At 66.9% G+C, this 55,814-nt stretch carries 55 protein-coding genes and 6 tRNA genes (1 of these 61 running past the window's edge); 44 read left to right on the top strand and 17 right to left on the bottom strand.

Annotated features, from left to right (window positions below; genetic code table 11):
• From secD to A9973_RS22080, 6 genes are all read left to right on the top strand, one after another.
• Window positions 1-352, top strand: the end of a protein-coding gene (gene secD, locus A9973_RS22105; RefSeq protein ID WP_183015820.1) for a protein translocase subunit SecD. Its footprint begins 1,529 nt before the window's first position; only the last 352 of its 1,881 coding nucleotides appear in the window; its start codon lies off the left edge, out of view; the stop codon is at window positions 350-352.
• Window positions 353-406: 54 nt separating this feature from the next.
• Entirely contained in the window at window positions 407-1,342 is a 936-nt protein-coding gene (secF, locus tag A9973_RS22100; RefSeq protein ID WP_183015819.1) for a protein translocase subunit SecF, read from the top strand.
• Between the two features lie 176 nt (window positions 1,343-1,518).
• On the top strand, window positions 1,519-1,887 hold the full coding sequence (locus A9973_RS22095; protein ID WP_183015818.1) for a type II toxin-antitoxin system RelE/ParE family toxin: 369 nt from the start codon (window positions 1,519-1,521) through the stop codon (window positions 1,885-1,887).
• Window positions 1,884-2,198 (top strand): helix-turn-helix domain-containing protein, encoded by a 315-nt coding sequence (locus tag A9973_RS22090; protein WP_183015817.1) that lies wholly within the window; start codon window positions 1,884-1,886, stop codon window positions 2,196-2,198. The genes A9973_RS22095 and A9973_RS22090 overlap by 4 nt, the downstream gene beginning before the upstream one ends.
• Before the next feature lie 77 nt (window positions 2,199-2,275).
• Window positions 2,276-2,953, top strand: a complete 678-nt coding sequence (locus A9973_RS22085; protein ID WP_183015816.1) for a VOC family protein — start codon at window positions 2,276-2,278, stop codon at window positions 2,951-2,953.
• Window positions 2,954-3,000: 47 nt separating this feature from the next.
• Window positions 3,001-3,711: an alanyl-tRNA editing protein gene (locus A9973_RS22080; protein WP_183015815.1), complete on the top strand. Its 711-nt coding sequence runs from the start codon at window positions 3,001-3,003 to the stop codon at window positions 3,709-3,711.
• A gap of 80 nt (window positions 3,712-3,791) precedes the next feature.
• Here the strand turns inward: A9973_RS22080 and A9973_RS22075 are convergent, their stop codons facing one another.
• The gene (locus tag A9973_RS22075; protein ID WP_183015814.1) at window positions 3,792-4,559 is read right to left on the bottom strand and encodes a phosphatase PAP2 family protein; all 768 of its coding nucleotides are present in this window, start codon (window positions 4,557-4,559) and stop codon (window positions 3,792-3,794) included.
• A gap of 170 nt (window positions 4,560-4,729) precedes the next feature.
• On the opposite strand from A9973_RS22075, the gene miaB reads away from it, so the two are divergent.
• From miaB to lnt, 5 genes are all read left to right on the top strand, one after another.
• Window positions 4,730-6,190 carry a tRNA (N6-isopentenyl adenosine(37)-C2)-methylthiotransferase MiaB gene (miaB, locus tag A9973_RS22070; protein WP_183015813.1) on the top strand — a complete coding sequence of 487 codons (1,461 nt, stop codon included), beginning with the start codon at window positions 4,730-4,732 and terminating at the stop codon, window positions 6,188-6,190.
• Window positions 6,187-7,212, top strand: coding sequence for a PhoH family protein (locus A9973_RS22065; protein ID WP_183015812.1), 1,026 nt, complete (start codon window positions 6,187-6,189; stop codon window positions 7,210-7,212). The genes miaB and A9973_RS22065 overlap by 4 nt, the downstream gene beginning before the upstream one ends.
• Window positions 7,202-7,678: an rRNA maturation RNase YbeY gene (gene ybeY, locus A9973_RS22060; protein ID WP_183015811.1), complete on the top strand. Its 477-nt coding sequence runs from the start codon at window positions 7,202-7,204 to the stop codon at window positions 7,676-7,678. The genes A9973_RS22065 and ybeY overlap by 11 nt, the downstream gene beginning before the upstream one ends.
• A 164-nt stretch (window positions 7,679-7,842) precedes the next feature.
• Window positions 7,843-8,733, top strand: a complete 891-nt coding sequence (locus A9973_RS22055; protein ID WP_183015810.1) for an HlyC/CorC family transporter — start codon at window positions 7,843-7,845, stop codon at window positions 8,731-8,733.
• Entirely contained in the window at window positions 8,730-10,358 is a 1,629-nt protein-coding gene (gene lnt, locus A9973_RS22050; protein ID WP_183015809.1) for an apolipoprotein N-acyltransferase, read from the top strand. The genes A9973_RS22055 and lnt overlap by 4 nt, the downstream gene beginning before the upstream one ends.
• 7 nt (window positions 10,359-10,365) lie before the next feature.
• On the opposite strand, the gene A9973_RS22045 is transcribed toward lnt, so the two are convergent.
• Window positions 10,366-11,373, bottom strand: coding sequence for an aldo/keto reductase (locus tag A9973_RS22045; protein WP_255469263.1), 1,008 nt, complete (start codon window positions 11,371-11,373; stop codon window positions 10,366-10,368).
• Between the two features lie 411 nt (window positions 11,374-11,784).
• Between A9973_RS22045 and A9973_RS22040 the strand changes: the two genes are divergently transcribed.
• The 9 genes from A9973_RS22040 to A9973_RS22000 all read left to right on the top strand — a co-directional run bounded on the left by A9973_RS22040 (window position 11,785) and on the right by A9973_RS22000 (window position 16,405).
• Window positions 11,785-11,860, top strand: a tRNA-Ala gene (locus A9973_RS22040).
• A 33-nt stretch (window positions 11,861-11,893) separates the two neighbouring features.
• Window positions 11,894-11,969: transfer RNA gene (locus A9973_RS22035), tRNA-Glu, on the top strand.
• Window positions 11,970-12,045: 76 nt separating this feature from the next.
• Window positions 12,046-12,122, top strand: a tRNA-Asp gene (locus tag A9973_RS22030).
• 107 nt (window positions 12,123-12,229) lie between these two features.
• A tRNA-Ala gene (locus A9973_RS22025) sits at window positions 12,230-12,305 on the top strand.
• A 47-nt stretch (window positions 12,306-12,352) separates the two neighbouring features.
• A tRNA-Glu gene (locus tag A9973_RS22020) sits at window positions 12,353-12,428 on the top strand.
• Between the two features lie 71 nt (window positions 12,429-12,499).
• Window positions 12,500-12,576, top strand: a tRNA-Asp gene (locus tag A9973_RS22015).
• 179 nt (window positions 12,577-12,755) lie between these two features.
• The gene (locus A9973_RS22010; protein ID WP_183015807.1) at window positions 12,756-14,270 is read left to right on the top strand and encodes a helix-turn-helix transcriptional regulator; all 1,515 of its coding nucleotides are present in this window, start codon (window positions 12,756-12,758) and stop codon (window positions 14,268-14,270) included.
• A 249-nt stretch (window positions 14,271-14,519) separates the two neighbouring features.
• Window positions 14,520-15,545 (top strand): biotin synthase BioB, encoded by a 1,026-nt coding sequence (gene bioB, locus A9973_RS22005; protein ID WP_183015806.1) that lies wholly within the window; start codon window positions 14,520-14,522, stop codon window positions 15,543-15,545.
• Window positions 15,542-16,405, top strand: a complete 864-nt coding sequence (locus A9973_RS22000; RefSeq protein WP_183016009.1) for a DMT family transporter — start codon at window positions 15,542-15,544, stop codon at window positions 16,403-16,405. The genes bioB and A9973_RS22000 overlap by 4 nt, the downstream gene beginning before the upstream one ends.
• An 11-nt stretch (window positions 16,406-16,416) precedes the next feature.
• On the opposite strand, the gene A9973_RS21995 is transcribed toward A9973_RS22000, so the two are convergent.
• Entirely contained in the window at window positions 16,417-17,862 is a 1,446-nt protein-coding gene (locus tag A9973_RS21995; RefSeq protein ID WP_183015805.1) for an MFS transporter, read from the bottom strand.
• An 87-nt stretch (window positions 17,863-17,949) separates the two neighbouring features.
• On the bottom strand, window positions 17,950-18,453 hold the full coding sequence (locus A9973_RS21990; protein ID WP_183015804.1) for a peroxiredoxin: 504 nt from the start codon (window positions 18,451-18,453) through the stop codon (window positions 17,950-17,952).
• Window positions 18,454-18,693: 240 nt separating this feature from the next.
• Between A9973_RS21990 and A9973_RS21985 the strand changes: the two genes are divergently transcribed.
• Entirely contained in the window at window positions 18,694-19,119 is a 426-nt protein-coding gene (locus tag A9973_RS21985; RefSeq protein ID WP_183015803.1) for a hypothetical protein, read from the top strand.
• A gap of 62 nt (window positions 19,120-19,181) precedes the next feature.
• Here the strand turns inward: A9973_RS21985 and A9973_RS21980 are convergent, their stop codons facing one another.
• Window positions 19,182-20,063, bottom strand: a complete 882-nt coding sequence (locus A9973_RS21980) for a dienelactone hydrolase family protein (protein WP_183015802.1) — start codon at window positions 20,061-20,063, stop codon at window positions 19,182-19,184.
• Window positions 20,064-20,127: 64 nt separating this feature from the next.
• A complete protein-coding gene (locus A9973_RS21975; protein WP_183015801.1) occupies window positions 20,128-23,718 on the bottom strand; it encodes a DUF748 domain-containing protein in 3,591 nt (1,196 codons plus the stop codon).
• 136 nt (window positions 23,719-23,854) lie between these two features.
• On the opposite strand from A9973_RS21975, the gene moaC reads away from it, so the two are divergent.
• The 5 genes from moaC to glp are packed head-to-tail and all read left to right on the top strand — an operon-like array spanning window position 23,855 to window position 26,796.
• Window positions 23,855-24,343, top strand: a complete 489-nt coding sequence (gene moaC, locus A9973_RS21970; RefSeq protein WP_183015800.1) for a cyclic pyranopterin monophosphate synthase MoaC — start codon at window positions 23,855-23,857, stop codon at window positions 24,341-24,343.
• Entirely contained in the window at window positions 24,324-24,575 is a 252-nt protein-coding gene (locus A9973_RS21965) for a MoaD/ThiS family protein (protein WP_183015799.1), read from the top strand. Before moaC ends, A9973_RS21965 begins: the two co-directional genes overlap by 20 nt.
• Window positions 24,576-24,580: 5 nt before the next feature.
• Window positions 24,581-25,063 (top strand): molybdenum cofactor biosynthesis protein MoaE, encoded by a 483-nt coding sequence (locus A9973_RS21960; RefSeq protein ID WP_183015798.1) that lies wholly within the window; start codon window positions 24,581-24,583, stop codon window positions 25,061-25,063.
• The gene (moaB, locus tag A9973_RS21955; protein ID WP_183015797.1) at window positions 25,060-25,587 is read left to right on the top strand and encodes a molybdenum cofactor biosynthesis protein B; all 528 of its coding nucleotides are present in this window, start codon (window positions 25,060-25,062) and stop codon (window positions 25,585-25,587) included. The genes A9973_RS21960 and moaB overlap by 4 nt, the downstream gene beginning before the upstream one ends.
• Before the next feature lie 3 nt (window positions 25,588-25,590).
• Complete coding sequence (gene glp / locus A9973_RS21950) at window positions 25,591-26,796, top strand: gephyrin-like molybdotransferase Glp (RefSeq protein WP_183015796.1); 1,206 nt, start codon at window positions 25,591-25,593, stop codon at window positions 26,794-26,796.
• Here glp and mobA read toward each other — a convergent pair.
• The 3 genes from mobA to A9973_RS21935 are packed head-to-tail and all read right to left on the bottom strand — an operon-like array spanning window position 26,769 to window position 29,634.
• Window positions 26,769-27,398: a molybdenum cofactor guanylyltransferase MobA gene (gene mobA, locus A9973_RS21945; protein ID WP_370539524.1), complete on the bottom strand. Its 630-nt coding sequence runs from the start codon at window positions 27,396-27,398 to the stop codon at window positions 26,769-26,771. The genes glp and mobA overlap by 28 nt on opposite strands.
• Window positions 27,391-28,506: a GTP 3',8-cyclase MoaA gene (gene moaA / locus A9973_RS21940; protein ID WP_183015795.1), complete on the bottom strand. Its 1,116-nt coding sequence runs from the start codon at window positions 28,504-28,506 to the stop codon at window positions 27,391-27,393. Before moaA ends, mobA begins: the two co-directional genes overlap by 8 nt.
• A gap of 48 nt (window positions 28,507-28,554) precedes the next feature.
• The gene (locus A9973_RS21935; RefSeq protein ID WP_183015794.1) at window positions 28,555-29,634 is read right to left on the bottom strand and encodes a substrate-binding domain-containing protein; all 1,080 of its coding nucleotides are present in this window, start codon (window positions 29,632-29,634) and stop codon (window positions 28,555-28,557) included.
• Between the two features lie 160 nt (window positions 29,635-29,794).
• Between A9973_RS21935 and A9973_RS21930 the strand changes: the two genes are divergently transcribed.
• From A9973_RS21930 to A9973_RS21900, 7 genes are all read left to right on the top strand, one after another.
• Window positions 29,795-30,352, top strand: coding sequence for a formate dehydrogenase subunit gamma (locus A9973_RS21930; RefSeq protein WP_183015793.1), 558 nt, complete (start codon window positions 29,795-29,797; stop codon window positions 30,350-30,352).
• Complete coding sequence (locus A9973_RS21925; protein ID WP_183015792.1) at window positions 30,349-31,929, top strand: NADH-quinone oxidoreductase subunit NuoF; 1,581 nt, start codon at window positions 30,349-30,351, stop codon at window positions 31,927-31,929. Before A9973_RS21930 ends, A9973_RS21925 begins: the two co-directional genes overlap by 4 nt.
• 15 nt (window positions 31,930-31,944) lie before the next feature.
• Complete coding sequence (gene fdhF / locus A9973_RS21920; RefSeq protein ID WP_183015791.1) at window positions 31,945-34,821, top strand: formate dehydrogenase subunit alpha; 2,877 nt, start codon at window positions 31,945-31,947, stop codon at window positions 34,819-34,821.
• Window positions 34,822-34,851: 30 nt separating this feature from the next.
• Entirely contained in the window at window positions 34,852-35,673 is an 822-nt protein-coding gene (gene fdhD / locus A9973_RS21915) for a formate dehydrogenase accessory sulfurtransferase FdhD (RefSeq protein ID WP_183015790.1), read from the top strand.
• A gap of 18 nt (window positions 35,674-35,691) precedes the next feature.
• Entirely contained in the window at window positions 35,692-35,949 is a 258-nt protein-coding gene (locus A9973_RS21910) for a formate dehydrogenase subunit delta (RefSeq protein ID WP_006222680.1), read from the top strand.
• 71 nt (window positions 35,950-36,020) lie between these two features.
• Complete coding sequence (locus A9973_RS21905) at window positions 36,021-37,688, top strand: OFA family MFS transporter (RefSeq protein WP_183015789.1); 1,668 nt, start codon at window positions 36,021-36,023, stop codon at window positions 37,686-37,688.
• Window positions 37,689-37,842: 154 nt separating this feature from the next.
• On the top strand, window positions 37,843-38,964 hold the full coding sequence (locus A9973_RS21900) for a class I SAM-dependent methyltransferase (RefSeq protein WP_183015788.1): 1,122 nt from the start codon (window positions 37,843-37,845) through the stop codon (window positions 38,962-38,964).
• A gap of 71 nt (window positions 38,965-39,035) precedes the next feature.
• Here the strand turns inward: A9973_RS21900 and A9973_RS21895 are convergent, their stop codons facing one another.
• Genes A9973_RS21895 through A9973_RS21885 form a run of 3 tightly spaced genes read right to left on the bottom strand, consistent with a single transcriptional unit; the run spans window position 39,036 to window position 40,857 of the window.
• A complete protein-coding gene (locus tag A9973_RS21895; protein ID WP_183015787.1) occupies window positions 39,036-39,728 on the bottom strand; it encodes a DUF1345 domain-containing protein in 693 nt (230 codons plus the stop codon).
• Between the two features lie 32 nt (window positions 39,729-39,760).
• Window positions 39,761-40,285 (bottom strand): chromate transporter, encoded by a 525-nt coding sequence (locus A9973_RS21890; RefSeq protein ID WP_183015786.1) that lies wholly within the window; start codon window positions 40,283-40,285, stop codon window positions 39,761-39,763.
• Window positions 40,282-40,857: a chromate transporter gene (locus tag A9973_RS21885; protein WP_183015785.1), complete on the bottom strand. Its 576-nt coding sequence runs from the start codon at window positions 40,855-40,857 to the stop codon at window positions 40,282-40,284. Before A9973_RS21885 ends, A9973_RS21890 begins: the two co-directional genes overlap by 4 nt.
• Window positions 40,858-40,996: 139 nt before the next feature.
• Between A9973_RS21885 and A9973_RS21880 the strand changes: the two genes are divergently transcribed.
• From A9973_RS21880 to A9973_RS21865, 4 genes are all read left to right on the top strand, one after another.
• Window positions 40,997-41,926 carry a LysR family transcriptional regulator gene (locus A9973_RS21880; protein WP_183015784.1) on the top strand — a complete coding sequence of 310 codons (930 nt, stop codon included), beginning with the start codon at window positions 40,997-40,999 and terminating at the stop codon, window positions 41,924-41,926.
• 74 nt (window positions 41,927-42,000) lie between these two features.
• Complete coding sequence (murI, locus tag A9973_RS21875; RefSeq protein ID WP_183015783.1) at window positions 42,001-42,804, top strand: glutamate racemase; 804 nt, start codon at window positions 42,001-42,003, stop codon at window positions 42,802-42,804.
• 161 nt (window positions 42,805-42,965) lie between these two features.
• Window positions 42,966-43,391, top strand: a complete 426-nt coding sequence (locus A9973_RS21870; protein WP_183016007.1) for a universal stress protein — start codon at window positions 42,966-42,968, stop codon at window positions 43,389-43,391.
• Between the two features lie 17 nt (window positions 43,392-43,408).
• Window positions 43,409-43,837, top strand: coding sequence for a universal stress protein (locus tag A9973_RS21865; protein ID WP_183015782.1), 429 nt, complete (start codon window positions 43,409-43,411; stop codon window positions 43,835-43,837).
• A 16-nt stretch (window positions 43,838-43,853) separates the two neighbouring features.
• On the opposite strand, the gene A9973_RS21860 is transcribed toward A9973_RS21865, so the two are convergent.
• From A9973_RS21860 to A9973_RS21850, 3 genes are read right to left on the bottom strand one after another with little or no spacing between them, the layout of a single operon-like run.
• Window positions 43,854-45,239, bottom strand: a complete 1,386-nt coding sequence (locus A9973_RS21860; RefSeq protein WP_183015781.1) for a sensor histidine kinase — start codon at window positions 45,237-45,239, stop codon at window positions 43,854-43,856.
• Window positions 45,236-45,898 (bottom strand): response regulator transcription factor, encoded by a 663-nt coding sequence (locus A9973_RS21855; protein ID WP_183015780.1) that lies wholly within the window; start codon window positions 45,896-45,898, stop codon window positions 45,236-45,238. The genes A9973_RS21860 and A9973_RS21855 overlap by 4 nt, the downstream gene beginning before the upstream one ends.
• Entirely contained in the window at window positions 45,898-46,260 is a 363-nt protein-coding gene (locus A9973_RS21850) for a PepSY domain-containing protein (protein ID WP_183015779.1), read from the bottom strand. Before A9973_RS21850 ends, A9973_RS21855 begins: the two co-directional genes overlap by 1 nt.
• Before the next feature lie 171 nt (window positions 46,261-46,431).
• Between A9973_RS21850 and A9973_RS21845 the strand changes: the two genes are divergently transcribed.
• The 6 genes from A9973_RS21845 (at window position 46,432) to A9973_RS21820 (ending at window position 52,645) form a co-directional block, all read left to right on the top strand.
• The gene (locus A9973_RS21845; protein WP_183015778.1) at window positions 46,432-46,743 is read left to right on the top strand and encodes a PepSY domain-containing protein; all 312 of its coding nucleotides are present in this window, start codon (window positions 46,432-46,434) and stop codon (window positions 46,741-46,743) included.
• 65 nt (window positions 46,744-46,808) lie between these two features.
• Window positions 46,809-48,125: a sorbosone dehydrogenase family protein gene (locus A9973_RS21840; protein WP_183015777.1), complete on the top strand. Its 1,317-nt coding sequence runs from the start codon at window positions 46,809-46,811 to the stop codon at window positions 48,123-48,125.
• A gap of 175 nt (window positions 48,126-48,300) precedes the next feature.
• Window positions 48,301-48,753 (top strand): azurin, encoded by a 453-nt coding sequence (gene azu / locus A9973_RS21835; RefSeq protein WP_220805614.1) that lies wholly within the window; start codon window positions 48,301-48,303, stop codon window positions 48,751-48,753.
• Between the two features lie 195 nt (window positions 48,754-48,948).
• Window positions 48,949-49,653, top strand: coding sequence for an SDR family oxidoreductase (locus A9973_RS21830; protein WP_183015776.1), 705 nt, complete (start codon window positions 48,949-48,951; stop codon window positions 49,651-49,653).
• Between the two features lie 101 nt (window positions 49,654-49,754).
• Window positions 49,755-51,269: a DUF1800 family protein gene (locus tag A9973_RS21825; RefSeq protein WP_183015775.1), complete on the top strand. Its 1,515-nt coding sequence runs from the start codon at window positions 49,755-49,757 to the stop codon at window positions 51,267-51,269.
• Complete coding sequence (locus tag A9973_RS21820) at window positions 51,266-52,645, top strand: DUF1501 domain-containing protein (RefSeq protein ID WP_183015774.1); 1,380 nt, start codon at window positions 51,266-51,268, stop codon at window positions 52,643-52,645. The genes A9973_RS21825 and A9973_RS21820 overlap by 4 nt, the downstream gene beginning before the upstream one ends.
• A gap of 40 nt (window positions 52,646-52,685) precedes the next feature.
• Here A9973_RS21820 and A9973_RS21815 read toward each other — a convergent pair whose 3' ends face one another.
• Together A9973_RS21815 and A9973_RS21810 are read right to left on the bottom strand one after the other, a co-directional pair.
• Window positions 52,686-53,657, bottom strand: a complete 972-nt coding sequence (locus A9973_RS21815) for a tripartite tricarboxylate transporter substrate binding protein (protein WP_183015773.1) — start codon at window positions 53,655-53,657, stop codon at window positions 52,686-52,688.
• Window positions 53,658-53,716: 59 nt separating this feature from the next.
• Entirely contained in the window at window positions 53,717-54,832 is a 1,116-nt protein-coding gene (locus A9973_RS21810; RefSeq protein ID WP_183015772.1) for a 4-oxalomesaconate tautomerase, read from the bottom strand.
• Between the two features lie 61 nt (window positions 54,833-54,893).
• Here A9973_RS21810 and A9973_RS21805 point away from each other — a divergent pair.
• Window positions 54,894-55,814: LysR family transcriptional regulator (locus A9973_RS21805; protein WP_183015771.1), on the top strand; the 921-nt coding region annotated here is incomplete at its 3' end.

The raw sequence follows: 55,814 nt of genomic DNA, 5'->3' as shown, positions 1-55,814 counted from the left end.
TATCGCGCTGACCCTCGGCATGGCGATTGACTCGAACGTGCTGATCAACGAGCGGATACGGGAAGAGCTGAGAGCGGGCGCCACGCCGCAACAAGCCATCCACCAGGGGTTCGAACGCGCCTGGGGCACGATTCTCGACTCGAACCTCACGACGCTCATCGTCGGCCTGGCGCTGCTGGCCTTCGGTTCGGGCCCGATCCGGGGCTTCGCGGTCGTGCACTGCCTGGGCATCCTGACCTCGATGTTCTCGTCGGTGGTCGGCGTTCGCGCCCTGGCCAACCTGTACTACGGCCGCAAGAAGAAGCTCACCACGATCTCCATCGGCGAAATCTGGAAACCGAAGGCAAACTGAACATAAAGCGGGCGGCGCAAGCCGTCCGCCACAGCAAAGAACCGAAGGCGAAAAATGGAATTTTTCCGGATTCACCGCACTATCCCGTTCATGCGCCACGCGTTGGTGCTGAACATCATCAGTCTCGTCACGTTCATCCTGGCGGTCTTCTTCATCGTGACCCGCGGCTTCCACCTGTCGATCGAGTTCACCGGCGGCACGGTCATGGAAGTCAACTACGCCCAGACGGCGCAGCTTGAGAACGTGCGCGGCGTGGTGTCCAAGCTGGGCTACACCGACTTCCAGGTGCAGAACTTCGGCACCTCGCACGACGTGATGATCCGCCTGCCGCTGCAGGAAGGCCAAACGTCCGCGACCCAGAGCGAAACCGTCATGGCCGCGCTGAAGACCGCCGACGCCGGCGTCGAACTGCGCCGCGTGGAATTCGTCGGTCCGCAGGTCGGTCAGGAACTGCTGCACAACGGCCTGATGGCCCTGCTGGTGGTGGTCATCGGCATCATGGTCTACCTGGGCTTCCGCTTCGAATGGAAGTTCGCCGTCGCCGGCGTGATCGCCAACCTGCACGACGTGGTGATCATCCTGGGCTTCTTCGCCTTCTTCCAGTGGGAATTCTCGCTGTCGGTGCTGGCGGGCGTGCTGGCGGTGCTGGGCTACTCGGTGAACGAATCCGTGGTCATCATGGACCGGATCCGCGAGAACTTCCGCAAGTACCGCAAGGCGGACGTGACGGAAGTCATCAACAGCGCCATCACGCAGACCATCTCGCGGACCATCATCACCCACGGTTCGACGCAGATGATGGTGCTGGCCATGCTGTTCTTCGGCGGCCCCACCCTGCACTACTTCGCCATGGCACTCACCATCGGCATCTGGTTCGGCATCTACTCGTCGGTGTTCGTCGCCGCCGCGCTGGCCATGTGGCTGGGCGTCAAGCGCGAAGACCTGATCAAGCCGGTCAAGAAAGACGGCGAAGAAGGCGAAGTCGCCTGATCCGCCTGAAGCTTCAAACAAAAACCCGTCGCTTGCGACGGGTTTTTTGCTTTCAGCGCACACCGACACCCAAGGCCAGCTTCGGCCTCTACGAATAGTCGCGGCGCCCCCATGCGGCTACTTTGGCGGCTCTTGCCACAAGGCGAATTGACTTATATATCCGAACAGGTATATTTATGGCAGCTGGCGGCCCTAAGGCGCTGTACTGGGAAGGCTCATCCAAGAAAGACTTCAAGGCATTTCCCATCCCTGTTCAAAAAAGCATGGGCATGCGCCTGTATGTCGTCCAGTTAGGCCGATGGCCCAAATCGGCCAAACCCTGGAAAGGCCTCGGTTCCGGCATCTATGAGCTGCTCGAAGACGAACACGGCAACACGTATCGCGCCGTGTATGCACTGCAGATTGGCGATGCCGTCCACATACTGCATGCCTTCCAGAAGAAATCCGCATCAGGGATCAGCACCCCAAAGCCCGACATCGAACTAATACGAAGACGGCTGAAGCAAGTGGTGGCCCGCCACGCCTCGCACAGGAGACCCACATGACACAAACAAGCTCCGGCACCCACAACGTCCTGTACGACCTGGGATTCGAAGACGCCACCGACCTGACCGCGAAAGTCCAGTTGGCCATCAAATTCAACGACCTGATCGAGCAACGCGGCTTGAATCAAACGGAAGTCGCCGCGCTCACGGGCATGACCCAACCCAAGGTGTCGCAGGTCCGTCGCTACAAGTTGCTGAACGTCTCCCTGGAACGGTTGATGCAGGCGCTGGTGTCACTGGACCAGCATGTCGAGATCCGGATTCGCAAAGCGCGCCGATCCGACACCGCCGGCATCTCCGTCTCGGCCTGAACCCGCCACTGTACCGCCCGCCCCTGTCACGGTGTACGGGTACAGCTCCCCCCGGGATTCGCTACCATAGGCCCACCATGAAACTATCCATCGATCATCTCGTCATCGCCGCGGCGGACCTTGCCAGCGGCACGCAATACGTTGCAGACCTCCTGGGCATCGCGCCCCAAGGCGGCGGCGCGCACCCGCGCATGGGCACCCACAACCGCGTGCTGGGCCTGGCCGACGGCATCTACCTGGAAGTAATTGCCATCGATCCCGATGCGCCGCCACCGGAGCGTGCGCGCTGGTTCGGCCTGGACCAAGGCGACGTCCGCGCACGGCTGGAACAGGGCCCCTTCCTGGCACACTGGGCGGCACGGGTCGAAGCGCCGATGGACCTGACCCGCATGCAGGCCGAGCATCCCGAGCGCATCGCGCCCGTCATCCCCATGACCCGCGGCGACCTGCGCTGGCGCTTGACGGTGCCGGACGATGGCAGTCTGCCGGTCTGGCGCGAAGCCGGCCATGCTGCGGGCGATGGCCTCTTGCCCACGCTGATCCAATGGGATGTGGACGCCTACCCCGGCATCAGCCTGCCGCGCCAGCCTCTGAAATTGGTCCGTCTGACGGGCAGCCATCCCCAGGCCGGCTTGCTGCGCCAAGGCCTGACCTGGATGGGCGCCGACACCCTGATCGACCTTGAACAAGGCAGCGGCACACCTCGCCTGTGGGCGCAGATCGATACCCCCCAGGGCGTGAAGACCCTGGCGTGAACACCCCCGATAACAACAACGCGACACCCCAAACCGGAGACCTCCCCATGCCCGCCACCCGCAAACGATTCGACGACGAGCCCTACCTGGGCCAATGCGACGCCACCGTCATCGCCGTCAATCCCGAGGGCATCGAACTGGACGAGACCGTCTGCTACGCGCGCAGTGGCGGCCAGGCGGGCGACAGCGGCACGCTGACGCTCGCGGACGGCCGCGTCCTGACACTGACGGACACCGTCTACGCCGACGACCGCCAGCGCATCCTGCACGTGCTGGACGGCGAAGCGGCCCCGCAAGTGGGCGACCGCGTCACCGTCACCATCGACTGGGAGCGCCGCCATCGGCTGATGCGCCTGCATACCTGTCTGCACTTGCTGGGTTCGCTGGTGCCCGCGCCGGTGACGGGTTGCAGCATCTCGCCCGATTCCGCTCGCATCGATTTCGACCTGCCCGAATCCACGCTGGAAAAAACGGATCTGACCGAGCGCCTGAACGCGTTGATCAACCGCAGCCTCGACGTCGCGGTCAACGGCATCACGCCGGAAGAACTGGCCGCGCAACCCGACCTCGTCCGCACCGTGGGCGCGGCGCCTCCCGCCGGCACCACCAAGATCCGCATCATTGACATCCCGGGCGTGGACCGCCAGCCCTGCGGAGGCACGCATGTGCGCAACACGGCAGAGATCGGCGCCATCGCCGTCACCAAGATCGAAAAGAAAAGCCGCACCAACCGGCGCGTGGTGGTCGCCTTCGCCTGACCCATCCGCCGGCGGTCGCCGCCAAGAAAAAAGGGCCGCGATCGATGAATCGCGGCCCTTTTTTCATTCCGTGCGCGCGCTCACCCCTTTTTCCACCAGCGCCACGGCGCCCGCAGCGGCCATTGGTACTTGCTGCACAGCACGCGAGGGGCCAGCACGTGGCCGACCAGCACGGCGATGCCGGCCGCGGTCATCACGTCGGACAGGTAGTGGTCCAGATTGACCAGCCGGCTCATTGCCACCAGCGCCGCCAGCAGCAGGAAGACCGCGCGCCAGCGCGGGGCCAGGATGCCCAGCACGACGGCCACGGCGAACGCGGCGTAGGTATGGCTGGAGGGAAAGGAATTGAACTGCTGCACGCGGGAGAACGATTCGCCCAGGCCGTAGATGCCTTTTTCGAAGAACAGTTCGGGACGCGCCCGCGCCACCGAGCGTTTCAGCACCAGCACCACCAGCCCGCCCACCGCCATGGTGGACAGCATCAGCAGGCTGCCGCGCGCCATGCTGGCGTAGCTCATGCGCAAGGGGTTGCGCCAACCACGGGCCAGGCCCACCAGGCCCACGACGTAAAAGGCCAGCGCGACGCCGATGTACGGGCCGCTTTCGCCCAATTGACCCACCCATTCGAAGGACTCGTTCACGCCATCGGATACCGACTGCTTGATCCAGATGGCCAGCGGCAGATCCACCCAGCGCGCGCAGGCGGCAGCCAGCACCGCCAGGGCCGCGCCCAGCAACAGCCAGACGGCCAACGAGAACGGATTACGGACTTCGTCCGCTACGGGCAGGCCAGGCGCAGCAGGCGCGGCAGGAGCGACGACCGGAGGCGTCACGGGATTGGGAATCATCGGTACCGCTCAAAGGAAATGAGAAATATTACCGCCCGCTGAAATCCGGCCGGACCGATATCGTAACGGCGGCTGCCCGCCAGACCAAGAAACAATTTTCGCGCAAGGGTTAAAATTCGGCCTTTCCAGCCTATCAGCCCCCGGGATCTACACCCGTCACGGCGACCATCATGCAAGCAACCTCCCTGAAGCGCGACAACGCGCCCGACGGCGGCAACGCCGCTGCCCCCCTCGCAGACGCCCCCGCAGCAAGCCCCGCGGACACCGGCGCCGGCTCTCCCCGAAAGCTGTACATCCGCACCTTCGGCTGCCAGATGAACGAGTACGACTCGGACAAGATGGCCGACGTCCTGCGCGGCGACCAGGGCCTGGAGCTGACCGACAATCCGGAAGAAGCCGACGTCATCCTGTTCAACACCTGTTCGGTGCGCGAGAAGGCGCAGGAAAAAGTCTTCTCGGACCTGGGCCGGGTGCAGCACCTGAAGAAAGCGAATCCGAATCTGGTCATCGGCGTCGGCGGCTGCGTGGCCAGCCAGGAAGGCGCGGCCATCGTCAAGCGCGCGCCGTACGTGGACGTCGTGTTCGGCCCGCAAACGCTGCACCGCCTGCCGGACCTGATCGCGCGCCGCCGCGCCGAAGGCCGCTCGCAGGTGGACATCAGCTTCCCCGAGATCGAAAAATTCGACAACATGCCGCCGCCGCGCGTCGATGGCGCCACGGCGTTCGTGTCCATCATGGAAGGCTGTAGCAAGTATTGCAGCTTCTGCGTCGTGCCTTACACGCGCGGCGAAGAAGTCTCGCGCCCCTTCGAAGACGTGCTGATCGAAGTGGCCGACCTGGCCGACCAGGGCGTGAAAGAAGTGACGCTGCTGGGCCAGAACGTCAACGCCTACCGCGGCAAAATGGAAGACACGGACGAGATCGCCGACTTCGCCATGCTGCTGGAGTACGTGCACGAGATCCCCGGCATCGAACGCATCCGCTACACGACCTCGCATCCCAAGGAAATGACCCAGCGCATGGTGGACGCCTACGCCCGCCTGCCGAAACTGGTGTCGTTCCTGCACCTGCCCGTGCAAGCCGGCAGCGACCGGGTGCTGGCCGGGATGAAGCGCGGCTACACCACGCTGGAATTCAAGTCGGTCGTCCGCCGCCTGCGCGCCGCCCGCCCCGACCTGACCCTGTCGTCCGACTTCATCGTGGGCTTCCCCGGCGAAACCGAAGAAGATTTCGAAAAGACGATGAAGCTGATCGAGGACGTCGGCTTCGACACCTCGTTCTCGTTCGTCTATTCGCGCCGTCCCGGCACGCCCGCGGCCGACCTGGCCGACGACACCCCGCAGGACGTGAAGCTGCGCCGCCTGCAGCGCCTGCAGGCGCTGATCAATGAACAGGCCGCCACCATCGCCCGCAACATGGTCGGCACGCGCCAGCGCCTGCTGGTCGAAGGCCCCTCGCGCCGCGACCCCAACGAACTGATGGGACGCACCGAGAACAACCGCATCGTGAATTTCGCCGCGCCCGCGCGGCTCATCGGACAAATGGTCGACGTCATCATCACCGAAGCGCACACCAATTCGTTGCGCGCACGGGTGGCCGACGTGGACCGCGTTCCCCAAGAGGCCGAATGACCACTCCCCGTTCCCGCGCCCGTCGCAGCATGCCCGCCGTCGTCAACCTGGACGGCGACAACACCCATCTGGCCAACTTGTGCGGCCCGCTGGATGAGAACCTGCGCCAGCTGGCCGACGGCATGGGCGTCAAGCTCTCGCGCCGCGGCAGCCGCGTCACCATAGAAGGCGAACAGGCCGAACTGGCCGGGCGGGTGCTGCGGCGCTTCCACGAACAGGCGGTGCACCGCGCCCTGTCGGTCGACGACATCCAGCTTGGCCTGGTCGAGATCGGCGTGGGGCGGCAGGAAGAGAAGCTCAAGGAAGAGCCGGCGCGCGAGGCGGATCCGCTGCCCGCCCTGGACGACGAAAGCGATGGCATCGCGTTGCGCACCAAGCGCAGCGACCTGCGTCCGCGCACGCCGCGCCAGCGCGACTACCTGAACAATATCCTCAAGCACGACATCACCTTCGGCGTGGGCCCTGCCGGCACGGGCAAGACCTGGCTGGCGGTCGCCTGCGCCATCGACGCGATGGAGCGCGACACCGTCCAGCGCCTGGTGCTGACCCGCCCCGCCGTCGAGGCCGGCGAGCGCCTGGGCTTCCTGCCCGGCGACCTGGCCCAGAAGGTGGACCCCTACCTGCGCCCGCTGTATGACGCGCTTTATGACTTGATGGGCTTCGAGAAGGTCCAGCGCCTGTTCGAAAAGCAGACGATCGAGATCGCCCCGCTGGCCTATATGCGCGGCCGCACGCTGAACCACGCCTTCGTCATCCTGGATGAAGCGCAGAACACCACGCCGGAACAGATGAAGATGTTCTTGACGCGGATCGGCTTCGGCAGCAAGGCAGTCATCACCGGCGACCCGTCGCAGGTGGACCTGCCGCGCGGCCAGGACAGCGGCCTGGCCCATGCGGTCAAGGTGCTGCACGACGTGCAGGGCATCGCCACCACCCGTTTCACCAGCCGCGATGTCGTGCGCCACCCGCTGGTCGCCCGCATCGTCGACGCCTACGACCGCGCCTCCGAAAATGAAGCCTGAGCTGTCCCTGTCCGTCCAATACGGGGTGGAAGACGCCCGCTTGCCCCGCTGGCGCCTGCGCCGGTGGGCTGAGCGCGCCCTGGCGGCGGCCGCGGAAGACGGCCTGGTGGCGTTTTCCGCCGCCGAACTGAGCCTGCGCCTGGTCGGCACGGCCGAAGGACGGCGCCTGAACCGGGATTTCCGCCAGCGCGACTACGCCACCAACGTGCTGACTTTCGAGTACGGCGTCGACCCGCTGGGCGTGGCGCGCGGCGACATCGTCATGTGCGTGCCCGTGCTGGCCCGCGAGGCCCGGGAACAGCGCAAGGCGTTGCTGGACCATGCCGCCCACCTGACCATCCACGGCGTGCTGCATTCGCTGGGCTACGACCACATCAAGGCCCGGGACGCCAAACGCATGGAAGCGCTGGAAACCGCCACGCTGGCGAAGATGGGCATCGCCGACCCGTATCTGGCGGCCGACTAGGCGCCCGCCGCGTCAGCCCTCCGGGCCTACCCCTGGGAAATCCCTGAAAATGGCGCCAAGCAAGGCGTAGATGACGGCGTTTGGCCCCATTTTCATGGCTCAAGTTACAAACGGACGCCCAGTTTCGGTTATGCTGGCCCCTCCATAACTTGTCCTCCCGGACGATGTCTGACCCTTACCCTGCTCCCGAAGCGACCTCTGCTCGCTCAGCCAAACCCGCCACCAAATCCCTTCTAGACCGCCTGCTTTCCCTTGTGCGCCGAGAGCCCGAGGACCGCGAAGGCATCAAGGCCATTCTGGAAGCCGCGCACGACCGCGACCTGCTGGACGCGGAGTCCTACAAGATGATCAAGGGCGCGCTGGCTGTGTCCGAAGGCACCGTCGGCGACATCATGGTTCCGCGTTCGCGCATGGACCTGCTGGACGTCACGCAGCCCATCCCCTATCTCGTGGCCACCGTGATCGAAACCGCCCATTCGCGCTTTCCGGTCTACGAAGGCGACCGCGACAACATCATCGGCATCCTGCTGGCCAAGGATCTGCTGCGCTGCATGCTGGAACCCGGCATCGAAGTGCGCACGCTGGTCCGCCCGGCCGTGTTCATCCCGGAATCCAAGCGCCTGAACGTGCTGCTGCACGAGTTCCGCGCCAGCCGCAACCACCAGGCCATCGTCATCGATGAGCATGGCGGCATTTCCGGCCTGGTCACCATGGAAGACGTGCTGGAGCAGATCGTCGGCGACATCGAAGACGAATTCGACGAAACCGAAGAAGACTCGATCTTCCCGGAAGGCGAAAACCAGTGGCGCGTCCTGGCCGCGACCGATATCTCGCACTTCAACGAGGTGTTCGGTTGCCGCTTGCCCGACGACGAGTACGACAGCGTCGGCGGCTGGATGGGCGGCCAACTGGGCCGCATCCCGCGCCGCGGCGACATCGCCGAATTCGACGGCCTGCGGATGGAAGTGGCGCGCGGCGACGCCCGCCGCGCCATCTGGCTGCGCGTCAAACGCAACACCCCCGACCAAACTTCCCGCCCCGCCGACGACGCATGAGCCGTACCCCGCGCAGCCGACTCCTGCGCGGCGCCGCCGGCTTGATGCTGGCGGGCGCCGTGCACGCCCTGACCTTCGCGCCCGGCCCCTTGCCGGACTGGGCGCTGGCCATCACACAGATCCTGGCGCTGGCCGTCGTCGCACGCGTCACGCTCACGGCGCCGTCGGCCAAGCAGGCGTGGGCGCGCGGCTGGTTGTTCGCCTTCGTCACCTATGCGGTGGGGCTGTACTGGCTCTTCATCAGCATGCATCACTACGGCGATCTGGCCGCGCCGTTGGCGGTGGCCGGCGTATTGGCGCTGTCGGCGTTCCTGGCGCTGTTCCCCGCCACGGCCAGCGCGTTGGCACGCCGCTTCACGCCGCTTGCCAACGACGCCATGCCCTCGCGCATCCTGTCGTCCACGCTGGCCTGGGGCGCGCTGTGGGCCGGCTTCGAATGGCTGCGGGCCGTGCTGCTGACCGGCTTCCCGTGGTTGAACATCGGGTACGCGCAGGTCGACAGCCCCATTGCCGGCTGGGCGCCGATCGTGGGCGTTCACGGCATGGCGTTTGTCGCCGCGTTCGTCGCGGCCGCGATCGCCAGCCTGTGGCAACCGTCGCGCAAGAAGGCCATGGACTCGCGTCAGGCGCTGGCGGCCGGCATCGCCATCGCGCTGGCGGCCGCGGGCTGGCCCTTGTCGCGCGTAGATTGGTCCACGCCCACCGGCGATCCCCTGAACGTGCGGCTGGTCCAGGGCAACATCGAGCAATCGCAGAAATTCGACCCCGCCCTGCTGGAACAAAGCCTGGTGCGTCACCTGGAACTGACGGCGCTGCCACCCGCCGCCGGCGTGCCCGCGCCGCAACTGGTGATCCTGCCCGAAACGGTGCTGCCGATCTTCCAGGACCAGTTGGATCCGCGCGCGTGGGACGCCTGGCGCGGCGTGGCCGCCCGGGGCGACATGACCATCGCGATGGGCGTGCCGCTGCACGACCGCGTCAATGGCCGTGACCGCTACACCAACAGCGTGATGGGCTTCGACGGCAATACGCCGGTCGAGCAACTGGTCGCCGGCAGCACCGCCATGCGCTACGACAAGCGCCACCTGGTTCCCTGGGGCGAATACGTGCCGCCGGGATTCCACTGGTTCGTCGACATGCTGAACATCCCGCTGGGCGATTTCGACCGCGGCGCGGAACGCCAGACGCCCTTTGCGATACGCGGTCAGCACGTCGCCTTCAACATCTGCTACGAAGACCTGTTCGGCCCGGACCTGTTGCCGGCGCTGCTGCCCGGCCCCAATGGCGAGCCGGGCGCGACCATTCTGGTCAACGTCAGCAACCTTGGATGGTTCGGCGATTCATGGGCCTTGCGCCAGCACTTGCAGATCGGCCGGTTGCGCACCATGGAGACCGCGCGCCCGATGCTGACGTCCACCAACACCGGCATCACCGCCGCGATCGACGCCAAGGGGCATGTCGCCGCCCAGTTGGCACCGTTGCAAGCGGGCGTGCTGCCGGTTTCCGTGCAGGGCATGACGGGCCTGACGCCCTACGCGCGCTTCGGCGACAAGATCGCACTGGCGCTGGTCGGCCTGGCGTTGATCGCCGCGTTCGGCAGCAGCCGCAAGACGCGCCGCGGCTGACCCCGCCTCAGGCGAACAAGTTGGCGGGCAGCCTGGCGCTGTCCTCCGGCGGGCGCACCGGCCCGGCGCCCGCGCCCGTCAATTCGATCGCCTCCGCGACGGCATCCAGGTCGTCGCTATCCAATTCCAGTTCCGCCGCGCCCAGCAGCCCGTTCACCTGGGCGGCGCTGCGCGCGCCGACGATGGCGCCGGTCACTCCCGGCCATGCCAGCGCCCACGCAGCGGCAACCGCCGCCACTGTTGTGCCGTGGCGTTCGGCAATGGGTTTGAACGCGTCGGCCAACGCCAGATTCCGCGCCAGATTGGGCGGCATGAATTCCGCATGGCGCGCGCGCCAGTCGTCCGCAGGCAAGGCGCGTGCGCGCTCGACGGAAAAGCCGCCGGTCAACAGGCCCGACTGCATCGGGCTGTAGACGATTACGCCGATGTCGTGCGCGGCGCACCACGGGATCAGGTCCGCGCCCGCCGCGCGCTGGACCGCCGAAAATGGCGGCTGCAATGAATCCACCTGGCCCACCGCTTGCGCGTCCTGCAACTGCGCCAGATTGTGGTTCGACAAGCCGATGGCGCCGACCTTGCCCGCCTGCTTCAAGTCCAGCAGTTCCTGCCAGTAGGTCTCGATCGGCGTGTCGTCGCCCGCCGGCCAGTGCATCTGGTAGAGATCGATGCGTTCGACCCCCAAGCGCCGCAGCGAATCGTCGATTTCACGGCGGATGCTGGCGGGCGCCCCCGTGCGCCGAGGCGTCGCCATCGGATTGTCGGCCGACCACGTCAAGCCGCACTTCGTGAAGACATAAGGCCTGTCGCCGGGCGCCATCTGCGCCAGCGCGCGGCGCACGATCTCTTCGGAGTGGCCCAACCCGTACACCGCCGCGGTGTCGATCCAGTTGATGCCCCGGTCCACCGCCAGGCGGATGGCGGCGATGGAATCGGCGTCGTCTTGAGGCCCCCAGCCCACGGCCCAGCCATTGCCGCCGATGGCCCAGGCGCCCAGGCCGATACGCGTAATGGCCATTCCGGTACGCCCCAACGGCCGGGTAGGAAACGAAGTCTGTGTGCTCATGCCTGGATGCCCGTGTGGATGCGACCGCATTTTTTTCACGCGAAAGTCACATGATGGATAAAAAATTCCACCCCCACCATAGCATCCGCACAAGTCTTTGATTTTCTTGGAATCTGCATCAATCACGGCAAACTGGCATCTGGCCGATTCGCGCACAAAATGCGCAGAAAAGCCCATCCACCCCCATTTTTTTTGCCTGTTTTACCGTTTTTGGCGCAAAGCGACTTGCACACCCGATTTTGTTCGTGCATAATCTCGTTTCTTCGCCAACGGCACTAAACAAAACCGGCAACGAACTACGAAAAACGCACTATAAAACGTGTGTTCCAGTCGTAAAACGTGGCAGGAATTGATTAGAAGAACGGGGGTATAGCTCAGCTGGGAGAGCGCTTGCATGGCATGCAAGAGGTCAGCGGTTCGATCCCGCTTACCTCCACCAGTCAACAGCGAAGAACGTAGTTTGCAAGTCCAAGTCCCCTTCGTCTAGAGGCCTAGGACATCACCCTTTCACGGTGAGTACAGGGGTTCGAATCCCCTAGGGGACGCCAGTTTTTCTGGCACGCAGTTTGTAGTAGCAGTAGATATGTGCAGTTGAAGTGACAAAGTAGTTGAGTAAGCCGCTGCGGAGCGGTAGTTCAGTTGGTTAGAATACCGGCCTGTCACGCCGGGGGTCGCGGGTTCGAGCCCCGTCCGCTCCGCCAAAAGCTCTCTCGCTCTGGGTCTTTCAAGAGCTCCGTCTTCGGGGCTTTTTGCTTTTATAGAGTGTGAGACCTTGTTGTCTGTAGTGTGAGACATCAGGGCGCCCTGTGGGGGTATAGCTCAGCTGGGAGAGCGCTTGCATGGCATGCAAGAGGTCAGCGGTTCGATCCCGCTTACCTCCACCAGTATTCAGTACCGTAGTAAAGTTGTTTTGCAGTTCTGTTCAGTTCAGGTCCCCTTCGTCTAGAGGCCTAGGACATCACCCTTTCACGGTGAGTACAGGGGTTCGAATCCCCTAGGGGACGCCAGCTTTTCTGGCATGTAGTACCAAGCTGCCTTGACACCGCAGTGTAGTGATGAAGTCTAAGTAGACCGCTGCGGAGCGGTAGTTCAGTTGGTTAGAATACCGGCCTGTCACGCCGGGGGTCGCGGGTTCGAGCCCCGTCCGCTCCGCCAAGCACTTTGTGCTTGATCGCATGGCAGCACATCGCTGAAGCTCCGGATTCCGGAGCTTTTTTGCTTTTCTGCGTCCGCCGCGCCTTCTTCTCTCCCTCTACCCTCCCCCCGTCTCGAAGACTCGTCCGTTTTGCTCTCTGGACAGCGCCGCCACGTGCCTGCATCCTGTGTGCTCATGCATGCGAACCAAAGAGGCTTACGTGACCGCAAACGCCGCCGCACCCCAAGCGCATCGCCAGCACCTGCAGAACATCATCGCGGGCTTGAATGAAGGCATCATCGTGCTGGAACCGGACGGCGCCATCGCCTGGGCCAACGACAGCGCACTTGCATTGCACGGCGTCGATACGCTTGAAGGACTGGGCGGCACCCCCGCCGGCTACCGCAAGCGCTATGCGCTGACCTACCGCAACCATCACCGCGTGCCCGCCCGCCAGTTTCCGCTGGACCGCCTGGCCGCCGACGAGCCGTTCGACGACCTGCTGCTGGATCTGACCCGCAAAGACGACGAGGAATTCCTGCGCCATATCAGCGCCCGCGGACTGAACCTGGGCAGCGATCACGGCGTGGATTACCGCGTCTTGATCCTGCACGACCAGACCGGACAATTGAATGCCGAACAGCGCTTCGAACGAACCTTCGGCGCGAATCCCGCGCCCGCGCTGATCTGCCGGCTGTCTGATCTGCGCTACGTGAAAGTGAATCAGGGTTTTCTGGAAATGACCGGCTACACGCGCGAGGCGGTGCTGGGCAAATCGGCCTATGAACTGGATGTGCTGGACGGCTGCGAAGACAAAGAGGCTGCCGTCGCCAAATTGAATGAAGGCCAGACGATCCCGCAGCGCGAAGGCATGGTCAAGTGCGCGGACGGCGACACGAAGTTCGTGATCGTCGCGGGCCAGCCGATCGACATGCAGGACGAACCCTGCATGCTGTTCACTTTCATCGACCTTGAAGCCCGCAAGCGCACGGAACTTGCGCTGCGCGAAAGCGAAGAGCGCTTCTCCAAGGCATTCCGCCTGGCGCCCGTGCCGATGGCCGTCTGCGAAGGCGACACGCTGCTGGTGCTGGACATCAACGAGGCGTTCGCGGCGGCCACCGGCGCAGAGCCCGAGGCCAGCGCGGGCAAGGCGCTGACCGACCTGGGCCTGCAACCCTACGAGGGAATGGCGGCCAGCCTGAAGCGCGGAGAAAGCGCGCGCAACCGCGAAGCCACCCTGAGCACGGAAGACGGCGGCAGGCTGGACTGCCTGGTTTCCGCCGAACCCGTGATGATCGGCGGCCAGCATCGCCTGCTGATCGTCATGCAGGACATCACCGAGCGAAAACGCTCCGAGACCGAATTGCTGGCCGCGATCGAAGCGGTGATGCAGGACACGTCGTGGTTCAGCCGGGGCATCATCGAAAAGCTGGCCCAATTGCGCGAACCTGCTCCCGCCACCCGCGACGTGGCCGAACTGGCGCAACTGACCACCCGTGAACGCGAAGTGCTGGGATTGCTGTGCCAGGGCCATGACGACGACGGCATCGCCAAGAGCTTGAAGCTGTCGCGCAACACCGTGCGCAACCACGTGGCCACGATCTACAGCAAGATCGGCGTGCACCGGCGCAGCGCGGCGATCGTCTGGGCGCGCGACCGCGGCATCACCGGCCACGAATCCACCCGCGTGCGGACTAAACCGGGCAAGGAATAGCCCAGCGGTCGAAATTTACAATTAGAAGCAAAATATCCGAGGGTGCGGCGTCAGCGAAGATGACGCCGCGTTAATCCCCGCCAGCCCGCAAAATCCGGCATTTTCATATAAACCCACTCCAATCACCCTGCATTTTCGGCTCCCTGCCCTGCATTGCGCAAACCCTGCGCAGGTTCTTACGATCCGCCGATCCCGTCCTTGCTTTCCGGCAAGCGGCGCGATTTCCGCAAGACCGACAGGAGCCCGTCCATGCAGACCGCCTACATCCCCGTTCCGACGACGTCCAAGCATTTGCCCGCGCCCGCCTGGAGCGCCGCCGATGTCATGGCGCTTTACGAGCTGCCCTTCATGGACCTGGTGCATCGTGCCCAGCAAGTCCACCGCGCCCACTTCGATCCGAACACCATCCAGCTGTCCAGCCTGCTGTCGATCAAGACCGGCGGCTGTCCCGAGGACTGCGCCTATTGCCCGCAGTCCTCGCACTACGACACCGGGCTGGACGCCGACAAGTTGATGCCGCTTGCCGACGTGGTCGCCGCCGCCCGGGCCGCCCAGGCAGGCGGCGCGCAGCGCTTCTGCATGGGCGCCGCGTGGCGCAGCCCGAAGCCGCATCACCTGGACGCCGTGGCCGAGATGGTGGCCGCCGTCAAGGCGCTGGGCCTGGAGACCTGCGTCACGCTGGGCATGCTGCGAGACGGCCAGGCCGAACAGCTGAAAGACGCCGGCCTGGACTACTACAACCACAATCTGGACACGTCGCCCGAGTTCTACGGCAAGATCATTTCCACCCGGACCTACCAGGACCGCCTGGACACGCTGGACCGCGTGCGCGACGCCGGCATCAACGTGTGCTGCGGCGGCATCGTCGGCCTGGGCGAATCACGGCGCGAGCGCGCCGGCCTGATTGCGCAACTGGCCAGCATGGAGCCCTACCCCGAGTCGGTGCCGATCAACAACCTGGTGCAGGTCGAAGGCACGCCGCTTGCCAACGTCGACGCCCTGGATCCGTTCGAGTTCGTACGCACCATCGCAGTGGCGCGCATCACCATGCCGAGCGCCGCCGTGCGCCTGTCGGCCGGCCGCGAAACCATGGACGACGCCTTGCAGGCGCTGTGCTTCATGGCGGGCGCCAACTCCATGTTCTACGGCGACGCGCTGCTGACCACCGCCAATCCGCAGATGGAAGCCGACCAGCGCCTGTTGCAGCGCCTGGGCATGCGGGTCGACGCGTCGCAGCATCACCACCAGCACGCCGAAGGCGCGACGTGCCGCTGACGCCTGGCGTCCTGTATCTGCTGGCCAGCGTCGGGGGCAGCGTCACCGTCGCGGTGCTGTTGAAGCTGGCCCGGCGGTACGCCGTGGACGTGCGCCAGGCCATCGCCGTGAATTACGCGGTGGCCGCCCTGCTTTGCTGGGCCGTGCTGCGCCCGGACCCGTCCACGCTGGTGACGCCGCAAACGCCATGGGCCGTCCTGGCGGCGCTGGGCGTGCTGTTGCCCAGCGTCTTCCTGGCGATGGCCGCCGCCGTGCGCCACGCCGGCATCGTGCGCAGCGACGCCGCGCAGCGCCTGTCCTTGTTCATCCCTTTGCTGGCCGCCTTCCTGCTGTTCGGAGAACCCGTCAGCGGCCGCAAGCTGGCGGCGATCCTGCTGGCCGCCAGCGCGCTGGCCTGCCTGTTACGCCGCCCTGCCGCGGCCGCGCAGTCGCCCGCGGACAACCGGGCCGTCTGGCTCTGGCCGCTTGCGGTCTGGGCAGGCTACGGCGTCATCGACATCCTGTTCAAGCAAGTGGCGCGCGCCGGCACCGCCTTCGCGGGCGGGCTGTTGCTGGCCTTCATGCTGGCGGGCGTGTTGATGCTGGGGGTGCTGCTATGCCTGCGCGTGCGGTGGGAGCGCCGCCATCTGGCGGCGGGCGTGGCGCTGGGCGTGGCCAACTTCGGCAACATCCTGACCTACATCCGCGCCCACCAGTCGCTGCCCGACCACCCGGCCCTGGTGTTCGCCTCGATGAACATGGGCGTGATCACGCTGGGCACGCTGGTCGGCGCGCTGGCTTTCCGTGAACCGTTGACGCGATTGAACCTGCTGGGCATCTCCCTGGCGCTGGCCGCCATCGTGCTGATGGCGCCCTGGTAGGCACGCAGGGTTCAGGTGCCGGTGCGGCGCTCGCGCTTGTCGGCGTCCTCGGCCTGCGGCGAGGCGTCGACGGCCACGGAGTCGACCGCCGCAGCGCCGGCTGCCGCAGCGTCGGCTGCCGCAGCATCGGCTGCCGCAGCATCAACTGCGGAAGGTTCCACTGCCGCGGGTGTGGGCGCCGCCGACGGGTCGGGGTGCACCATTTCCATCGCGATATCATTTTCCGGGTCCACGCGCGGATCCAGCACCGCCGCCGCGGGCGAGCTTTGCAGGGTGTCTGGCATGGGCACGAAGTGCGTCGGCGCCTCGTCCACCTGATGCGCGCCGGTGACGCGCGTGGGGCGTACTTGCCAGACCAGGATCAGGGCGCAGGCCGAAATGAAGACGTAGTACATGCTGGGCCCGGCCAGCGACATCAGCAGGCCGGCCACCATGGGGCCGATACAGGCGCCCACGCCATAAGTCATGAGCAGCACGGCGGACAGGCTGACGCGGCGCTCAGATTCCACGTGGTCGTTGGCGAATGCCGCGCCCAGCGGATACAGCGTGAACTGCAGCACGCCGAAGACGCACGACAAGGCCACCATCGCCCAGTACGGCAACACCAGCCAGCCCCACATCACCGTGGGCAGCAAAACCAGCAGCAAGGCATTGAATCGGATCAGGCCGGCGCGGTTGATGCGGTCGGACAGCCACCCCATCGGCCATTGCGACAACAGGCCGGCCGTGACGGCGGCGGCCACGAAGATCGCCGCCTGGGAGGTGGACAGGCCATGCTTGGCGCCGTAGACGGCCGCCAGGCCATAGAACGCGCCAGACAGGTTCCCCGCCACGAACAGGACCGTCATCGACAGCGGCACGCGGCGCATAAAGAAGCGGATGTCCAGCGGCGCCGGCAAGGGCGTGGGCGGGTGCGAACGCGCCGTGACGGCGATGGGTACCAGGCACAGCACCAGGCACATGGCCACCAGGGTCAACGGGCGCAGGTCCAGCGTGGCGTAGGCGGTCAGCGCCAATTGCCCCAGTACCGTGCCCAGCCCGGACACCACCATGTAGACCGAGAACACCCGGCCGCGCTGGTGGTTTTCAGTCTGCTCGTTCAGCCAGCTTTCGATGACCATGAATTCGGTCACCATCACCACGCCGGAAATGAGGCGGAACACCAGCCACAGCGGCATGGAATCGACCAGCGTCTGCGCCAGGATCATGCTGGTGGCGATGGCCGCACAGGCGACGAACGCCCGGATATGGCCCACGCGGATGATGAGCCTGTGCCCTAGCCGCGCCCCGCACACCAGCCCCAGGTAGTAGCCGGCGATCAACACGCCGATCCACACCTCGCTGACCGACTGCGCGGTCAGGCGCAGGCCCATGTAGGTGTTGAACAGACCCGTGCCGATAAGCATCAGCAAGGTCGCAAAATACAGCGACGAGAAAGAGGAGATGGTGGCGAGCATGGCGTTGGCAACCGCTGCTGGCATTAGCACGGCGGGCGGCAAAGGCAGCCCGCCGCGTTGAGCGGTAAAACAGGAACTTGCGTTAGATCAGGCTTGCGACAACATCGTGGCGGCGTCGCTGACTTCGAACTTTCCAGCGGCTTCCACGTTCAGTTGCTTGACCACGCCGTCGACGATCAGGGCCGAGTAGCGTTGCGAACGCACGCCCATGCCGCGCGCGACGAGGTCCAGTTCCAAGCCCAGTTCCTTGGTCCACAGCGCCGATCCGTCGGCCAGCATGCGGACTTTGCCGTCGGTTTTCTGCTCGCGGCCCCAGGCGCCCATGACGAAGGCGTCGTTGACGGACACGCACCAGATCTCATCCACGCCCTTGGCCTTCAGCGCAGCGGCTTGCTCGACATAGCCCGGCAGATGCTTGGCCGAGCAGGTGGGCGTGAAGGCGCCCGGCACGGCGAACAGCGCAATGGTCTTGCCGCGGGTCAGGTCGGCGACCTGGAACGCGTTGGGGCCCAGCGAGCAGCCGGCGGTTTCGGTTTCGATGAATTCGGTCAGGGTGCCATCCGGCACGCGGTCGCCGACTTTGATCGTCATGTAAATCTCCAGGATGTAGGGGTGTTGCATTGAAGCAGGAGCGCCTCACAACCTCCATCATAGTTCCTGCGCGGCCGGCCTGCTGCCGATACGACCTCGGGAAAAAAAGTCGCACAGTCTGAAACGACTCCACACCCCCGCCTCACGGCCTGGAAACGGCTGCTTGCCATAATGCCGTAGTGACCCACGCCCGCCACGCCCGTATCGACCGGCCCGCGGGCACCTAGCGGAGACTCACCGATGCGCAAGATCTTGACTGCCCTGGCCTGGATCCTGGCCACCGCCGCCGCCCCGGCCTGGGCCGCCCCCGACGCGGCCGAACAAGCCCAATACGACTCCTTCGTGGTCGCCGCCGGCGCCTCCAACGGCGCCGCCCGCGCCTGCGGCGCCTCCGAACCCGACCTGGCCCAGCACCAGGCCACCGCCAGGAAGAACCTGATGCAGTACGCCCAGGAATACGGGTTTGCATCGGACGGCTACGAAACGCTCTTCCAGAAGGGCCTGGGGGAAGGCAAGACCATGATGGAAGACATGAAGCGGTCCGGCGTGGACGGATGCCGCGGCGTGCTCGGGGGCTTTCAGAACGAACGCGCGATCAGTTATGAGGATATGAAGAATGCGCTGGCTGAGGTGAGCGACGGATTGCCGGGAGAGAAGGCGCAGTAGTTTTCTGGTCGCTGACGATGGTGGTTCTTAAGACGCCCCAGCCGTCAAGAAGCACACTCCCCTCACCCCAATCCGTTCTGCTTGAACCAATCCAGCATCCGCGTCCACGCCTGCTCCGCCTCCGCCTTCCGATAAGACGGCCGGTAATCCGCATGGAACGCATGCGGCGCGTCGGGATACACATCGATCCGGGATGCCTTCGCCGCCGCCGGCCCCTTCGCCAGTTCGATCCGCATCCGATCGACGTCCGTCTGCGGAATGCCCGCGTCCTTGCCGCCATAGGCCCCCAGGACCGGCGCCTTCAGCTCGTTCACCAGGCTCAGCACCGACTTCGGCTTCAGCTCGCTGGGCTCGCCCGCCAACTGGCCGTAGAACGCCGCGCCTGCCTTCAGCTTCGGATTGTGGGCCGCGTACAGCCACACCTGGCGGCCGCCCCAGCAGAAACCCACGATGCCCAGCTTGTCGGCGTCGCCGCCGTTGGCCGCCGCCCACTTCGCGGTGGCGTCCAGATCGCCCTGGACCTGCACGTCCGGCACCTTGCCGATGATCTCGGCCTGCAGCTTCGGAATCTCGGTGTACTTCGACGGATCGCCCTGGCGCGCGAACAGTTCAGGCGCGATCGCCAGATAGCCCAGATGGGCCAGCCGGCGGCATACGTCCTGGATGTACTCGTGCACGCCGAAGATCTCGGACACCACGATCACGGTCGGCAGATTCTTCTTGCCCTGCGGCGCCGCCCGATAGGCGGGCATCTTGCCGTCCGTCGTGGGAATGTCGATCTTGCCCGCCGTCAGCCCCTTGGCGTCGGTCGCGATGGCCGTCTGGGCCACGGCAGGCCCGGCCGCCAGCGAAAAGCCCGCCGCGACCGTCGTGGCGATGAACCCCCGCCGGTCCAGCCGCAGAGGCGGCAACAGGCTGTCGAAGTGCGCGTCCTGGTCTTTCATCGAGAATCTCCTGGCAAAAGCGTGGCCGGGGACGCCTATGCGTACCCCTGATGGCCGGCTGGGTTCACTTCAGGGAGAAGTCCACGCGCGAGGGTTGCCCCTCGTCCTTGATGCCGTCCGCGTCCAGCTGCGGCGCAACGATGAACACTCGGTCCGCGAGTCCTTCCTGGGCTTGCAACTTCTCATAAACCGCTTGCGCGCGCGCATCGGCCAGTTGGCGTAGCTGGTCGTCGCCCACCGGCGCCACGCTGCGCAGCATGGCTTCCATCTGATCGGGCGGCACGGACTTGGACATGCCGATGAAATTGCGCGGCTTGTCCTTGATGTCGGCGTCGTCGTAGACCTCTTCCAGATACTTGGCGCGCTCGGCGGCCGACACCTGCACGCCCGCCGTGCTGGGCTTCTTGCCGCGCGGGGCGGTGGCGGCGGCCTTGGCGGCTTTGATCTGGCCGTCGACCCAGGCCTGGCGCAGGCCTTCCATGTCGGTCTTGGGATCGGCGCGGCCGCTGATGTCCATCTTCAGCGCCGGACGGTCCGTCAGCGCCTTGATCAGGGTTTCGATGCGCTGCCGGGAGTCTTCGGTCAGCACGGCGCTGCCGGGCGCGAACTCCACATAGGACAGTTCTTCGCCGCCGCCGAAGGCCGAGGCCAGCAGGCTGAACGGCGACGTCACGGCCTTGACCACCAGGTTCAGCAGCACGCGGACCACGATGCCGCCCACCGAGAACTCGGGATCGTCCAGCGAACCGGAAATCGGCAGGTTGATGTCGATATTGCCGCGCGAGTCCTTCAGCAGCGCCACGGCCAGCAGCACCGGCAGCTTGGTCGCGTCCGGGCTGTTGGTTTTGTCACCGAAGGTCAGCTGGTTCAGCACCACGTGGTTGGACGCCTGCAGCGCGCGGTCCTTGATCTTGTATTCCAGGTCGACCGAGAGCTTGCCGCGCTTGATCGGATAGCCCACGTACTTGGCCGAATAGGTGTTGAAGCGCGGCAGGTCCACGCCCTTGGCCGACGCCTTCAGATCCAGCGTCAGGAACTTGGCGAACGGCTGCACGATGCCGCTGATGGACAACGGCGCGGTGGTGTAGACGCGGCCCGTGACCTTGACCTTGGCGGGCTGGGGGTTGGTGGACGACACCGCCGTGATCGCGCCCTCGATGGCGGATAGCTCGGCCACGTAGTTGGGTTTGACGAAGCGGTCGGTGAACGTCATGCGGCCGCGCGACAGCGTGACGCTGTTGACCGCGATGTCTGGCATGCTCGCCCCCGCGCCGCTCTTGGCGGCGGCGGGCGCTGGCGCGGGCAGCGCGGCCTGCCTGCCCGGCGTCTGCGTGTCCTGTGTGATCGAGCCGCCGGCCTGGCCGGGCGCCGCGATCAGGTCCATGACGTTCAGGCGGCCCTGCGCGTTCAGCAGGATGCGGCCATAGAAGTCCTCCAGCGCGATGTCGCCCAGCTTGGCGCCGATCTTGTCGCCCGCCACCGAGATGTCCATGCCGGAAAAGCCCAGCCGCTTCCAGTTCAGGAAGTCGTCGTTGTTGACCCGGTCCTGCAAGTCGACGCCCGTGATCTCGACACCGCCCTTCCAGTTGACCTTCATCGGCGCATTGCCCGCCGCGGCGGCGAAATCCACGTCGCCCTTGGCGCCCAGCGTGATGGCGCGCACAGTGGCGTTCAGGCTGGAAGCGGCGTAAGGCGCAAAGGACGCGACGTTCAGCTCGGACAGGTCCACGGACGATTTCAGCGTCAGCGGCTGCGGCGTGAACATGCCTTTCAGGTCCAGTTTGCCATTGCCCTGGATGCCCGCGGCGGCCAGCGTGAAATTGCTTTGCCCCGGCCCCATCGCCAACCGGTCGGCGGTGACGTGCAGCGTTTGCAGGGCGATGTCCAACGCGGGCTTGAGCGATTCGTCACGCGCCTTGAATTGGGTCAGGTCGGCCTGGACGGCCGTGGCGGACGCATCCACCGCACCGTTCTTCTCCAGCACGTGGACCTGCGCTGACGCGCCCAGGCGGCCATCCAGCAGCACGATCGGCGCCACGCTGCGCACGGCCGGCGCCAATGGCGCCAGGGCGATATTGCCCATCCGCACGCCCAGCTCCAACGACAACGGCTTTAAGACCAGCGGCCCCTTGGCGCGGATCCATCCCCCGTCGGTGCTGTTGTCCACCGTCAGCCACAGGTTCACGGGCTGGTCCTTGACTTCGGGGATCGAGACGCCTTCGACCGTCACGGCCATCCCGGTCATGACGTAGTCCAGCTTGCTGATCGCGTCGGTGACGTAAAGCTCGCCTTCGTGCAGGTTGAAGGCGTCAAGCGTGACCTTCCATTCCGCCGGCGCCGCGGGCGGCTGCGGGGCCGCCGCGTCCGCGCCCGGCGTACCGCTTGGCGCGGGCGTCGCGGCTGGCGCGGGCGTCGCGGCAGGCGCATCGACGGCCGCTTTGCCTGCGTCGGGCTTGGCCGCGTCGGGCTTGGCCGCGTCGGGCTTGGCCGCGTCCGCCTTCGCGGCGTCCGTCTTCGGCGGCACCTTCAAGCCGACGTCGCGTCTGAGTTTGTCGGCGACCGGCGTCTCGTCCGGCGCCACGCCGCCCAGCGCCTTCAGCTTGGCGACGACGTCCTGCCAATTCAGATGTTCATTGGCATAGCGGCGCACATGGATTTGCGGCGCCCACAGGCCCACTTCGCCCACATACGCGGTGCGCGCGATCGGTTCCAGTTCCAGCCGGGTGACGGTCAGGGCGCTCCAGGCGGCCAGGCGTTCGCCCGCCGTGTCGCGCAAGTCGAAGCGCCGCAGGCCCAGGTCGCCCAGCACGCGGATCTTGGGCGGGGCATCCTTGGGCTGCTCGAACACGATCTGAAGATTGGAGTCCAGCAGCGCGCTGTCCAGTTTGAACGGCAGCGGCATCGGCCAGACGTCCGCCCACTTTTCAAGTTGCAGGCCGTTGAACGCGACGCGCAGCGTCGACGACGGCACCTTGTCGAACGGGCGGGCCACGCCCGTCAGGTCGAACGGGCTGCCATTGATGCGCAGGTGCAGCCGGGGCTGCACGTCGATGTCGGTGGCGTAGCCGAAGTTGGAGATGAACGGCACGCCGACGCCCAGTTCATCCACCACCTGCTTGCGCCCGGTGACCTTGTCGTCCAGCGTGATGGTGCCGCCTTCGATCACCATGTTGTTCAGCGAAAAGCGCGGCAGCCCTTCGTCCGGCTTGGGCGGCTCGTCGCGCTTGGCGGCCGTCATTTCGGCCACTCGTTGCTGTATGTCAGAGAAATTGAAGCGCGTGACGTCTTCGCGGACGATCGCGATGTTAGGCTGCCGCAGCGTCAGACGATCGACAACCGGCGCGAACCAGAACAGGGAGCTCCAGGCGGCGCTGACATCCAGTTCGGCCAGCGACAGCAATGGCGTCTGCGAGCCGGGCTGCGCCACCGCCAGGTCGCGGGCGCGGACGGTCAGGGTGAACGGATTGAAGCTGATCTTGCCGACCGAAACCTCGCGGCCGATCATCTTGGAGACATCCCCGGTCAGGACGTTCTGCAGGACCTTGGGGACTTGCCATGCGGCAACGCCGCAAAGAATCAGCGCGACCGCAACGATGCCTAGAAGAATCTTGCCGGCTCGCCGGGTAAACCGAAGCTTTAGGCTCCGCAAGGGCATCGCGAGTCTCCTGATACGAGTTGAAGGCGATTATCGCGCCCCGGTTAGCGCTCGTCTATCATAGGCGTAACAGCGGCCTTCCCGGCCAGCCGGGACCGCTCTTTTCAAACATTAACAATTCTCGATCCCGATTCCCATGCCACCATCCACCCCCACCTTGAGCCACCTGGATGAAGCCGGCCAGGTCCGCATGGTCGACGTCATCGCCAAGACGGATTCCGAACGCGTGGCGATCGCCACCGCCTGCGTGCGCATGAATGCCGTGGCCTATGGGCTCTTGACCCAGCCGGGCCAGGGCAAGGGCGAAGTGCTCAATACCGCGCGCGTGGCCGCCGTCCTGGCCGCCAAGCGCTGCGCCGAGCTGATCCCGCTGTGCCACAGCCTGCCGCTGGCCTTTGTCGGCGTGGACTTTTCGCTGGACGACGCCGCGCACCGCATCGACATCCTGGCCACCTGCCGCACCAGCTACAAGACGGGCGTGGAAATGGAAGCCATGATGGCGTGCAGCGTGGCCGCCCTGACCATCTACGACATGTGCAAGGCCGCGGACAAGGGCATCGTGGTCGAACAAGTACGCCTTAAGTACAAGGCGGGAGGAAAAAGCGGTGAATGGCGCAACGATTGATCTCCTGTACTTCGCCCGCGTGGCCGAACTGGTCGGCAAGCGCGGGGAAAGCTGGCCCCTGGACGGCGAGTCCACGGGCACGCAACTGCTGGCCGCGCTGGGCGAACGCTATCCCCAGCTTGCGCCCGCCGGTCGCCTGAAACTGGCCATCAACCAGACCCACTCCAAGCCGACGGCGCCGATCCGGCCCGGCGACGAGGTCGCGGTGTTCGAACCCGTCACCGGAGGTTGAACGCCATGATCAGCGTCCAGGAAGCCGATTTCGACGCCGCCGCCCTGACTGCCGCGCTGCGGGAAAGCGCGGGGTCCGGCGTGGGCGGCATCGTCACCTTCGTGGGCTATGTGCGCGACTACGCGCCCGATTCGCCCACCGACACGCTTTTCCTCGAACACTACCCCGGCATGTGCGAACGCGAGCTTGAAGCCATCGCCGAAACCGCCCGCGCACGCTGGAACCTGGACGGCACCGTGATCGTGCACCGCGTCGGGGCCCTGTCCCGCAACGCCCAGATCGTGTTCGTGGCGGCGGCCAGCGCGCACCGCGGCGACGCGTTCCGCGGCTGCGAATACATCATCGACGCACTCAAGACGCGTGCCCCTTTCTGGAAGCGCGAAACGCTCTCGGGCGGCAGCAGCTTCTGGGTAGAACAACGCCAATCCGACCAGGACCGCACGGATGCCTGGGATGAAGACGCCGCTTCCAAGAAGGAACACCCATGAGCGAAGCAAGCCCCGTCCCCGTCTCGCTGGCCTGCGCCGTGCTGACCGTCAGCGACACCCGCAGCGCGGGGGACGACACTTCCGGCAACCTGCTTGCCCACAGTCTGGCGCACGCCGGCCACCAGTGCGTGCGCCGCGACATCGTCCGCGACGACATCTATCAGATTCGCCGCGTCATCAGCGACTGGATCGCCGACCCTGAAGTGCAGATCATCCTGACGACGGGCGGGACGGGTTTTTCGCATCGTGACCACACGCCGGAAGCCATCCTGCCGCTGCTGGACCGCGAAATCCCCGGTTTCGGCGAACTGTTCCGGCAGATTTCCTACACCGAGATCGGCAGCTCCACCATCCAGTCGCGCGCGTTCGCCGGATCAGCCAACCAGACGCTGATCTTCTGCCTGCCCGGCTCCAACAATGCCTGCGAAACCGCCTGGGCGCAGATCCTGCGCGAGCAGCTCGACAGCGGCCACCGCCCCTGCAACTTCGCCTCGCATTTCAAGCCCCAACAAGAAGACAACTGACCCATGCTGGATTTCGATCAAGCCCAGACCCTGCTGGCCAATGCTGCGGGGCCGCTGCAGCGCCATGAAGACATCGGCCTTTTCGACGCCCCCGGCCGCGTGCTGGCCGCCGACCTGACCGCCACCGTCGACATCCCCCCCGCCGACAACAGCGCCATGGACGGCTACGCCTTGCGCGTGGCCGACTGGCGCGCGGGCGGCCGCCTGCCCATCCAGCAGCGGTGCTATGCGGGCGACGTGCCCGAACCGCTCAAGCCCGGCCACGCGATCCGCCTGTTCACCGGCAGCCTGATCCCCGACGGCGCCGACACGGTCGTCATGCAGGAAGACACCGTCGAAGCCGACAACCAGGTCGAGATCACCCGCCAGCCCGCGCCCAACCAGCACATCCGCCGCCGCGGCGAAGACACGATGACCGGCACGCCGCTGCTGCCCGCCGGCACGGTGCTGCAAGCGGCCCACGTGGCGCTGCTGGCCTCGCAGGGACTTGCCAGCGTGTCGGTGGCCGCCCAGTTGCGCGTCGGCATCCTGACCACCGGCGACGAGCTCGTGCCGCCCGGCACGCCGCGCGCGCCGGAACAGATCTACAACTCGAACGGCCCGATGCTGGCCGCGCTGGTGCGCGGCCTGGGCGCCCTGCCCGTGCATGTGCTGCATGCGCGCGATACCGAAGCCGACCTGCTGGCCGCGTTCACGACGCTGCTGGCCGACTGCGACCTGGTACTGAGCGTGGGCGGCGTGTCGGTCGGCGAACGCGATCTGGTCAAGCCGGCGCTGGCTGCGCTGGGCGGTGAGCTGTCGCTATGGAAGGTGCGCATGAAGCCGGGCAAGCCGGTGGCGCTGGCGCAGATCGGCGGCAAGCCCGTCGTCAGCCTGCCCGGCAATCCGGTGTCGGCCTACGCCGTGTTCGCGATGCTGGTGACGCCGCTGATGCGGCGCATGCAGGGCCGCGACGAGATCTTCCCCCCGGTCAGCCTCTTGCCGCTGCGCACCGAACACCCGCGCCAGGACAGCCGCGAGGAATTCCTGCGCGTCCAGCGCCGGGTGGCCGACGACGGCAGCGGCGAACTGGTGGCCTACGGCCATCAGGGGTCGGGCGTGATCAGTTCAATGCCCTGGGCGACGGGCCTGGCGCGCTTGCCCGCCGACGTGCCAGTCAACGACAGGGACCGCGTGCCCTATTACGACTTGCGCCACTGGCTGGCGTAGCGCGCGGCCGCGGCCAGTTCTTCCGGCGTATTGACGTTCATGAAGGCGTCGGGCGTGTCGTCGAAGCGCGCTTCGACGCCGCCCGCCCCGGCCTGCCAAAGGCCCACCTTGCGGTCGCCCCCCAGCAGATAGGCCCGCAGATCCGGCAGCAGCGACGGCCGTACCGCCATGCAGGCGGAATGCCGCTGGCCGTTGGCGGCCGCATAGGCCAGCGGCGCCTGGGCCGACCGGGCCGCGCCGATCAGCCGCGCGGCCAGATCGGGGGGCAGGAAAGGCGTATCGCAAGGCACCACCACCAGCCAGTCCGCTGGCGCGGCGGCGGCAAGCCCCGCCGCGATGCCCAGCAGCGGCCCCTGGAAAGCGCCCAGCGCGGGTTCGCCGTCTTCGACCACCTGCCCGTAATCCGCGTAGCGGTCCTGATGGCGGTTGGCGCTGATGATCAGCCGGCCGACCTGCGGCGCAAGGCGGTCCGCCACGTGCTCCACCAGTGGCTGGCCGTTCAGAAGCACCAGGCCTTTGTCTTGCTGGTCCATGCGGGAACCCTGGCCGCCCGCCAGAATCAGGCCTGCGATGCGCGCGCGCGGCAATGCGGCGTCAGCCACCGATATAGCTCATTTCGACTTTGCGCCCCGGGTCGGGGGTAGGGGCTGCGGCATTGCGGCCGCGCAGCTCGGAATAGTGGTCGTTGCGCACGCCCCAGATGCCCGACAGGATGCCGGCCAGTTCAGCGTCGCTGGCGCCGTCGCGCAGCGGCGCGCGCAGGTCGTGCCCCTCGTGCGCGAACAGGCACAGGAAGAGCTTGCCTTCCGGCGACAGGCGCGCGCGCGTACAGCCGCCGCAGAACGCATGGGTGACGCTGGAAATGACGCCGATTTCACCGCCGCCGTCCTGGTAGCGCCAGCGTTCGGCCACGCGGCCCATTTCGCTGCTTTGCACCGGCTCCAGCGGATGCACGGCGCCGATGCGGTCCAGCACTTCCTGGCTGGGCACCACTTCGGCCAGGTTCCAGCCGTTGCTGTTGCCCACGTCCATGTATTCGATGAAGCGCAGGACATGGCCGCTGTTGCGGAAGCGTTCGGCCATGGGCAGGATCTGCCCGTCGTTCAGGCCGCGCCGCACCACCATGTTGACCTTCACGGGCGCCAGGCCGGCGCTGGCGGCCGCGTCGATGCCGCGCAGCACGTCGTCGGGCGTGAAGCCGCTGTCGCTCATTTCCTGGAACATGGCGGCGTCCAGCGCGTCCAGGCTGACGGTGACGCGCGTCAGCCCCGCGGCTTTCAGCGCGGCGGCCTTGCGGGCCAGCACGCTGCCGTTGGTGGTCAGGGTCAGGTCCAGCGGGCGGCCGGCAGGCGTGCGCAATTCGGCCAGTTGGGCCACCAGGTTTTCGATGTGCTTGCGCAGCAGCGGCTCGCCGCCCGTCAGGCGGATCTTTTCCACGCCCAGTTGCGTGAAGATGCCGGCCAGCCGGCTGATCTCTTCAAAGGACAGCAGGTCGGAATGCGGCATGAAGGTATAGCTGCTGTCGAACACTTCACGCGGCATGCAGTATGTGCAGCGGAAGTTGCAGCGGTCCGTGACCGAGATGCGCAGGTCGCGCAGCGGACGCGCACGCGCATCCAGCGCGGGCTGCCCGTCCGGCGGCAATTCGCCGGGCGCGGGCCAGGCCGCAGGGCCGGATCGGCGGTCGGCAAGGAAAATCACTTTGCTCATAGGGCCATCATATCCCGGCGCGAGGCTTCCGGCGCAGGCGCCGCGCGCCTACGCGAACGCCTCTTCCAAGGTTTGTAACCGCCCGGTGTCCCGGGCGTCGTAGCCGACCAGTTGCCCCACGTAACCCACGTAATCGGGGCTGCGCATGATGGACAACAGGTCCTGCATGGCGGGCGTCTCCAGCGACGACTTGCGGATGGCGAAGAAGTAGCGTTCCCGCACCAGCGGGATGAAATCCAGCCCGAAGCGGCAGGCGGCCGTTTCGACGCCGACCCCCGTGTCCGCCATGCCGCTGGCGATATGCGCGGCGATGGCCATATGGGTGAATTCATTGGTTTCGTAGCCTTGGACCTCGCCGATCGACACGCCGGCGCGCTGCAGCATCAGCCCCACCAGATAGCGGGTGCTGGACCCGATCTGCCGGTTCACGAAGCGCACGTCCGGGCGCGCCAGGTCGGCCATGCCGCGGATCTGCTTGGGATTGCCCGCCGTGACGAACAGGCCCGTATTGCGCACGGCCAGATGGATCAGCACGTATTCGTCCGCGTGCAGCCACTGCGCATAGCGCTCCATGATTGGCGATTCGAAATCGCCCAGCGGCACCTGGAACCCCGCCAGGTCGCATTCATGGCGCTCAAGCGACGCCAGCGCCTCGATCGCCGTCCGGTAGCGCAGCTCCAGCCCCGGCTTGCGGCCGCTCATGTGCTGCATCAGCGATTCCACCGCGAAGCCGTGGCTGGCATGCAGCCGCAGATGCGGGCCGCTTTCCGGCAGCAGCCGTTCCAGTTCTTCCTGCAATTCCGAGGCCATGCTGTCCAGCGTGGGCATCAGCCGCGCCTCGATGCGGCGGTTGGCCCACAGCAGCCGCTGCGCGAACGGCGCCAGTTGCGTGCCCTGGCGCCGGTTGGTGATCAGCAACTGCGTGCCGAAGATGCCTTCAAAACGGCGCAGCACGCCCCACGCGTGCCGGTATGACAGGCCGCACGCCCGGCAAGCGCCTGCGATGTTGCCCGTGGCGTCGATCGCGGCCAGCAGGGCCAGCATGTCCTGTAATGGCACGGGCGCCAAATCGTCCCCGCCGCCCAAGGTCCATTGCGCCCGCAGGCCGATACGGAACTTATATGTCATTTATTTCTTATTGAAGGCAATGAAGTACGGGGCTAGAGTACACAAATAATGCGGCGGACGGGATTTTTTTATGTTTTAAAAAACATATTAAAACCCCGAAGATTCCACCCGATACCACGCCCCGAAGTGGGGCCCAGGAAAAACACTGCAGGAGACCACCGTGCATCAGCGCGAGGCAAAATCCGACTTGGCGTCCAGCGGCGGCGCCCGGGGCGGCAAAATGGCCCTGGACGCGGCCCAGGCGTCCCCCACTCCCGCCATCGCGGCCACCGCCCGCATCGTCGCCCGGCTGAAAGACCTGCCCGGCCCTTTGCTTCCGGTCCTGCACGACGTCCAGCACGAGTTGGGCTGTATTCCGGCCGAGGCGGTGCAAACCATCGCCGAGGCCCTGAACCTGTCCCGGGCCGAAGTCCACGGCGTCATCACTTTCTACCCCCATTTCCGCAGCGAACCGGCCGCGCGCCATACGCTGGAAGTGTGCCGCGCCGAATCCTGCCAGGCGGTGGGCGGCGAGCACCTGGCCGCCCACGCGCGCGCCGCGCTGGGCTGCGATTTCCACGCCAGCACCGCGGACGGCAACTTCACGCTGGAACCCGTGTATTGCCTGGGCCTGTGCGCCCAGTCGCCCGCCGTGATGATCGACGGCCAGCCGCATGCCCGGGTCACGCCCGACAAGCTTGACCGCCTGCTGGCCCGCACGCTGGAGGCCACGTCATGAGCGCCCCCGTCGTCATCTACGTGCCGCGCGACGCCGCGGCGCTGGCCATGGACGCCGACGCGGTGGCGCGCGACATCGAACGCGTCGCCGACGAGCGCGGCCTGTCCGTGCAGGTGGTGCGCAACGGGTCGCGCGGGCTGCTATGGCTGGAACCCCTGGTCGAGATCGCCACGCCCGACGGCCGCGTGGCCTACGGGCCGGTCGCGCCGGAAGACGTGGCCGCGCTGTTCGACGCCGGCTGGCTGACGGGCGGCGCGCACCCGCTGCGCCTGGGCCTGACCGAAGACATCCCCTATTTGAAGCACCAGGAACGGTTGACGTTCGCCCGCGTCGGCGTGATCGATCCCCTGTCCTTGCAGGACTACGCCGCCCACGGCGGCCTGGCCGGCCTGAAGCGGGCGCTGGCGATGGAGCCCGCGCAGATCGTGGACGAAATGGTCACCTCGGGCCTGCGCGGCCGCGGCGGCGCGGCGTTCCCCACCGGCATCAAATGGAAGACGGTGGCGGGTTCCCCCAGCGACCGGAAATACATTGTCTGCAACGCCGACGAAGGCGACTCGGGCACGTTTGCCGACCGTCTGCTGATGGAAGGCGACCCCTACGTGCTGATCGAGGGAATGACCATCGCCGGCCTGGCGGTGGGCGCCACCTACGGCTACATCTACGTCCGTTCGGAATACCCGCACGCCATCGCCACGCTGGAAGCCGCCATCGGGCGGGCCCGCAGCGTCGGCTGGCTGGGCCGCGACGTGCATGGCAGCGGCCGCGAATTCGACCTGGAAGTGCGCAAGGGCGCGGGCGCCTATATCTGCGGCGAAGAAACCTCCCTGCTGGAAAGCCTGGAGGGCAAGCGCGGCGTGGTGCGCGCCAAGCCGCCGCTGCCCGCGATATCCGGCCTGTTCGGCAAGCCCACCGTCATCAACAACGTGATCTCGCTGGCCACGGTGCCCATCATTCTGGCCAAGGGCGCGGCCTACTACCGCGACTATGGCGTGGGCCGTTCGCACGGCACGCTGCCGTTCCAGCTGGCCGGCAATGTCAAGCAAGGCGGGCTGGTGGAGAAGGCCTTCGGCCTGAGCCTGCGCGACCTGCTTTATGAATTCGGCGGCGGCAGCGCCTCGGGGCGCCCGTTGCGCGCGGTGCAGGTGGGCGGCCCGCTGGGCGCCTACTTGCCGGAATCGCAATGGGACGTGCCGCTGGATTACGAGGCCTACATCCAGATATCGGCCATGATCGGCCACGGCGGGCTGGTGGCGTTCGACGACACCGTCGACATGGCGCGCATGGCGCGCTACGCGATGGAATTCTGCGCCATCGAATCCTGCGGCAAATGCACGCCCTGCCGCATCGGCTCCACGCGCGGCGTCGAGACCCTGGACAAGATCGCGGCGGGCGGCGCCGACGCGAAACAGCGCGAACAGCAGGTCCATCTGCTGCGCGACCTGTGCGACACGATGATGGGCGGTTCGCTGTGCGCGCTGGGGGGCATGGCGCCCTATCCGGTGCTGTCCGCGTTGAACCACTTTCCGCAGGACTTCGGCATCGAGTCCTCCCAGTCTGCCGCGCACGCGGCCTGAACCCGAGAGAACGACATGCTAGAAACCGTCATCAAGCGCGACCGAGACCTGGGCACGCCCGAGCGCGTCTCGGAAAAGACCGTCACCCTGACCATCGACGGCCAGGAAATCAGCGTCGCCGAAGGCACGTCCCTGATGCGCGCCGCCGCCGAAGCCGGCATCAACATCCCCAAGCTTTGCGCCACCGACAGCCTGGAACCCTTCGGTTCGTGCCGGCTTTGTCTGGTGCAGATCGAAGGCCGCCGCGGCTATCCGGCATCGTGCACCACGCCGGCGGAAAACGGCATGGTGGTGTACACCGAAACGCCCAAGCTGCACGACCTGCGCCGCGGCGTCATGGAGCTGTACATCTCGGACCACCCGCTGGACTGCCTGACCTGCCCCGCCAACGGCGACTGCGAACTTCAGGACATGGCGGGCGTGGTGGGCTTGCGCAACGTGCGCTACGGCTACGACGGCGCCAACCACCTGAAGGCCAAGACCGACGATTCCAACCCCTACTTCAGCTACGACGCGTCCAAGTGCATCGTCTGCAACCGCTGCGTGCGCGCCTGCGAGGAAACGCAGGGCACCTTTGCGCTGACGATCTCGGGCAAGGGCTTCGACTCGCGCGTGTCGCCAGGGCAGGACCAGCCGTTCCTGGAGAGCGAATGCGTGTCCTGCGGCGCCTGCGTCCAGGCCTGTCCGACCTCTACCCTGCAGGAAAAGACCGTCATCATGATGGGCCAGGCCGAACACTCGGTCGTGACCACCTGCGCCTACTGCGGCGTGGGCTGCGGGTTCAAGGCCGAAATGAAGGGCCAGGAAGTGGTGCGCATGGTGCCGTGGAAAGACGGCCAGGCCAACCGCGGCCATTCCTGCGTGAAGGGACGCTTCGCCTGGGGCTACGCCACGCACAAGGAGCGCGTGACGAAGCCCATGATCCGCAAGCACATCACCGATTCCTGGAAGGAAGTGTCCTGGGACGAGGCGATCAACTACGCGGCGTCCGAATTCCGCCGCATCCAAAGCCAGTACGGCCGCGACGCGGTCGGCGGCATCACGTCGTCGCGCTGCACCAACGAAGAGACCTGGCTGGTGCAGAAGCTGGTGCGCGCGGCGTTCGGCACCAACAACGTCGACACCTGCGCGCGGGTGTGCCATTCGCCGACCGGCTACGGCTTGAAGCAGACGCTGGGCGAATCCGCCGGCACGCAAACGTTCGACTCCGTGATGCACACCGACGTCGTCATCGTGATGGGCGCCAACCCCAGCAGCGGCCACCCGGTGTTCGCGTCGCGCCTGAAGCGCCGCCTGCGCCAAGGCGCGCGCCTGATCGTGATCGATCCCCGACGCATCGAACTGGTGAGCTCGCCGCACATCAGGGCCGATTTCCACCTGCAGGTGCGGCCCGGCACCAACACGGCGCTGCTGTCGTCGCTGGCCCACGTGATCGCCACCGAAGGCCTGATCGACGATGCCTTCGTGGCCGAGCGCTGCGAAACGAAGGCGTTCAACGAATGGCGCGACTTCGTGTCGCTGCCCGAGAATTCGCCCGAAGCCATGGAAGAAATCACCGGCGTGCCCGCGCAGGCCGTGCGCGGCGCGGCGCGCCTGTTCGCCACCGGCGGCAACGGGTCCATCTACTACGGCCTGGGCGTGACCGAGCACAGCCAAGGCTCCACCACCGTGATGGCCATCGCCAACCTGGCGATGGCCACCGGCAACATCGGCCGCGAAGGCGTGGGCGTGAATCCGCTGCGCGGGCAGAACAACGTGCAGGGCTCGTGCGACATGGGCTCGTTCCCGCACGAGCTGCCCGGCTACCGGCACATTTCAGACAACGTGGTGCGCGCGCAGTTCGAAAAGGACTGGGGCGTGACGCTGCAGCCTGAACCCGGCCTGCGCATTCCGAACATGTTCGAAGCGGCGCTGGGCGGCTCGTTCAAGGGCCTGTACTGCCAGGGCGAAGACATCGTGCAGTCCGACCCCAACACGCAGCACGTGGCGGCGTCGCTGGCGGCGATGGAGTGCATCGTGGTGCAGGACCTGTTCCTGAACGAAACGGCCAAGTACGCGCATGTGTTCCTGCCCGGCTCGTCGTTCCTGGAAAAGGACGGCACGTTCACCAATGCCGAACGCCGCATTTCCCGCGTGCGCAAGGTGATGGAACCCAAGAACGGCAAGTCGGACTGGGAAGTGACGGTAGCGCTGTCGAACGCGCTGGGCTACCCCATGAACTACAAGCACCCGCGCGAGATCATGGAAGAGATCGCGCGGCTGACGCCGACGTTCTCGGGCGTCAGCTACGACAAGCTGGACAAGCTGGGCAGCCTGCAATGGCCGTGCAACGACGCCGCTCCGGAAGGCACGCCCATCATGCACATCGACGCCTTCGTGCGCGGCAAGGGCAAGTTCATGATCACCAAGTACGTGCCGACCGACGAACGCAGCACGCGGCGCTTCCCGCTGCTGCTGACGACGGGCCGCATCCTGTCCCAATACAACGTGGGCGCGCAGACGCGGCGCACGCCCAACGTGATGTGGCATGGCGAAGACGTGCTGGAACTGCATCCCCAGGATGCCGAAGACCGGGGCGTGGCCGAAGGCGATTGGGTCGGCATCCAGAGCCGCGCGGGCGAAACCGTGCTGCGCGCGACGCTGACCGACCGGGTACAGCCGGGCGTGGTATACACCACGTTCCACTTTCCCGAGTCCGGCGCCAACGTCGTCACGACGGACGCCTCCGACTGGGCGACCAACTGCCCCGAATACAAGGTCACGGCCGTACAGGTCACGCGCGTGTCCCAGCCTTCGGAATGGCAGCGCCAATGGTCGCGCTTTGCCGACATCCAGCAAAAGCTGCTGCGCGAGCGATCGCGCGAAAGCGACGCGGCGCTGACCGGGAAGTAACCCCTGCCGGCCACGACCGCCCTGGATGCCATGACCACGCCACCGCCCTCCCGCCCCGACTGCACGCAGACCCAGGTCAAACGCGTGCGGGGCGGCGTCATCGCTGACGCCGCCGAGACCGACTCCGTCGCCGAAGAGACCCCGGTGGCGCTGGAATTCAACGGCATCAGCCACGCCACCATGCTGGCCACGCCCGCCGACCTGGAAGACTTCGCCGTGGGCTTCGCGCTGTCGGAAGGCATCATCGACGGCGTCAGCGACGTGCGCGGCATCGACCTGCTGCCGCAATGCGACGGCATCGTGATCCAGCTGGAAATCTCAAGCGCCTGCGAAGTGCGGCTGAAGACGCGGCGGCGCGCCATGGCCGGACGCACCGGCTGCGGCTTGTGCGGCGTGGAGACGCTGCCGGAAGTGCTGCGCCCGGTGGCGCCGGTGACCAACGGGTCGCAAGTGCGCATCCAGTCGGTGCTGGCGGCCATGCGCGACATGCGCGCCCGCCAGGCGCTGCACGACATCACGGGCGCGACCCATGCGGCGGGCTGGGCCGGCGCCGACGGCGCCGTCGCGCTGGTGCGCGAGGACGTGGGCCGCCACAACGCGCTGGACAAGCTAGTCGGCGCGCTGGCCCGCCAGGCCATGCATGCCGGCGACGGCATCGTGCTGGTATCCAGCCGGGCCAGCTTCGAAATGGTGCAGAAGACGGCCGCGGCCGGCGTGGCCGTGCTGGCAGCGGTATCCGCCCCCACGGCCCTGGCCATCCGCCTGGCGCAAGACGCCAACGTCAGCCTGGTGGGGTTCCTGCGCAACGACGACGCCACGCTCTACTCCCACCCCGACCGCCTCATCCCCTGAACCGGACCCCGACACGCAATGGAAATCGGCAACCTCATCCGCATGGCCAACCGCATCGGCCAGTTCTTCGACGCCATGCCGGACCGCCACGAAGCGCTGGAAGGCGTGGCCAACCATATCCACAAGTTCTGGGAACCCCGCATGCGCAACGAGCTGCTGGGCTTTCTGGAACAGCGCCCCGACGGCGATGCCGGCGAAGAACAGTTGCATCCGCTGGTGCTGGACGCGGTCACGCAGAACCGCCAGCGCCTGACGCCCGCCCCCCGCGTGGGGTAGCCGGGCCGACCCGCTTTACCGCAGTCAGAACAAAGCAAGCAGCTATAAAGCCGCACCCCTGAGGAGACGACATGGAAAGCACCGCCGCACTGGACTTGCCCGGCTCAAGGCCGGGTTTTTTTGATAAAGAACGTACCATCGCCGGGCCGGGTTTCTCGCGCTGGCTGGTGCCGCCGGCCGCCTTGGCCATCCACCTGTGCATCGGCATGGCCTACGGCTTCTCGGTCTTCTGGCTGCCCTTGTCCAAGATGGTGGGCGGCGCCAAGCCGCTGGCCTGCCCGGCCGACATGAGCCTGGCCGCCGAGCTGTTCACGACCAGTTGCGACTGGAAGATTTCGACCATGGGGTGGATGTACACCCTGTTCTTCGTGCTGCTGGGATGTTCCGCCGCGCTATGGGGCGGCTGGCTGGAACGCGCCGGCCCCCGCAAGGCGGGCGTGGTGTCGGCCCTGTGCTGGTGTGGCGGCCTGGTCATTTCGGCCATCGGGGTGTACCTGCACCAGATGTGGATGCTGTGGCTGGGGTCCGGCGTCATCGGCGGCATCGGGCTGGGCCTGGGCTATATCTCGCCCGTCAGCACGCTCATCAAATGGTTTCCGGACCGCCGCGGCATGGCGACGGGCATGGCCATCATGGGCTTCGGCGGCGGCGCCATGATCGGCGCCCCCCTGGCCGACCTGCTGATGCGCCACTTCGCCACGCCGACCTCGCCCGGCGTCTGGCAGACCTTCCTGACCATGGCGGCGGTGTATTTCATCTTCATGATGTCCGGTGCGCTGGGTTACCGCGTGCCGCCCACGGGCTGGAAGCCCGAAGGCTGGACGGCCCCCGCCAAGCAGGCCAACAACGCGATGATCACCAAGGGCCACGTCCATGTGAAGCGCGTCTGGGGCGTGCCGCAGTTCTGGCTGGTATGGCTGGTGCTGTGCCTGAACGTGACGGCGGGCATCGGCATCCTGGGCATGGCGTCGCCTTTGCTGCAAGAGGTGTTCGGCGGCGGCCTGATCAACAAGCCGGAACTGGGCTTCGGCCAGTTGGACAAGGACCAGTTGGCCGCCATCGCCGCCATCGCGGCGGGCTTCACCGGCCTGCTCAGCCTGTTCAACATCGGCGGCCGCTTCTTCTGGGCCAGCCTGTCCGACAAGCTGGGCCGCAAGACGACCTACCTGATTTTCCTGGTGCTGGGCTTCGTGCTGTATTCCGCCATCCCCTGGACCGCCCACATCGGCGCCCTGGCCCTGTTCGTGGCGGCCTTCTGCGTGATCCTGTCCATGTACGGCGGCGGGTTCGCCACGGTGCCGGCCTACCTGGCCGACTTGTTCGGCACGCAGATGGTCGGCGCCATCCACGGCCGCCTGCTGACGGCGTGGTCGGCGGCGGGCATCTTCGGCCCGGTGCTGGTGAACTACATCCGCGAATACCAGCTGTCGATCGGCGTGCCGCGCGCGCAGGTCTACGACATCACCATGTACATCCTGGCTGGCATGCTGGTGGTGGGGTTCCTGTGCAACCTGGCCATCCGCCCGGTGAACCCCAAGTACTTCATGACGGACGCCGAACTGGCTCAGGAGAAAGCGCTGGCGCACGAACGCGCCGCCGCCTCCGAAACCCACGGAGTAGGCACCTCCACGTTCCGCACGCCGGCCTCCCTGGTGATGTTCGCCTGGGCCTGCGTGGGCATCCCGATGGCCTGGGGCATCTGGATCACGCTGCAGAAAGCGGTCGTCCTGTTCCACTGAAAGCCGGTCTGGCAGCGCGGCGCCTTGGGGCGACCCGAAGCGCCGCGCAACGTCCAAGGGCGCGAAACTGCTACATTGGCAGCCCGCGCCCTTTCTTTTTATCTCTCCTGCCCATGATCCTGCCCCGTCCCCCCGTCTTTACCGGAGCGCCGCATTGACCGCCCCTGAATTGCACTGGGAAGAAAACAACGTCCCCCATTCCGCCCGCTGGCGCTCTGAAACCGGCGCAACGCCGCCCAAGCGCGTGGTGGTGGTGGACGACACCCTGACCGCGGACATGGCCTACCGCCAGGCCTGCGAAGGCGTGGGCTTGCTGTGGCGCGGCGACTTCCAGAACGCCCGCCTGCTGCTGCAGGCGATGACCCGGCGCGTGGACAAGCGTCCCCGCAAGCCCGTGGAGAGTTTGCTGGAAGCCTTCAACCAGCACCGCCAGATCCAGTCGCAGCGCGCCCGCATCCTGGGCATGCTGCTGATTCCGTTCGACGCCGGCCACGGCATTTCGCTGCGGCGCGCCCCCGACGCCCGCCAAGCCTGCGAAGAGGTCCACGGCCCGGCCGACGAACCCTATGTGGCGTCGCTGCGCGAATTGCTGGGCCTGATCGGCGCCTTCGAATGGCGCAAGAAGGGCGTGGAGATTCCCGCCCTGAACAACCGCATCCACCCGCACTACGGCGTGTTTTCGCCGCTGCGCGGCGAATACGTGGAACTGGTGGCCAACACCCCGATGCCGCGCGGCGGCGTCGCCTTCGACATCGGCACCGGCACCGGCGTCCTGGCCGCGGTAATCGCGCGCCGCGGCGGCAAGCGCGTCATCGGCACCGACCAGGATCCGCGCGCGCTGGCTTGCGCCCGTGAAAACCTGGAACGGCTGGGCCTGGCAAAGCAAGTCGACATCGTCGAGGCCGACCTGTTCCCCGAAGGCCGGGTGTCGCTGATCGTGTGCAATCCGCCGTGGTTGCCCGCCCGCCCCAGCTCGCCCGTCGAGCATGCCGTGTACGATCCCGACAGCCGCATGCTGCGCGGCTTCCTCAATGGCTTGACCGAGCATCTGACGCCCAACGGCGAAGGCTGGCTGATCCTGTCGGACCTGGCCGAGCACCTGGGCCTGCGTACCCGCGAACAGCTGATGGAAATGATCCAGGCCGCGGGCCTGCGCGTCATCGAACGCATCGACACGCGCCCGACGCACGCGCGCGCCAAGGACCCGAGCGACCCGCTGTACGCGGCGCGCTCGAAGGAAGTCACGTCCTTGTGGAGATTGGGCGCCGCCGCCTGATCATTGTCTGGCGCAACGCGCTGCCGGCATGAAAAACACGGCGGGGGGATGACTCCCCCCGCCGTGTTTTTTTATGCCTTGCCCGCCGCCACGTTCACGCTGATGGCGATAATGAAAACGTTGAAAAAGAAAGCAATGACGCTGTGCATCAGCGCCATGCGGCGCACCCGCCGGTTGACGATCTGCACGTCCGACACCTGGAACGTCATGCCCAGCACCAGCGCGAAATACGCGAAATCCCAGTAGTCGGGCTCCTGGGTGCCGGGGAAATCCAGGCCCTTGTGCGTGCCGGTCCGGTGGCCGTAATAGCCATGCGCGTAATGCAACGCAAAGATCATGTTCATGTAGAGCCACGACAGCACGATGGTCGCCGCGGCGGCCAGCATGTCCACCACGCCGCCCACACTGCTTTCGCCGCGCAGCTCCACCCACAGCGCCACCATCACCATGCAGGATAGCGCCACGCTGCTCCAGAGCACGCCAAAGCGCCCCACGTCCTGCTGTTTGGCATGCACGCGCATGGACGCCGGGCTGGTCTGGCCGAACACCCTGGCCGTCAGCAAAAGGAACACCAGCGCGGCGGCGTCGAAGCCCAGCAGCAGCGCCAGGCTGGCCGACCGGCCCAGCGCGTACACGGCACCACCCACGGCCACGAACAGCAGGCCGCACAGCAGCAGCCGCCGGTGGGCGTGGAAGAAAGGCAGGCTGTCGACGGATGCGGCGGCGTCTTCCGCTGGCGGATCGTCCGGGATCGGTTTGGTCATCGGGGCTCCTACGCGCGGCAAGTGCCCTAACGCTAACCGATCGCCAGCAAACCCACCAGCGCGCCGCCGAACAGCAGCCATAGCGGATGAATGCGCGTGGTGCTGCCCAGCAACGCCACCACGGCCGTGATCGCCCCCAGCAGCCAGGAGTGCACCGAGGCCTCGGTGATCAGCGCGGCGCTGGCCGCGACCAGGCCGACCGTCATCGGGAAGATGCCGGCCTGGATCACGCCTCGCCACGGGCGGTCCTTGAAACGTTCCCACAGGCCCAGCGCCAGGATGGTGATGAGCGACGACGGGCCGAACTTGGCGATGGTCGTGACCAGCATGCCCCACCCGCCCGCGACGTGCCAGCCGACCAGCGTGACCACCATCAGGTTGGGGCCCGGCGCGGCTTGGCCCAAGGCAAACAGCGCGGAAAAATCGGCCGCCGTCATCCAGCCGTGCACGTCCACGACCTGGCGCTGCATTTCGGGCAGGATGGTGTTGCCGCCGCCGAACGCCAGCACGGACAGTTGCGAGAAGATCAGGGCCAGCGAGATCAGGGTCTGGATCATCGACGTTGCCTCCAGACCAGCAGGATGCTCAGCGGCGTCAGCACCGCCATCGTCGGCAGCAGCGGAATCCGCAGCACGGCGACCGCCACGAAACAGGCCGTGGCCACCACGCCGGCCAGCCAGTCGCGGCGCTTGACCACCGGCACGCCGATCTTGACCGCCATCGAAATCAGCAGCCCCGCCGCTGCGGCCGCCAGACCGGCGAACAGATGCTGGATGTGCGGATCGCTCTGGAAGCGGTCGTACACCATGCCCAGCAGGATGACGATGGCGGACGGCGCCAGGATCAGGCCCATCAGCGCCGCGAACGCGCCACGAGGCCCTCGGAACTTCATGCCCAGCGCGACCGACAGATTGATGATGTTGCCGCCCGGCAGGAACTGGCACAGGCCCAGCAGATCGGTGAATTCGGGCCCGCTCAGCCAACGGTGCTTCTCGACCACCATGCGGCGCGCCAGGGGCAGCGCGCCGCCGAACGCCGTCAGGCCAAGCATGAGGAAACCGTAGAACAACTGCCCGCAAGTGGGGGGAGGCCGAAGGCCGGCCTCAAGGGTGGAAGATGCTGCATTCATGTTGTTTTGGCCGGCCGAAGACCGGTGGACCTGGGGTGGCGCGTCGCCGTGCCGGAAGAGGAATAACGAGATGGCAGCCTACTCTTCGCCTCAGATAATGTCTAATATATGACCACTTAATAAATCATATTCATTGCATATGGCATCAGTCGATCTGCGTCTTCTGCGCTACTTCCTGGCCGTGGCCGAGGAGTCCCATCTGACCAAGGCCGCGGCCCGGCTGGGCATCCGCCAACCACCGCTCAGCCAGCAGATCCGCGTGCTGGAGCACGAGCTGGGCGTGACCTTGTTCCACCGCCTGCCGCGCGGCATGGAGCTGACCGAAAGCGGACGCGCCCTGGTCGACGACGCGCGCAACATCATCGCGCTGGTGGACCAGGCTGTGGACGGCGTGCGCCGCGTGTCCCAGGGCGAAGCCGGCCGGCTGACGGTCGGTTTCACCGGATCGGCAGCGTTCCATCCCTTCGTGCCGTCGGTCATCCGGCGCTTCCGCGAAAGCGCGCCGAACGTGCGGCTGGTGCTTGAGGAAAGCAGCACCGGCGAGCTGCGTGAGGCCGTCAATGAAGGCCGGGTGGACGTGGCGTTCATCCGGGGCTCGTACGGACCCGGCCCGGGCGTGGTCGAGGAAACCGTGCTGGAAGAAACCATGCTGGCGGCGTTTCCCGCCGACCATCCCGCGGTCAAGGGCCGCACGCGCCGGCACATCGCGCTGTCCGAGCTGGCCGAGGAATCCCTGATCCTGTACCGGCGCCACAGCGGCCCCGGCCTGTATGACGCCATCATCACGGCGTGCAGCGCATCGGGCTTCAGCCCCCGCATCGCGCAGGAAGCGCCACGCATGCTGTCCACGCTGAGCCTGGTGGCGGCCGGCCTGGGCGTGTCGCTGGTGCCCGCGTCGCTGCGCCGCGTGAACATCGAAGGCGTGGTGTACGTCAGCGTCAACGATCCGGTCGAACTGCGCGCCCCGCTGAACCTGATCTGGCGCGACGCGCCGCAGTCCGGCGCCACCCGCAAGCTGATCGAGGAAGTGCGCCGCCACCGCGCCCAGGCTCCCCCGCTCGCTTCCTAGCCGCCTCGGCGCCTTGGCCCGGCGCTACACTTCCCGCCATCCTCGTCCGACCTTCGCAACCCCGCATTTCGACCATGTTTCCCGAATCCCCCATCGGCGTGTACGACTCCGGCGTCGGCGGCCTGAGCGTGCTGCGCGCGATCCGCGACGCGCTGCCCCACGAATCGCTGCTGTATGTGGCCGATTCCGCTCATGTGCCCTACGGCGAAAAGACGCAGGCCTTTGTCGAAGAGCGCGCCCATGCGCTGACCGATTACTTCGTCTCGCGCCAGGCGAAAGCCGTGGTGGTGGCCTGCAATACCGCCACCGCCGCCGCCATCGCGCAACTGCGCCGCCGCCACCCCCACCTGATCATCATCGGCGTCGAGCCCGCCATCAAGCCCGCCGCCCACCTGACGCACAGCGGCGTCGTGGGCGTGTTCGCCACCACCGGCACGTTGGCCAGCCCGAAGTTCGCCGCGCTGGTCCGACGCGAAGCGCCCGAAGTGCGCATCCTGTTGCGGCCTTGCCCGGAATGGGTCGGACTGGTGGAACAAGGCGAGCTTGCCGGCCCGCGCGTCGAGGCCGCCGTGCGCGCGCCGGTGGCGGAACTGCGCGCAGCCGGCGCCGATGTGCTAGTGCTGGGCTGCACCCATTTTCCGTTCCTGCGCGATGCGATCCAGGCGGCGGCGGGCCCCGGCGTGCCGCTTCTGGAAACCGGATCCCCCGTAGCCCGCTGGCTGCGCCACCAGTTGCAGGAACGCGGCCTGCTGCGCGCGACGGACGCGGGCGAAATGCGCCTGGAGACCACCGGCAGCGCACCTGCGCTGGCGGCGCTGGCCAGCCGCCTGCTGGGCCTGCCGCTGGAGGCGGCCGTCACGCCTGAGCGCTGGCGCTGAGCGGCGGGCCGGCCCTGGCCCCGACCAAAGTTGAGGCCGACGTCGACTACGCCAACAGATTGATCCCGCGCATCGCCCGGACGGCGAAACAGGCGAATAATTCGAATACAGTAGAACGCTCCGCTTCCCGCGGCTCGCACACACAAAATAAGGAGACGATGATGAAACGCATCCTGATCCCGGTAGACGGCTCGCAACCCGCCATCCATGCTGTCCAGGCCTTGCTGGCGGCCCGCGCCTACGACCCGGTCGAACGCGTCGACCTGCTCAGCGTCCAGATCCCCCTGAAATCCGGCAAGATCGGCCGCGGCCTGTCGCAAGCCGAGATCGACGCCTATTACCAGGACGAGGGCCGCGCCGCGCTGCAGGAAGCCAGCAGCCTGCTGTCGCAGGCCGGCGTGCCCTTCGAGGCCCGCGTCGAAATCGGCGCCGCCGCCGACACCATCGCCCGCATCGCCGACGAAACGGGCGCCGACGAGATCTACATGGGCTCGCGCGGCCTGGGTTCGGTCTCGTCGCTGTTCATGGGATCCGTCGCCACCCGGGTCCTGCATCTGACGGAATTGCCCGTCACGCTGGTCAAGTAATGCATCAAGGAGCAATCATGCTGAACATTCTGGTCCCCGTCGACGGCTCCGACAATGCCAACCGCGCCGTGCTGTACGCTCGCCAACTGGCCGCAGGCGCCGCTGCCGCGCGCATCCACCTGATCAACGTGCAGACGCCCACGCAGGGGCGCGCCGGCCTTTCGCGGCTGATCACGCAAGACATGATCGACGAGTTCTACGCCCGCGAAGGCCAAGAGGCCACCGACGAAGCGCGCAAACTGCTGGACGTGGCCGGCGTCGACTACACCAGCCATATCGAATTCGGCCACGCCGCGACAGAAATCGCCGGCTATGCCCGCGACCACGGCTGCGCCCGCGTCGTGATGGGCACCCGCGGCAACGGCTCGCTGGCCAACATCCTGATCGGCTCGGTCGCCAATCAGGTGCTGCAATTGGCGGAAGTGCCGGTCACGCTGGTGAAGTAAAGAGCATGTGCGGCCCTCAGGCGGCGGGTAGCCACAAGGACACCCGCAGCCCGCCCAGCGGCGAGCGGCCCGCGTGGACCTCGCCGCCGTACGTGCCCGCCAGATCGCGCACGATATCCAGGCCCAGGCCCGACCCGGGCAATTGCTCGTCCATGCGCACCCCACGCAGGAAGATGCGCTCGCGCTCGTGGTCTTCGATGCCCGGGCCATCGTCGTCGATGTGCAGCAGCAAGCGTCCCGCGTCTGCCGGTTCCGCGGTGATCCGCACCCGGCTCGCCGCCCATTTGCAGGCGTTGTCCAGCAGATTGCCCAGCATTTCCTGAAGATCCTGCTGCTCACCCCGGAACAACAGGTCCGGGGAAACCTCCGCTATCTCGATGCCCAGGCCGCGTTGCGCGTACAAGCGCTGCATGACGCGCACCAGCCCCTGCGCCGCCTCCAGCAACGGGGCACGGCCATCGGCGGCGGCGCCTGACGAGGCCGCCGCCCGCGCGCGTGCCAGATGATGGTCGATCTGCCGGTTCGCCATCCCCACCTGCTCGTCGACCAGCGACGCCGGCACGCTGCCGTCGCGTGAGGCCGCGTTGGCCAGGATCGCCAGCGGCGTCTTGACCGCATGCGCCAGATTGCCGGCCTGCGTGCGCGCGCGCTGCACGATCTCGGCGTTCATCGCCAGCACCTTGTTGAAGTCGTCGACCAGCGGCTGGATCTCGCTGGGGAAGCGGCCTTCGATGCGGCTGCCGCCAGCGTTCTGCCGGGCCAATTGGCGCCGCAACCGGGCCAGCGGCCGCAAGCCCACCACCACCTGGACCACTGCTGCCGCCGTCAGCCCGGCCGCAAGCGCGCCCAGCGCAATGGCCAGCATGCCGTTGAAACGGCTGATGGGTTCGGCCAGGACGCTGCGGTCGGCCGCCACCACCAGGCGCAACGGCGCGGCGTCTTCTTCCGCCGGTTTCAGGATGCGCGCCACCGCCTCCAGTCGGCGTCCGCCGGGCCCCGCGATGTCGTAGGTCTGATCGCCGGCCCCGGCGCGCGGCGTGTCCGGCATTTCCAGCGTCTGGTCCCACAACGACCGCGAGCGCGCCGCGCCGACAAGCGCCGGTTTGCCGCCGTCGGCCAGCCGGTCGACTTGCCAGTACAGGCCCGACAGCGGCTGCTCCAGGCGGGGATCGTTCGGCGGCGGGTCCACCACCGGCCGGCCATCCGCGCCGGCGTTGACCGCCGCCGTCAGCTGGTTCAGGTGCAACGTCAGTTCGGCTTGCAGTTGCTGGGTGATGTGCTGGCGGAACAGGCTGGCCAGCCCCCAGCCGGCCAAGGCCACGGACACGAGGATCCAGGCCAGCGTGCCGGCCAGCAGGCGCAGCCGCAAGGAACCTGGCATGCCCGCGCGCGCCCGCATCATCCCTGCGCCGCCAGTCGGTAGCCCAGCCCGCGCACGGTTTCGATGGTGTCGGGTGGCAGCTTCTTGCGCAGGCGGCCGATGAATACGTCGATGGTGTTGGAATCGCGGTCGAAATCCTGCGCGTAGATGTGTTCGACCAGCTCCGTGCGCGACACGACGTCGCCCGCGCGCTGCATCAATACCGACAGCACCTTGAATTCGTGGCTGGTGAGCGTCAGCGCCTGGCCGTCGATCGTGACCTTGGCCTGGCGCGTGTCCAGCATCAGCGGGCCGCAACGCCACTGCGCGCTGGCATGCGCCGTACTGCGGCGCAACAGCGCGCGCACCCGCGCCAGCAATTCTTCCATGTGGAAGGGCTTGGTCAGGTAGTCGTCCGCGCCGGCGTCGATGCCAGCCACTTTCTCATGCCAGTTGTCGCGCGCAGTCAAGATCAGCACCGGCATGTTGCGTTGAGCGGCGCGCCATAGTTTCAGCACGGTCAGCCCGTCCATGACGGGCAGCCCCAGATCCAGCACCACCGCGTCGAATGCTTCCACGTCGCCCAGGAAACGCGCCGATTCGCCGTCGCCCGACACGTCCACGGTATAGCCCGCGCCGCGCAGCGCATCGGCCAGTTGTGCGGCCAGCGTGGGTTCGTCTTCCACCACCAGTATGCGCATCAGTCCTTGCCCTTGAATTTGATGTCGCGGCCCTTGACGGCCAGCAGCGCGCCGTCGCGCGCGTCGATCTTCAGCTTGAGGATGCCGCCACCGCTTTGCAGCACCCGGATCTCGTAGATGAATTCGTCGTCGTCCTCTTCGAACTCGACTTTGACGACCTGCCCTGGAAAATCGCGTTCGACAATATCCAGCACCGCGCCCAACGGCAATACCTTGCCGGCTTCCAGGGCCTGGCGGGCGCGCTCGTGGTCGCTGTCGCCGGCCAGTCCGCAGACCGGCCCCGTGATCAGCAACAGCGCCAGCGCACATCCAGACAACAGGATGCCGCGGCGTTTGCGCCGGGTCGAAAGGGGCTGCCGCAATGCCGGACCTCTTGAAAAAATTGGGGGATGGATCATCTTTTATACCGCGCGGAGCATGAACCAGGCATGAACGGCGGCTTCAGAAACGGTTCATGCGCCAACCCGAATAATGGACCCAAGGTCGCGATAACGGCCTGCTTTTCCCCCACATCATCCTAGGAGCTACTCATCATGACGCGTATTCAGCACACCCTGGCCGCCCTGGCAATCGGCGCTTCCGCCCTGGTCGCGGGCACCGCGGCACACGCACAGGCCGCCGTTCCGGCCGCAACCCCGGCCGCAACCGCCCCCGCCGCGCCGATGCTGACGATCCGCCAGGTCTACGACAAGATGGAAGCCGCCGGCTACCGCAACATCTCCGAGATCGAACGCTCCAGAAAGCACGGCTACGAAGTCAAGGCGTACGACCCGCAAGGCCAGCGCGTGAAGCTGTACGTGGACCCGCAATCGGGCGCCGTCACGCGCAGCCGTTTCGACGACTGAAGCGGCTCGCTGCGGCCAAGCCGTATGAGTATGATGTCACGCATGGATAGCCTTGGAGTCGCATCATGCCCGTTCTGCGTATCCTGGCTGCGGCCAGTCTGATTCTGGCCGGGCTAACCGCCTGCGGCGAAGTCGCTACCCTGCCCGTCGAAGCGGGCATGGGCCCCGCGCCGACATTGCCTCCTCCCAATACCACCGTGATTCCCACCGTCAACACGGCGAAGGCCGTCGGCTGGGTCGGGGGAGCGCAGCCCGTGGCGGCGGCCGGCCTGGCCGTCAACGCGTTTGCCGGCGGCCTGGACCATCCCCGCTGGCTGTACGTGCTGCCCAACGGCGACGTGCTGGTGGCCGAGACCAACGCGCCGCCCAAGCCCGCAGACGCGCCCGGGGGGCTGAAGGCGTGGGCAGCCGGCATCATCATGAAGGGCGCCGGAGCCCGGACTCCCAGCGCCAATCGCATCACGTTGCTGCGGGACGCGGACCACGACGGCGTCGCGGAGACGCGCAGCGTCTTGCTGCAAGGTCTGAACTCGCCCTTCGGCATGGCGCTCATCGGCAATCAGCTGTACGTCGCCAACGCCGACGCCGTCCTGCGCTTTCCGTACGAAGCCGGGCAAACGCAGATCTCGGCCCCGGGCGTGAAGGTCACGGACCTGCCCGCCGGCATCAACCAGCACTGGACCAAGAACCTGATCGCCAGCCCCGACGGCAGCAAGCTGTACGTCACCGTGGGGTCCAACAGCAATGTCGCGGAAAAAGGCATCGAGATCGAAGAAGGCCGCGCCGCCATCTGGGAAATCGATGTGGCCAGCGGCGCCAAGCGGCTCTACGCCACCGGCCTGCGCAATCCGGTCGGCATGGCCTGGGCGCCCGACGGCAAGACCCTGTGGACCGCCGTGAACGAACGCGACGAGTTGGGCAGCGACCTGGTGCCCGACTACATGACGTCGGTGCGCGACGGGGGCTTCTATGGCTGGCCCTATAGCTACTTCGGCCAGCACGTCGACACCCGCGTCACGCCGCCCCGCCCCGACCTGGTGGCGCGCGCCATCGTGCCCGACTATGCGCTCGGCCCGCACACGGCGTCGCTGGGGCTGGCCTGGTCGGGCGGCGCCCGGTTGCCCGCCCCCTATGCGGACGGCATGTTCGTAGGCCAGCACGGCTCGTGGAACCGCGACCCGCGCAGCGGCTACAAGGTCATCTTCGTGCCGTTCAAGGGCAGCGCGCCCGACGGCGAGTCCCGCGACGTGTTGACGGGCTTCCTGAACGACAGCGGACAGGCGCAGGGCCGCCCCGTGGGGGTCGCCGTCGACCGCCAAGGCGATCTGCTGGTGGCCGACGACGTCGGCAACGTGATCTGGCGCGTCAGCCCCAAACCGTGACGTTCCCGGGCCGGCCGGCGCGACGTAATAGCCGGCGCTTGCGTTCGGTCAAACGCCTTGCAGGTCGCGTTGCGCATTCTGGCGTACAGTGAGGCGAGAATGTCGTATCGCCGGTCCCCAGCGCGCAGCGCTGGCCCGGAAATTCCGCTCCCCTCGAAATATTGGAGGCATGAATATGGTGTTCAAGAAACTCTGCGTCGCGGCGGTCCTCGCTGTCGCATCGGCCCCGGTCCTGGCTGCCGATTGCTCGATCGATATCGCTGGCAACGACCAGATGCAGTTCGACAAGAAGGAAATCACGGTCAGCAAGAGCTGCAAGCAGTTCACCGTGAACCTGAAGCACCCCGGCACCCTGGCGAAGAACGTCATGGGCCACAACTGGGTCCTGACCACCACCGCCGACATGCAAGGCGCCGTGAACGACGGCATGGCCGCCGGCCTGGACAACGACTACGTCAAGAAAGACGACGCCCGCGTCATCGCCCACACCAAGGTCATCGGCGGCGGACAGACGGATTCCGTCACGTTCGACGTCAGCAAGCTTGCCGCCGGCACGGACTACACCTTCTTCTGCTCGTTCCCCGGCCACTTCGCGCTGATGAAGGGCACGCTGAAGCTGGTCGACTGACCGCTCGGGGCGGCATGCCGCCCCGCCGCTTTGCCTGCACGGGCTCCGCGCCCCTGGTCCGCCAGGGTCCCGGAGCCCGTTTCCATGGCAGGCGCAAACGGCTTCGCGGCGCCCCTGCCGCCAACGCGGGAACCCGCCCGCGCCGCGATCCGCCCCCCTACAATGCCCCCTCCTCGACAACGCAAAGGAGCAGGCATGAGCACGGAAAAAGTAGCGATCGTGACGGCGGGCGGCAGCGGCATGGGCGCCGCGGCGGCGCGCAAGCTGTCGGCCGACGGGTACCGCGTGGCCATCTTGTCTTCGTCGGGCAAGGGCGAAGCGCTGGCGCAGGAGTTGGGCGGACTGGGTGTCACCGGTTCGAACCGTTCGCCGGAGGATCTCGCCCGCCTGGTGGAAACCACCCTGCAGAAATGGGGCCGCGTGGATGCCGTGGTCAACAGCGCCGGCCACGGCCCGAAAGGCCCGCTGCTGGAAATCAGCGACGACGACTGGCATCTGGGCATGGAGTTCTATCTGCTGAACGTGGTGCGCATCACGCGCCTGGTCGCGCCGGTGATGAAAGCGCAGAAGTCGGGCGCCATCGTCAATATCTCCACCTACGCCACCTTCGAGCCCGAAGCGCTGTTCCCGACGTCCGGCGTATTCCGTGCCGGCCTGGCCGCCTTCACCAAGGTGTTTTCGGACGAATACGCCGAGCACAACGTGCGGATGAACAACGTTCTGCCGGGCTTCATCGACAGCCTGCCGGAAAAGGACGACCGCCGGGTGCGCATCCCGATGGGCCGCTACGGCACCGCCGACGAAGTAGCCGACCTGATCGCGTTCCTGGCGTCCGACGCGTCGTCCTACATCACCGGGCAGAACATCCGCATCGACGGCGGCATCACGCGCTCGGTCTGATTCTCATGCTTTTGGACTAAGCCTCTCGTCCGAATGACGGTATTGAAGGCCGCCCCGCGCTTTTAGTACCGTAGGTTTTCGCATTCGACGAGAGGCTTGCGATGACCGTCACCCCCGGCCAGGCGTCGCGCTTTCTGGCGCAAGCCACCTTCGGGCCCACGCCGTCCCAGATCGACGCCGTGGTGCGCGATGGGTACGCGGCGTGGCTGGACGCGCAGTTGGCGATGCCGCCTTCGCAGACCCATTTCGACTGGCTGCTGCATCAGAGAAAGAACACCGAGGCCTTCAAAGGCAACGGCATCAACGCGCCCCTGGAATCGACGCTGTGGCGCAAGTTCATCAGCGCGGACGACCAGGTGCGCACGCGCGTGGCGTTCGCGCTGTCCGAAATCTTCGTCGTGGGGGTGCAATCCATCACGGCGTCCTGGCCGCTGTTCGGCGCCGCCGGCTTCATGGACCTGCTGGCCGAGCACGCGCTAGGCGACTATCAGGCGCTGCTGACCGCCGTCACACGCAACCTGTCGATGGGTTGCATGCTGACCTATCGCGGCAACCGCAAGGAAGACCCCAAGAGCGGACGCCACCCCGACGAAAACTACGCGCGCGAAGTCATGCAGCTGTTCAGCATCGGCCTGCTGGCGCTTGAACCGGACGGCACGGTCAGGCACGTGAACGGCGCGCCGGTCGAAACGTACACCAACGCCGACGTGCAAGGGCTGGCCAAGGTGTTCACAGGGTGGGACATCAACGGGCCGGAAACCGATGTGGAATTCCACCGGCGGCCAATGGCGCTGAACAACGCACTGCATTCGATGGCCGAGAAGCGTTTCCTGGGCGCCGTGATCCCGCCAGGCACCGACGGAAACTTGTCATTGAAGCGCGCCATGGACGTCATTTGCGCGCATCCGAACGTCGGCCCATTCATCGGCATGCAGCTGATCCAGCGGCTGGTGACCAGCAACCCCAGCCCCGCCTATGTCGGCCGCGTGTCTGCGGCGTTCGAGGACGACGGCGGCGGCGCGCGCGGAAACTTGAAGGCGGTGGTGCGCGCCATCCTGCTGGACCCCGAGGCGCGCAACCCCGACCTGGCGGATCCGGGCTGGGGCAAGGTGCGCGAACCCATCCTGCGCTTTTCCGGATGGGCGAGGGCCTTCGGCGCCACCTCCACCAATGGCGCGTGGGCCATGCCCGACACGACTGACAACACGATACGGCTGGCGCAGAGCCCCATGCGGTCCGCCACGGTCTTCAACTTCTTCCGCCCCCGGTATACGCCGCCCGTGACGGAGCTGGCCCGGCGGCATCTGGTGGCGCCAGAGCTGCAGATCACGGACGAGACCAGCATCGCCGGCTACCTGAACTTCCTGGCCATTTATGCCGACCGGGGCTGGGAAGACCTGCAGACCTCGTACGCGCCGGAGATCGCGCTGGCGCATGATCCGCAGGCGCTGGTCGGACGCGTGGCGCTGCTGCTGGCAGGCGACGCGTTCAGCGCGCAAACGGCCGGCGCCATCGCAGAGGCCGTGGCCACCCTGCCCGCCAGCCGCCCGCGCGACCGGGTGCGGGCCGCCATCCTGCTGGTCGCCGCCACCCCTGAATATCTGGTGCAGAAGTGACGCGATCCCACGATACCCGCCGCCGCGCCTTTCTGTTGCGCGCCTGCGCATTGGGCGCCACGGGCGCCGCCGCGCCGCTGGCCTTGAACCTGGCGGCGCTGGGCGCGGCCGCCGCGCAATCGGCGCCGCCGTCGTACAAGGCGCTGGTCTGCGTGTTCCTGTATGGCGGCAATGACCCCTACAACACGGTGGTGCCCTTCGACGCCGCCGCCTATCGCGCCTATGCCGCCGCCCGTGGCGATATCGCCCTGCCCCGCGACGCCTTGCGCGCCACGGCCTTGCGCGGCAAGACGCCCGCCGCGGGCGGCGCCCAGTTCGCCCTGGCGCCCGCGCTGGCGCCGCTGGCGCCGTTGTACGAAGACGGCCGGATGGCGGTGGTGCTGAACGTGGGCCCGCTGATGGCGCCGACGACCAAGGCGGACTACATCGGCGCCCGCGTGCCGTTGCCGCCCAAGCTGTTTTCCCACAACGACCAGCAATCGTATTGGCAGGCGCTGGCGCCGGAAGGCGCCGCATCCGGTTGGGGCGGCCGCTTGACCGACCTGTTCGCCGGCGCCAATGCGCAACGCACGTTCACCGGCATCACGGCGGGCGGCAGCACGGTGCTGCTGGCCGGCCGCAAGGTCGCGGGCTATCGGGTGGGCATCAACGGATCGACGCCGATCGAGCTGCTATACCGCGACATGTACGGTTCCAGTGCCTGCACCGCCCTGCTGCGCGAGCTGATCACGCAACCGCGCGAACACCTGATGGAACGCGAGCTCTCGCGCATCGCCGGGCAGTCCATCAATGCCGATACCCAATTACGCGCCGCGCTGGCCGATGTGGCGGTGCCGGGGGATTTCAATTCACCGCTGGCGCAGCAACTGAAGATCGTGGCGCGCATCATCGGCGCGCGCCAAGCCCTGGGCGCGCGGCGCCAGGTGTTCTTCGTATCGCAGAACGGCTACGACAACCACACCGGCCTGAACGACACCCATCCTGCCTTGCTGCGGGAACTGGGGCAATCGTTGGCCGTGTTCCAGCAGGCGCTGTCGGCACTGGGCGTGGCGGATCAGGTCACGACGTTCACCGCGTCCGAGTTCGGCCGCACGCTGGGTTCCAACGGCAACGGCTCGGACCACGGCTGGGGTTCGCATCATCTGGTGCTGGGCGGCGCAGTCAATGGCGGCCGCTATTACGGCACCCATCCCGAGATCGCCTTGGATGGCCCGGGCTTCGTCGACAACGGCCGCCTGCTGCCGACGCTGGCGGTGGACCAGCTGGGCGCGTCGCTGGGCGCCTGGTTCGGCGCCGGCCGCGACGAGCTGGAGCTGGTGTTTCCCAATCTGAAGCGTTTTGATGCGGACGCCTTGGGGATCCTGCCGACGGTCTGAACCGCTGAGGCGGGGTTGTGGCAAGGTTGTGGCAAACCGCCTACCGCGCCGCCAACTGCCGCTTGGCCGCCAGTTGCTTCCAACGGACGGCTTCGCTTTGGACGAAGGCGCCCAATTCGGCCGGCGTGCTGCGCCGGACTTCAGCGCCCTGCTCGCCGATCTTCTTCACGACCGCGGGATCCGCCAAAGCCTGGTTCAACGCCGTGTTCAGGCGGGCCACGACGGCCGGGTCGGCCTTGGCCGGTGCGAAGATGGCGTACCACTGCGGAACGTCCACGCCCGGCACGCCAGCTTCGGCCAGCGTAGGCAGGTCCGGCAAGGCCGCCGTGCGCGAGGGCCCCGCCACCGCCAGCGCCTGGATCATGCCGGACTTCAGGTGCGGGTAAACGCTGAACAGGCTGGGGAACATCACCTGCGTGATGCCCGACAGCGTGTCCGTCAAAGCCGGCGCCGACCCTTTGTAGGGCACATCCAGCATTTGCGTGCCGGTGGCCTGGTTGAACAGTTCGCCCGCAATCGCCGGCGCGGTGCCCGGCCCCGCCGACGCGAAGCTCAAGGCATCCGGGTTGTCATGGCCGTACTTCACCAGGCCCGCCACGTCATGCACGGGAATGCGGGTGGACACGACCATGATGGTGGGCGAATCGGCCACCATGCCGATGGGCGTGAAGTCCTTGACGGGGTCGTAGTTCAGCTTCTGCATGGCCGGATTGATGCCGTGCGTGCCGATGTAGCCCAGCATCAGCGTGTAGCCGTCGGCGGGCTGGCGCGCGACGTAGTCGGACGCGATCGCCCCCTGCGCGCCGGGCTTGTTCACGACAATGACGGTCTGGCCCAGCAGTTCGCCGACCTTCTGCCCGACCACGCGGGCCAGCACATCGTTGCCGCCGCCCGCGGCGGTGGGCACGATCAGCGTGATCGCGCGTTCGGGATAAGCGGCGTGCGCCGCGCCGGCGCCCAGCGCCAGCAACAGGGCTGCGGCGCAGACCGTCTTGATCGGGTAGGGTTTCATGGTTTGTCTCCTGATTCGAGGAATCTTCATGGATGGCGGCCTCTTGACGGGCCGCTTCGCTAAGCAACGGCGCGCACCGCCTCGGCGCCCGCCAGGACGTAGTGGCCGGGAACGTACAGCAGCCCTTTCATGATCTTGCGCGCGGTTCGCACCAGACCCGCGGCGCGCACCACGCCGCCGTCAGGGTCCAGTTCGACATCGATGTCCATGGCGCCGGAGGGATGTTCGATGCGCACCGTGCGGAAGCCGGGCAGCACGGGCGGGCCGCCGCAGTTGTGCGCCACGGTGCCCGCCATCAGGAAGGCGCTGGCCACGCCCACGGCGCCGGTCGCCGCATGGGCCCGATGGCAGGCGCGCGGCGTGAAATAGCGCGAGCGCAGCGCCAGCCCGCCCGGCGTGTCGGCGGACGCCACCAGCACGGGCTTGGGAATGACGCTGCCGGACACGTCGCCCAGGCCCATGCGCAGGCCCGCCTGGAGGCGGATGCGCTCCATGCGTTCCAGCAAGACAGCGTTGCCGTCCAGCTGCGCGGGCGTTTCGTCGCCGCGCAGGCCGAAATCGCTGGCGCGCATCAGCACCATCGGCATGGCGGCGTCGATCAGCGTCACCGCCACCCCGTCCACCTGTTCCTGCCGCAGCCCGGTCGGGAACAGCTGGCCGGTGACGGCGCCCCAGGCGTCCAGGAAATTCAACCGCACGGGCGCCGCCGTGCCCGGCACGCCGTCGATGCGGGCATCGCCTTCGTAGGTCAAGCGGCCGCCCGGCGTCTGCACCACGGCTTCGATCACCGCGCCGGTGTTGACGTTGTGGACCCGCACCGGGGTCACGCCGTCGCGCGCCGCGATCAGGCCTTCGTCGATGGCGAACGGCGCCGCGCCCGACAGCATGTTGCCGCAATTGGGCCGGGTGTCGACCGTGGCGCGGTCCACCGACACCTGCGCGAACAGATAGTCGATATCGCAGCCGGGGCGGGTCGAGCGCGACACGATGGCCACTTTGCTGGTCAGCGTGTTGCCGCCGCCCAGGCCATCGACCTGCAAGGCGTGGGGCGAGCCCATGGCGAGCAGCAGCAGCCGGTCTCGTTCGGCCGGGTCGGCCGGCAGCCAGCCGCCCAGGAAGAAAGGGCCGCGCGACGTGCCGCCGCGCATCAGTACGCAAGGGATTACGGTTTCCATGGAAGCCATTCTGCGTCGGTACGGCTACTATTTGAATTGCAACTTACGGATGGATTAATGCATGGCACGCATCAATTTCGATTTGCAGGAATTGCAGGCGTTCGTCGCCGTGGCGGAACGCGCCAGCTTTCGCGCCGCTGCCGACGACCTGCACCTGTCGCAGCCGGCGCTCAGCCGCCGCATCGACAAGCTGGAAAGCATCCTGGGCGCCCGCCTGCTGGAACGCACGACCCGGCGCGTGGCCCTGACGCAGGTCGGCCGCGTGTTCCTGGAACGCGCCCGCACCGCCATCGACGAGCTGGAAAGCGCCGTGCTCAGCATCGGCGACCTGGCTGCGCAGCGAGGCGGCCTGGTCACCGTGGCCTGCGTGCCATCCGTCGCCTATTACTTCCTGCCCTCGGTCATCCGCGACTACGCCGAACGCTTCCCGCGCATCCGCGTGCGCATCATCGACGAAACCGCCAATACCGTGCTGAACAGCGTGGTGACCGGCCGCGCCGACTTCGGCATCAGTTTCTTCGGCACCCAGGAGCCCGATGTGGATTTCAAGGCGGTGCTGCGCGAAGACTTCGTCCTGGCGGTGCGCCGCGACCATCCGCTGGCCAGCCGCCGCAGCGTGTCCTGGGAAGCCCTGTCGCAGGAACGCTTCATGACGGTGGCCAAGGAAAGCGGCAACCGCCTGCTGATCGACGATGCGCTCGCCAAGAGCGGCAAGCGCACGGTCAGCGCTTTCGAGGTCAGCCACGTCATGACGCTGCTGGGCCTGGTGGAAGCCGGCCTGGGGGTTGCCGCCGTGCCGCAGCTGGCCATGCCGCTTGCCGGCCACGCTACGTTGACGAGCGTCAAATTGGAGCACCCGCGCGTGACGCGCACCCTGGGCCTGATCGCCCGGCGCGGCCGCCCCCTGGCGCCCGCCGCCCAACAGCTCTATAACCTGATCCATCAGGCCGGCAAAATGGCAAAACGCAAACCCCCCACCCCT

The organism is Achromobacter sp. UMC46 (assembly GCF_014170335.1).
Taxonomy (GTDB): domain Bacteria; phylum Pseudomonadota; class Gammaproteobacteria; order Burkholderiales; family Burkholderiaceae_B; genus Achromobacter.
Note: the sequence above shows the minus strand (reverse complement) of the source record. Positions and strands in the feature narration are given on the sequence as shown.

What these genes read in the sequence shown, in the direction of transcription:
- A9973_RS21865 (WP_183015782.1), top strand. Translation starts at nt 43,409, where the DNA reads ATGCTGAACATTCTGGTCCCCGTCGACGGCTCCGACAATGCCAACCGC.
- ybeY (WP_183015811.1), top strand. Translation starts at nt 7,202, where the DNA reads ATGAAGCCTGAGCTGTCCCTGTCCGTCCAATACGGGGTGGAAGACGCC.
- A9973_RS22080 (WP_183015815.1), top strand. Translation starts at nt 3,001, where the DNA reads ATGCCCGCCACCCGCAAACGATTCGACGACGAGCCCTACCTGGGCCAA.
- A9973_RS22045 (WP_255469263.1), bottom strand. Translation starts at nt 11,373, where the DNA reads ATGGCCATTACGCGTATCGGCCTGGGCGCCTGGGCCATCGGCGGCAAT.
- fdhF (WP_183015791.1), top strand. Translation starts at nt 31,945, where the DNA reads ATGCTAGAAACCGTCATCAAGCGCGACCGAGACCTGGGCACGCCCGAG.
- A9973_RS22065 (WP_183015812.1), top strand. Translation starts at nt 6,187, where the DNA reads ATGACCACTCCCCGTTCCCGCGCCCGTCGCAGCATGCCCGCCGTCGTC.
- moaB (WP_183015797.1), top strand. Translation starts at nt 25,060, where the DNA reads ATGAGCGAAGCAAGCCCCGTCCCCGTCTCGCTGGCCTGCGCCGTGCTG.
- A9973_RS21985 (WP_183015803.1), top strand. Translation starts at nt 18,694, where the DNA reads ATGCGCAAGATCTTGACTGCCCTGGCCTGGATCCTGGCCACCGCCGCC.
- glp (WP_183015796.1), top strand. Translation starts at nt 25,591, where the DNA reads ATGCTGGATTTCGATCAAGCCCAGACCCTGCTGGCCAATGCTGCGGGG.
- A9973_RS21905 (WP_183015789.1), top strand. Translation starts at nt 36,021, where the DNA reads ATGGAAAGCACCGCCGCACTGGACTTGCCCGGCTCAAGGCCGGGTTTT.
- A9973_RS21880 (WP_183015784.1), top strand. Translation starts at nt 40,997, where the DNA reads ATGGCATCAGTCGATCTGCGTCTTCTGCGCTACTTCCTGGCCGTGGCC.
- A9973_RS22090 (WP_183015817.1), top strand. Translation starts at nt 1,884, where the DNA reads ATGACACAAACAAGCTCCGGCACCCACAACGTCCTGTACGACCTGGGA.
- A9973_RS21925 (WP_183015792.1), top strand. Translation starts at nt 30,349, where the DNA reads ATGAGCGCCCCCGTCGTCATCTACGTGCCGCGCGACGCCGCGGCGCTG.
- fdhD (WP_183015790.1), top strand. Translation starts at nt 34,852, where the DNA reads ATGACCACGCCACCGCCCTCCCGCCCCGACTGCACGCAGACCCAGGTC.
- A9973_RS21855 (WP_183015780.1), bottom strand. Translation starts at nt 45,898, where the DNA reads ATGCGCATACTGGTGGTGGAAGACGAACCCACGCTGGCCGCACAACTG.
- azu (WP_220805614.1), top strand. Translation starts at nt 48,301, where the DNA reads ATGGTGTTCAAGAAACTCTGCGTCGCGGCGGTCCTCGCTGTCGCATCG.
- A9973_RS22095 (WP_183015818.1), top strand. Translation starts at nt 1,519, where the DNA reads ATGGCAGCTGGCGGCCCTAAGGCGCTGTACTGGGAAGGCTCATCCAAG.
- A9973_RS22010 (WP_183015807.1), top strand. Translation starts at nt 12,756, where the DNA reads ATGCGAACCAAAGAGGCTTACGTGACCGCAAACGCCGCCGCACCCCAA.
- A9973_RS21980 (WP_183015802.1), bottom strand. Translation starts at nt 20,063, where the DNA reads ATGAAAGACCAGGACGCGCACTTCGACAGCCTGTTGCCGCCTCTGCGG.
- bioB (WP_183015806.1), top strand. Translation starts at nt 14,520, where the DNA reads ATGCAGACCGCCTACATCCCCGTTCCGACGACGTCCAAGCATTTGCCC.
- A9973_RS21845 (WP_183015778.1), top strand. Translation starts at nt 46,432, where the DNA reads ATGACGCGTATTCAGCACACCCTGGCCGCCCTGGCAATCGGCGCTTCC.
- A9973_RS21910 (WP_006222680.1), top strand. Translation starts at nt 35,692, where the DNA reads ATGGAAATCGGCAACCTCATCCGCATGGCCAACCGCATCGGCCAGTTC.
- lnt (WP_183015809.1), top strand. Translation starts at nt 8,730, where the DNA reads ATGAGCCGTACCCCGCGCAGCCGACTCCTGCGCGGCGCCGCCGGCTTG.
- A9973_RS21840 (WP_183015777.1), top strand. Translation starts at nt 46,809, where the DNA reads ATGCCCGTTCTGCGTATCCTGGCTGCGGCCAGTCTGATTCTGGCCGGG.
- A9973_RS21995 (WP_183015805.1), bottom strand. Translation starts at nt 17,862, where the DNA reads ATGCTCGCCACCATCTCCTCTTTCTCGTCGCTGTATTTTGCGACCTTG.
- A9973_RS21825 (WP_183015775.1), top strand. Translation starts at nt 49,755, where the DNA reads ATGACCGTCACCCCCGGCCAGGCGTCGCGCTTTCTGGCGCAAGCCACC.
- A9973_RS21810 (WP_183015772.1), bottom strand. Translation starts at nt 54,832, where the DNA reads ATGGAAACCGTAATCCCTTGCGTACTGATGCGCGGCGGCACGTCGCGC.
- A9973_RS21830 (WP_183015776.1), top strand. Translation starts at nt 48,949, where the DNA reads ATGAGCACGGAAAAAGTAGCGATCGTGACGGCGGGCGGCAGCGGCATG.
- miaB (WP_183015813.1), top strand. Translation starts at nt 4,730, where the DNA reads ATGCAAGCAACCTCCCTGAAGCGCGACAACGCGCCCGACGGCGGCAAC.
- A9973_RS22055 (WP_183015810.1), top strand. Translation starts at nt 7,843, where the DNA reads ATGTCTGACCCTTACCCTGCTCCCGAAGCGACCTCTGCTCGCTCAGCC.
- moaC (WP_183015800.1), top strand. Translation starts at nt 23,855, where the DNA reads ATGCCACCATCCACCCCCACCTTGAGCCACCTGGATGAAGCCGGCCAG.
- A9973_RS21860 (WP_183015781.1), bottom strand. Translation starts at nt 45,239, where the DNA reads ATGATGCGGGCGCGCGCGGGCATGCCAGGTTCCTTGCGGCTGCGCCTG.
- A9973_RS21975 (WP_183015801.1), bottom strand. Translation starts at nt 23,718, where the DNA reads ATGCCCTTGCGGAGCCTAAAGCTTCGGTTTACCCGGCGAGCCGGCAAG.
- A9973_RS21870 (WP_183016007.1), top strand. Translation starts at nt 42,966, where the DNA reads ATGAAACGCATCCTGATCCCGGTAGACGGCTCGCAACCCGCCATCCAT.
- A9973_RS21885 (WP_183015785.1), bottom strand. Translation starts at nt 40,857, where the DNA reads ATGAATGCAGCATCTTCCACCCTTGAGGCCGGCCTTCGGCCTCCCCCC.
- murI (WP_183015783.1), top strand. Translation starts at nt 42,001, where the DNA reads ATGTTTCCCGAATCCCCCATCGGCGTGTACGACTCCGGCGTCGGCGGC.
- A9973_RS21890 (WP_183015786.1), bottom strand. Translation starts at nt 40,285, where the DNA reads ATGATCCAGACCCTGATCTCGCTGGCCCTGATCTTCTCGCAACTGTCC.
- A9973_RS22085 (WP_183015816.1), top strand. Translation starts at nt 2,276, where the DNA reads ATGAAACTATCCATCGATCATCTCGTCATCGCCGCGGCGGACCTTGCC.
- A9973_RS21895 (WP_183015787.1), bottom strand. Translation starts at nt 39,728, where the DNA reads ATGACCAAACCGATCCCGGACGATCCGCCAGCGGAAGACGCCGCCGCA.
- moaA (WP_183015795.1), bottom strand. Translation starts at nt 28,506, where the DNA reads ATGAGCAAAGTGATTTTCCTTGCCGACCGCCGATCCGGCCCTGCGGCC.
- A9973_RS21935 (WP_183015794.1), bottom strand. Translation starts at nt 29,634, where the DNA reads ATGACATATAAGTTCCGTATCGGCCTGCGGGCGCAATGGACCTTGGGC.
- A9973_RS22075 (WP_183015814.1), bottom strand. Translation starts at nt 4,559, where the DNA reads ATGATTCCCAATCCCGTGACGCCTCCGGTCGTCGCTCCTGCCGCGCCT.
- A9973_RS21960 (WP_183015798.1), top strand. Translation starts at nt 24,581, where the DNA reads ATGATCAGCGTCCAGGAAGCCGATTTCGACGCCGCCGCCCTGACTGCC.
- A9973_RS21815 (WP_183015773.1), bottom strand. Translation starts at nt 53,657, where the DNA reads ATGAAACCCTACCCGATCAAGACGGTCTGCGCCGCAGCCCTGTTGCTG.
- secF (WP_183015819.1), top strand. Translation starts at nt 407, where the DNA reads ATGGAATTTTTCCGGATTCACCGCACTATCCCGTTCATGCGCCACGCG.
- A9973_RS21990 (WP_183015804.1), bottom strand. Translation starts at nt 18,453, where the DNA reads ATGACGATCAAAGTCGGCGACCGCGTGCCGGATGGCACCCTGACCGAA.